Annotated in this window: 33 protein-coding genes and 1 rRNA gene (1 of these 34 cut by a window edge); 10 read left to right on the top strand and 24 right to left on the bottom strand. The window is 32.6% G+C overall.

From position 1 onward, the window contains the following. The 3 genes from ACHRV0_RS05285 to ACHRV0_RS05275 all read right to left on the bottom strand — a co-directional run. Positions 1 to 110, bottom strand: a 16S ribosomal RNA gene (locus ACHRV0_RS05285); the annotation flags it as partial. Positions 111 to 1149: 1039 nt separating this feature from the next. Then, positions 1150 to 2385 carry an ABC transporter permease gene (locus tag ACHRV0_RS05280; RefSeq protein ID WP_395440126.1) on the bottom strand — a complete coding sequence of 412 codons (1236 nt, stop codon included), beginning with the start codon at positions 2383 to 2385 and terminating at the stop codon, positions 1150 to 1152. A 113-nt stretch (positions 2386 to 2498) separates the two neighbouring features. Continuing rightward, complete coding sequence (locus tag ACHRV0_RS05275; RefSeq protein WP_089054237.1) at positions 2499 to 2993, bottom strand: YkgJ family cysteine cluster protein; 495 nt, start codon at positions 2991 to 2993, stop codon at positions 2499 to 2501. Positions 2994 to 3067: 74 nt separating this feature from the next. On the opposite strand from ACHRV0_RS05275, the gene ACHRV0_RS05270 reads away from it, so the two are divergent. Both ACHRV0_RS05270 and ACHRV0_RS05265 read left to right on the top strand, forming a co-directional pair. Continuing rightward, a complete protein-coding gene (locus tag ACHRV0_RS05270; protein ID WP_129025684.1) occupies positions 3068 to 3775 on the top strand; it encodes a bifunctional 2-polyprenyl-6-hydroxyphenol methylase/3-demethylubiquinol 3-O-methyltransferase UbiG in 708 nt (235 codons plus the stop codon). A gap of 18 nt (positions 3776 to 3793) precedes the next feature. Further along, positions 3794 to 4339: a YfiT family bacillithiol transferase gene (locus tag ACHRV0_RS05265; protein WP_129025686.1), complete on the top strand. Its 546-nt coding sequence runs from the start codon at positions 3794 to 3796 to the stop codon at positions 4337 to 4339. Positions 4340 to 4422: 83 nt separating this feature from the next. Here the strand turns inward: ACHRV0_RS05265 and ACHRV0_RS05260 are convergent, their stop codons facing one another. From ACHRV0_RS05260 to ACHRV0_RS05225, 8 genes are all read right to left on the bottom strand, one after another. Continuing rightward, positions 4423 to 5055, bottom strand: a complete 633-nt coding sequence (locus tag ACHRV0_RS05260; RefSeq protein WP_395440125.1) for a 7-carboxy-7-deazaguanine synthase QueE — start codon at positions 5053 to 5055, stop codon at positions 4423 to 4425. Positions 5056 to 5157: 102 nt separating this feature from the next. Next, positions 5158 to 6825: a tetratricopeptide repeat protein gene (locus tag ACHRV0_RS05255; RefSeq protein WP_129025690.1), complete on the bottom strand. Its 1668-nt coding sequence runs from the start codon at positions 6823 to 6825 to the stop codon at positions 5158 to 5160. 16 nt (positions 6826 to 6841) lie between these two features. Next, a complete protein-coding gene (locus ACHRV0_RS05250; protein WP_395440124.1) occupies positions 6842 to 7765 on the bottom strand; it encodes a PstS family phosphate ABC transporter substrate-binding protein in 924 nt (307 codons plus the stop codon). Between the two features lie 2 nt (positions 7766 to 7767). Next, a complete protein-coding gene (locus ACHRV0_RS05245) occupies positions 7768 to 7998 on the bottom strand; it encodes a hypothetical protein (RefSeq protein ID WP_089054243.1) in 231 nt (76 codons plus the stop codon). Next, positions 7998 to 8801, bottom strand: a complete 804-nt coding sequence (locus ACHRV0_RS05240; protein ID WP_370433390.1) for an energy transducer TonB — start codon at positions 8799 to 8801, stop codon at positions 7998 to 8000. Before ACHRV0_RS05240 ends, ACHRV0_RS05245 begins: the two co-directional genes overlap by 1 nt. Before the next feature lie 37 nt (positions 8802 to 8838). Next, entirely contained in the window at positions 8839 to 9396 is a 558-nt protein-coding gene (locus ACHRV0_RS05235; protein ID WP_089058488.1) for a biopolymer transporter ExbD, read from the bottom strand. A 19-nt stretch (positions 9397 to 9415) separates the two neighbouring features. Further along, complete coding sequence (locus ACHRV0_RS05230; protein ID WP_370433391.1) at positions 9416 to 10042, bottom strand: ExbD/TolR family protein; 627 nt, start codon at positions 10040 to 10042, stop codon at positions 9416 to 9418. Between the two features lie 58 nt (positions 10043 to 10100). Next, positions 10101 to 10925 (bottom strand): MotA/TolQ/ExbB proton channel family protein, encoded by an 825-nt coding sequence (locus tag ACHRV0_RS05225; RefSeq protein WP_089054247.1) that lies wholly within the window; start codon positions 10923 to 10925, stop codon positions 10101 to 10103. Between the two features lie 379 nt (positions 10926 to 11304). Between ACHRV0_RS05225 and ACHRV0_RS05220 the strand changes: the two genes are divergently transcribed. Then, positions 11305 to 12822, top strand: coding sequence for a helicase HerA-like domain-containing protein (locus tag ACHRV0_RS05220; RefSeq protein ID WP_395440123.1), 1518 nt, complete (start codon positions 11305 to 11307; stop codon positions 12820 to 12822). Positions 12823 to 12976: 154 nt separating this feature from the next. On the opposite strand, the gene ACHRV0_RS05215 is transcribed toward ACHRV0_RS05220, so the two are convergent. Next, positions 12977 to 14320, bottom strand: coding sequence for an FAD-dependent oxidoreductase (locus ACHRV0_RS05215; RefSeq protein WP_395440122.1), 1344 nt, complete (start codon positions 14318 to 14320; stop codon positions 12977 to 12979). A 278-nt stretch (positions 14321 to 14598) separates the two neighbouring features. Between ACHRV0_RS05215 and ACHRV0_RS05210 the strand changes: the two genes are divergently transcribed. The 4 genes from ACHRV0_RS05210 (at position 14599) to ACHRV0_RS05195 (ending at position 19682) form a co-directional block, all read left to right on the top strand. After that, positions 14599 to 15192 (top strand): GNAT family N-acetyltransferase, encoded by a 594-nt coding sequence (locus tag ACHRV0_RS05210; protein ID WP_395440121.1) that lies wholly within the window; start codon positions 14599 to 14601, stop codon positions 15190 to 15192. A 76-nt stretch (positions 15193 to 15268) separates the two neighbouring features. Then, complete coding sequence (locus ACHRV0_RS05205; protein ID WP_395440120.1) at positions 15269 to 16063, top strand: helix-turn-helix domain-containing protein; 795 nt, start codon at positions 15269 to 15271, stop codon at positions 16061 to 16063. Between the two features lie 78 nt (positions 16064 to 16141). Beyond that, positions 16142 to 17650, top strand: coding sequence for a serine hydrolase (locus tag ACHRV0_RS05200; protein ID WP_395440119.1), 1509 nt, complete (start codon positions 16142 to 16144; stop codon positions 17648 to 17650). A 583-nt stretch (positions 17651 to 18233) separates the two neighbouring features. Beyond that, entirely contained in the window at positions 18234 to 19682 is a 1449-nt protein-coding gene (locus tag ACHRV0_RS05195) for a serine hydrolase (protein ID WP_395440118.1), read from the top strand. A gap of 113 nt (positions 19683 to 19795) precedes the next feature. Here ACHRV0_RS05195 and ACHRV0_RS05190 read toward each other — a convergent pair whose 3' ends face one another. Beyond that, a complete protein-coding gene (locus ACHRV0_RS05190) occupies positions 19796 to 22186 on the bottom strand; it encodes a penicillin acylase family protein (protein WP_395440117.1) in 2391 nt (796 codons plus the stop codon). A gap of 118 nt (positions 22187 to 22304) precedes the next feature. On the opposite strand from ACHRV0_RS05190, the gene ACHRV0_RS05185 reads away from it, so the two are divergent. Together ACHRV0_RS05185 and ACHRV0_RS05180 are read left to right on the top strand one after the other, a co-directional pair. Further along, positions 22305 to 23861: a hypothetical protein gene (locus ACHRV0_RS05185; RefSeq protein ID WP_395440116.1), complete on the top strand. Its 1557-nt coding sequence runs from the start codon at positions 22305 to 22307 to the stop codon at positions 23859 to 23861. A 245-nt stretch (positions 23862 to 24106) separates the two neighbouring features. Further along, entirely contained in the window at positions 24107 to 25918 is a 1812-nt protein-coding gene (locus tag ACHRV0_RS05180; RefSeq protein WP_395440115.1) for a hypothetical protein, read from the top strand. 58 nt (positions 25919 to 25976) lie between these two features. On the opposite strand, the gene ACHRV0_RS05175 is transcribed toward ACHRV0_RS05180, so the two are convergent. The 11 genes from ACHRV0_RS05175 to ACHRV0_RS05125 all read right to left on the bottom strand — a co-directional run bounded on the left by ACHRV0_RS05175 (position 25977) and on the right by ACHRV0_RS05125 (position 42703). Next, positions 25977 to 26420 carry a YMGG-like glycine zipper-containing protein gene (locus tag ACHRV0_RS05175; RefSeq protein WP_395440114.1) on the bottom strand — a complete coding sequence of 148 codons (444 nt, stop codon included), beginning with the start codon at positions 26418 to 26420 and terminating at the stop codon, positions 25977 to 25979. Between the two features lie 416 nt (positions 26421 to 26836). After that, complete coding sequence (kynU, locus tag ACHRV0_RS05170; RefSeq protein WP_395440113.1) at positions 26837 to 28114, bottom strand: kynureninase; 1278 nt, start codon at positions 28112 to 28114, stop codon at positions 26837 to 26839. Between the two features lie 282 nt (positions 28115 to 28396). Beyond that, positions 28397 to 29446 carry a tRNA preQ1(34) S-adenosylmethionine ribosyltransferase-isomerase QueA gene (queA, locus tag ACHRV0_RS05165; RefSeq protein ID WP_089054258.1) on the bottom strand — a complete coding sequence of 350 codons (1050 nt, stop codon included), beginning with the start codon at positions 29444 to 29446 and terminating at the stop codon, positions 28397 to 28399. A 409-nt stretch (positions 29447 to 29855) separates the two neighbouring features. Next, positions 29856 to 31085, bottom strand: coding sequence for a 3-phosphoshikimate 1-carboxyvinyltransferase (locus ACHRV0_RS05160; RefSeq protein WP_395440112.1), 1230 nt, complete (start codon positions 31083 to 31085; stop codon positions 29856 to 29858). Positions 31086 to 31183: 98 nt separating this feature from the next. After that, entirely contained in the window at positions 31184 to 31510 is a 327-nt protein-coding gene (locus ACHRV0_RS05155; protein ID WP_012022600.1) for a nucleotide pyrophosphohydrolase, read from the bottom strand. Between the two features lie 43 nt (positions 31511 to 31553). Then, positions 31554 to 33545 carry a DUF3857 domain-containing protein gene (locus ACHRV0_RS05150; protein WP_395440111.1) on the bottom strand — a complete coding sequence of 664 codons (1992 nt, stop codon included), beginning with the start codon at positions 33543 to 33545 and terminating at the stop codon, positions 31554 to 31556. A gap of 1 nt (position 33546) precedes the next feature. Continuing rightward, on the bottom strand, positions 33547 to 35568 hold the full coding sequence (locus ACHRV0_RS05145; RefSeq protein ID WP_395440110.1) for a DUF3857 domain-containing protein: 2022 nt from the start codon (positions 35566 to 35568) through the stop codon (positions 33547 to 33549). Positions 35569 to 35589: 21 nt separating this feature from the next. Further along, positions 35590 to 37497, bottom strand: a complete 1908-nt coding sequence (locus ACHRV0_RS05140; protein WP_395440109.1) for a DUF3857 domain-containing protein — start codon at positions 37495 to 37497, stop codon at positions 35590 to 35592. Between the two features lie 64 nt (positions 37498 to 37561). Continuing rightward, entirely contained in the window at positions 37562 to 38014 is a 453-nt protein-coding gene (gene dtd / locus ACHRV0_RS05135; RefSeq protein WP_395440108.1) for a D-aminoacyl-tRNA deacylase, read from the bottom strand. A gap of 190 nt (positions 38015 to 38204) precedes the next feature. Further along, complete coding sequence (rsgA, locus tag ACHRV0_RS05130) at positions 38205 to 39182, bottom strand: ribosome small subunit-dependent GTPase A (protein ID WP_129024494.1); 978 nt, start codon at positions 39180 to 39182, stop codon at positions 38205 to 38207. A gap of 137 nt (positions 39183 to 39319) precedes the next feature. Continuing rightward, positions 39320 to 42703 carry a VIT domain-containing protein gene (locus ACHRV0_RS05125; protein WP_395440107.1) on the bottom strand — a complete coding sequence of 1128 codons (3384 nt, stop codon included), beginning with the start codon at positions 42701 to 42703 and terminating at the stop codon, positions 39320 to 39322. Between the two features lie 231 nt (positions 42704 to 42934). On the opposite strand from ACHRV0_RS05125, the gene ACHRV0_RS05120 reads away from it, so the two are divergent. Next, positions 42935 to 43680, top strand: partial view of an exo-alpha-sialidase gene (locus ACHRV0_RS05120; protein WP_395440106.1) — the 5' portion only. Its footprint extends 304 nt past the window's final position; only the first 746 of its 1050 coding nucleotides appear in the window; it begins with the start codon at positions 42935 to 42937; the stop codon falls past the right edge of the window.

Genomic DNA, 43680 nt, shown 5'->3' with positions numbered 1-43680 from the left:
TTACGCACCCGTGCGCCGGTCTCTATATCCGAAGACATATACCCCTCGACTTGCATGTGTTAAGCCTGCCGCTAGCGTTCATCCTGAGCCAGGATCAAACTCTTCATCGTATATTTTAATATTATATTGCGATGATTTATCTATCGGTTCTTTTCGAATCTTACGATTCTATTACTCTTATTTTATTTGTTTTGAAATCTCTTTCAAAACGGCTGTCAATTCAATATGTCTACGAACGTGTATTTCTTTATTTTCTCCGCCTTAATTTGTTTCTCAAAGCGGGTGCAAAACTAAAAATTTATTTTGTTTCTCGCAAGAAAAATTTAAAAAATTTTGAAACTTTTTTTTCGTTCCCTTTTTCTCATTTTCCTTACCAGTCTTTCAAATAACTTTCCGCATTTTGCGGGGTGCAAATGTAATATCCGTTTTCCATTCTCACAAGCTTTTTCTAATCTTTTTTTTGAAAATTTCTTCTCTCAATAATTAAAACCCTTGTCAGTATTTCGGTGAACGTTTATCGCTGTTGCGGGTGCAAAAGTACCACCTTTATTCAGTTAAACAAGCTTTTTAACCACCTTTTTTTACTCTTTTTCCAATCTTTTTCTTAACTAACTGATAACAGATTATTTACAGATCAACTTTTTTTCAATCCTTGTGCGGTTTTTCTTCGTTTCACTGCACTTTCTTTATTTTTCGACCTTTTACCAACTCCTATTTCGAGGAATTTTCAGTCTTAAAGACACTTTACTGAAGAGAAATCAAAGTTCGTATACCCTTCTTAATCCCCAGGAGTCTGGTTTTACTTCTCTGATTTCGTTTTTTCCTGATATTTTCTTCTGAAAACCGCTGCAATAGCCCCGATAGAAGTGAAAATCCTTTTTACGGCAGGGTTTGCCGTAAAAAGATTGTAACGGATAGCGGGATTAAGCTCCTTTTTTAAATTTTAAACTTAAAAGGCTTCAACTTCGCTCAGTCTTACATTACTATATATATTATAAAAAATTATGCCTTCGGTGCGTCTAAGACATACAGCTGTGCGTCTCTACAGAAAATTGGAATTTGATTAATCCTATACATATATATGTATAAAAAACAAACCCGACAAATTCTAAGAATTTGCCGGGTTTGTTTTCTAAAGCCAATTAGGAACTAGTCATACCGAATAGCTTTTACAGGAGAAATCTTTGTAATCAAATACGAAGGCACTATTAATACAAGAAAACAAACTGAAATCGTCAACAAGTTTAACAATACAATATATCCCCAATTTAAATACACTGGTGCCTGATTCACGTAATAGTTCTCTGGATTAAGCTGAACAACCCCGAACTGCTGCTGAATTAACAACAGGGCAATTCCAATTAAATTACCCCAAAACAATCCTCTTACTATTAAGTAAAACGCATTGTACAGAAAAACTCTTCGAACAACCCAGTTATTCGCACCTAAAGCTTTTAAAATTCCAATCATTTGTGTGCGCTCCAAAATAAGAACCAACAATGCTACAACCATATTTATAGTCGCCACCAAAATCATTATACCAAGAATGACAACTATGTTAAAATCGAACAACTGAAGCCAATCAAAAATATAACTATATTTATCTGTTATTGTTTTCGCATCTAAGTTTGGCGGTATTTGTTCATAGATTTGATTACCTGTTTCTTTAATTTTACTAAAATCTTTCACAAAAACTTCAAATGCTCCTATCTGGTCGGGCGCCCATTTATTAATTCGCTGAATATGCCGAATATCTCCTAATATATAAGTAGCGTCAAAATCCTGAAATCCCGAAGTAAATATACCCACAATTTTAAATCGACGACTGTTTGGCAATTTTCCCTCTTCTTCTTTTATAAAAAAGGTATTAAAACTATCTCCTAATTTTAAATTAAGCCTATTAGCCAAAAACTTCGAAATAATAACGTCTTCATTTATTTCTTTTGAAAAATCCGGCAAATGTCCTTCAACTAAATATTCTTTTAAGTTCTCCCATTTATAATCTGCTCCAACACCTTTAAAAATAATTCCTTCAAAAGCATTTTCTGTTCTAATAATTCCAGCTTTACTAGCCACAGCTTGAATATGACTAACCTCTGGAATCGATTTAAAATTTGGATAAAAACTCTGAGTCTTTAAAATTGGGGTTAAGGTTGCTTCAGAGTTATTATTATCTAAATTAGAAATTATTATCTGCCCATTAAACATTGAAACTTTTTCACGTATCTTCTGCTGCAAACCAATTCCTGTCGCGACAGAAATAATCATCATGATCATTCCAATTGCAATAGCAGAAATAGCAATCTTAATAATAGGTGCCGATATACTGCTTTTATAATCTTTGGCAGTTATAAGTCTTTTGGCTATAAAATATTCTAAATTCAATTTATCAGTTCGTATTTAAACGTTTAATTTTTTTCTTATTCTAATTATTCAAAAATACGTTAAAAAAAAACGAAAATGAATAATTCAAAAACACTAAAACAACTTCCTACTCTTTACAGCGGAAGTTTTTTCTTCATTTCCTCTACAATATTGTAGGCCGCGGGACAAATAGCAACATTTTTTAATGTAAGATCTGAGATTTGATGAAACTTTTTACGATCTGTATGCGGAAATTCTCTGCATGCTTTTGGTCGAACATCATATATCATACAATAATTTTCATTATCTAAAAAAGTACAGGGAACACTTTTCAAAACATAGTCTTTATCTTCGTCAATTCGAAGGTATTGATCAATAAACTGCTGTGGCTTTTGTCTAAATGATTTTGAGATTCTTTCAATATCAGCCAAAGTAAATAAAGGCCCCGTTGTTTTACAACAATTGGCACACTGTAAACAATCCGTTTTTTTAAACTCTGCATCATGCAAATCCTGCATTACATAATCTAAATTCTTCGGCTGCTTCTTTTTAAGCTTATCGAAATACTTTTTGTTTTCGATATGCTTATCTTTGGCTAACTTATTTAAGTTATTTAAAATTTGTTTCAAGTTTAAAATTTAAAGTTGATCGGCAAAATTAAACAACTTTAAACTTGAAACCTCAAACTTTGAACTAAAATACAATGAAAGATCTTTTTGGGAAAGCGATCTACGATTTCCAAACCAATAATTCTCCGGAAGATATTATAACTGAAACTTCAATTTCTGAAGAAGACGAAATGAGCATTGAATATTTATTCCGTTCTTATAACGAAATGCCGAAATTAGAACAAAAAGCATTGCAATTAGCTTATGGAAAAACATTAGACGTAGGATGCGGTGCCGGAAGCCATAGTTTGTCATTACAAAATGACCGCAATTTAGATGTTACTTCCATCGATATTTCGGAAAAAGCAATTGAGACTTGCAAATTACGCGGATTAAGAAATGCTCATGTTCAAAATATTCTAGATTTTGAAGGAGAAAAATTTGACACGATTATTTTATTAATGAATGGAACCGGCATTTTTGGAAAATTAGAAAATTGCAACAATTACTTAAACAAGTTAAAATCGCTCTTAAATCCGTCTGGACAAATTTTACTTGACAGTTCAGATATTATATATATGTTTGACGAAGATGAAGACGGAGGAAAATGGATCCCTTCAAATAATGATTATTACGGAGAACTGACTTTTAATATATCTTATAAGGGAGAAAAAGAAGATACTTTTGACTGGCTGTACTTAGATTACAACACACTTCAAAATGCCGCCAATGCAAATGGACTAAAATGCGAATTAGTTTTGGAAGGAGATCATTACGACTATTTAGCTAAACTTACTCTATAACTTAAACTATTTTGACCAATGGAAAATTTAGATCTAGAAAAATTAAAGTATCCTATAGGTAAATTTACAATTCCCGACACTTATACACCTGAATATATTTCTCATAAAATTGAGGAAATTGCAACTTTTCCCGAAAGATTAAAACAAGAAACGATTCATCTAAACGACGAACAACTGGATACGCCATATCGACCTGAAGGATGGACTGTTCGCCAAGTAATTCATCATTGTGCAGAAAGCCATATGAATTGCTATATTAGAATCAAATGGGCTTTAACAGAAAACAATCCTGTTATAAAAGCTTATGATGAAACGCTGTGGTCTGATCTGCCCGACAGCAAGACGATGCCTATCGAACCATCATTAAATTTACTGCAAGCATTACACTATAGATTGACCTATATCATGAAAAACTTATCGGAACTTGATCTTGAAAAATCCTTCATTCATCCTGAAAACAATTCTGAATATAGAATCAAGCAAATTATTGGAATGTATGCCTGGCACGGAAACCATCATTTAAATCATATCATAGCATTGAAAAAACACAAAAACTGGAATTAAGTAATTATTTACTTTTTCAATAGACAAAACAATAATCATTGTAAAGCAAAAAAAAATCTCTTCATGCGAAGAGATTTTTCTATTTATGGTATATTTAGATACTTATGCGTTTGTAATGAAACTCTCCATTTTGGATTATTCATAACATAATCTACAATAAGAGGTGTCATTTCTTCTTTCTTACTCCATTCTGGCTGTAAAAACAAGATTGCATTATCATTTACCAGCTCAGCTTGTTCTTCTGCAAAAATAAAATCATGCTTATTATAAATAATCACCTTTAACTCATGAGCATTTTCATAAACATCTTGAGTTGGCAGTTTATTCTTTTTAGGCGAAAGACAAATCCAATCCCAAGTTCCTGATAACGGATACGCTCCAGAAGTTTCAATATGAACTCTAAGATTTTTCTCCTTCAGCTTACTCGTCAACAATGTCATATCCCAAGTCAAAGGCTCACCACCTGTCACGACAACCGTGTTTGCATATGTAGAAGCATTATCAACAATTACATCAATACCTGTTGGCGGATGTAATTCTGCATTCCAACTTTCTTTTACATCACACCAATGACACCCAACATCACAACCTCCAATTCTAATGAAGTAAGCAGCAGTACCGGTATGAAATCCTTCTCCTTGAATGGTATAAAATTCTTCCATCAAAGGCAGCATTGCTCCTTTATTTACTTCTAATTGTATTTCTTTTGATAACATTATTCTAATTTAAAGTGCAAAGATAGTCAATTAAATACGGAACAAAAAAACCCGATAGTCCACTTTGAACTATCGGGTTTTATAAATTACTTTAAAGCTATATTATTTTAAAGCTTTCACTGATTGCGAAGCGTAAGCGTTTGCAGGATCTAAAACTAAAGTTTTATTGAAATATTCAACTGCTTTTACTTTATCAGTATTAGCATAACTTGCACCAATACTGTTGTAAGCCTCAATCATTTTTTTCACTGTAGCAGGTTTTGCTAATTCATCAGCTCCTTTTGCAGTAGTTCTTGTGATATACTCTTCGTAGTTTTTGATAATTAAATCATCTTTCTCTAACAAGTTGTTGATTCTACCTTTATATAAGTAAGCTTCATCATAAGTTGGAGAAGCAACTAAAATTCTATCAAAAGCTTCTTCTGCTTTAGCTAATTGAGCTGCATCAGCTGCTCCATTAGTTTTATTTGCGTTTGCATAGTAAACTGAAATACCATAATAAACATTATCATCTAAATAATTTTTAGATTCTTTGTTAAGAGCACCAAATTCAAAAATAGCTGCTGCTTGTGCAAATTGTTTTTTACCAAACAATCCTTTTCCTAATTCGTTTAGTTCTTCAACTACTAATGGCTCTAATTCAACTGCTTTTTTAATATCAGCAATACCAGCATCAAATGAAGCCTGATCTACTGCACCTTCAGCATTTGTCCCTTTTTTAATTTTAGACAAACCTAAATACATATAATCACTTCCAATAACTTTATTAGTAGGAACTTTAACGTAGTCTTCTAGAGATTTAATTGCTACTTCAACATTTCCGTTTTCATAAGCTGCATAACCTAAATATCTAAAAATTCTTGGATTAACTTTGTCTTCAGCGATCATTTTATTAGCAACAGTTTCTAAGCTTTTATAATCTTTTACCAAGATTAAGAAATCTGCGTGACGCATTTTAGAATCTAAAGAATAATCTGTTAAGCTTAAGTATTTCTCATAGTTTGTTATTGCATGCTGTAAGTTAACTTTTGCTGTAGAAGGTTTATTTCTTCCCCATTTGTAGTAAGTCTCTGCTAACTCTCTATAAACTGGACCATAATTTGGATTCAAAGCGATAACTTCATTAAAAGATTTAATCGCTTCATCGTATGATTTTGCTCCTTTTAATAAAACTCCTAATTGCATTTTAGCTCTTAAAAGCGTAGGATCTGCTGTAAAAGCATCACGGTAAGCTTTGTAAGCCTCATTTTGATTATTAGCTCCATAATAAGCATCACCAATAGCCAAAAGCGCACTTGCATTTTGAGGATCGATCAACAATGCTTTTTTCAAACTAGCAACAGCGTTTGTATAATCAGGATTAACTGAATTAGTATATGCTTTACCAATGTAGATAAATTCATCTACATCTTTACGTTTCATATCTTTAGTAGCCAAAGTAAAATTAGCTTGAGCTCCAGCAGTATTTTTATTATCTAGTTCTAATTGTCCTAAACCAATATAGTTTAAGTTTTTCTTATCTGATGCTTCAATTCCTTTTGAATAATAAATTTTAGCAGAATCAGCAACTCCTTGATTTAAGTATACGTTTCCTAAAATGAAATCTGCTTCACCATCAGACGGTTTATCTTTGATAATTGATTTAAGCAATGATTTTGCTTTTTGAAATTGCTCAGCATCAACTGCCTTCTTAGCTTCTTTAACATCTTGCGCTTTTACAACAGAAGCTGATGCAACAAATGCAAGACTGAAAATTTTAAATTTATTCATCTTTAGTGTAATTAATTTATTCGTTATCTTTTAAAAGTTCATTTCTTATTTGAAGTTTTCTACCAGGTGTTTTTATCGGTAACAATCCTGATTTTAAAACTATTCGCTGTCCAATATCTCCGGCAATAAACGAACCAAAGCCCATTCCTAAGCCATTATATCCTTGACAGTTTATAATAAACAATTCACGTGCCAAAGGATACTTTACTTCCGCAAGATCATTTTGTGTTGGACTGTAATATTCATTACTGTTTAATCCTTTTACGCTTAAAACATTAATCTTTTTCACAATGTCAACCATACTTGGAGACGGCTGTGACAACCAATTAACTCCCACTACACCAATCATTCCGTCATTTTCAGAAACAAACTTAATTACTTCCTCATTTGTTTTGAATGAAAAAACGTTTTGTGAAGGAACATTTTTAACTTTAGCCAATTCTTTCATAAATCGAACTGTACTAGAATTTGGATTATCAAATACAAGACCTTTAATCCCTGTATTAGAATTACCCTGCATAAAATCAATTACCGTTTTCAACGCAATTAATGTATCATTATTGTTTTTGCTCTTAATAAAAGCGATTGCATCAGTTGCAAAAGGAGTTACACGAGGTTTTATTTTACTTTTTTCAAACCTTGCAAGTTCTTCTTGGGACAAATTTCTTGCCGTTACTGCAACTTTAGTTTTCTGATTTAACAAATCATTTATTACCTCTGCTTCAGATTCTGGCTTAACATTGATTCTAGCGCCATAATAAGTACCTTCAAAAACAGCCACCTGATCATCAACGATCGGCTTCACCGTTTCGTCAACTGCAATATCTAACGACCCTTTCAAAATTGTTTCTTTACCAGACTCATTCTTACTTTTTTGGTTGCACATGACAAACAAAAAAACAAAAACCACCAGACCTAAAAACTTACTATATTTCAGCATAATTATTCTGCGTTTGAATTAATTAATCTTAAAAAACGTATTGCTGAATAAACGATAAGCAATCCGCCAAAAGCATATCTGTATTTTGGTTCCATGTCTAACGGAAGTTTTTCCCAAAACATGATCATTAAACCAAGCACAAGATATATTAAAAAAAACAGTATTCCTAAAACAAGAAGAAATCGCTCTTTGAGCGATTTCTTCTGAATATTATTAAGCATATCTTTTAACATTATTCTGCAGATTGAATAGTAATAGGCAGAGAGTAAAGAACCCTAACTTTTTTACCATTTTGCTCGCCAGGAGTCCATTTTGGACATTTTTTAAGAACACGAATTGCTTCTGCTCCTGTACCGTAACCGATATCCCTTAAAACTTTAATGTCGGTTAATGAACCGTCTTTTTCAACTACAAAAGTAACGTAAACTTTACCTTTTAAACCTTCTTCTTCTGGAGTTTTATAATTGTTTCCTACGAATTTGTAGAATTTCTCCATTCCTCCAGGGAAATCAGGTTTTACTTCGATACCAGCTGTGTTATATACACTGTTATCTTCTTCTACTACCTGAGAAACAGGTCCTTTACCTACTGGCTCATCAACAGTTAAAACTGCATCTGGATCTCCTTTAATAGTTTCAGAACCTACTTTTTTATCTTTAAGTTCTTCAATTTTAGGAGGATCTTCGGTAACTTCATTTGCCTTAGCAACAACCGGCTTCACAAACTTTACCTGATCCACTTTTGGTGGCGGAGGTGGCGGTGGCGGTTGATTTGGCTTAATTTCCTCTTTTGGCTTAGGAGGTAATTTTACTGTAGCGATTTTAATATCGTTATTTACGTCCTCATCAGATGAGTCCGGTAATAGGCTAACAATAAGAGGTGCCGCAACTGCTAAGCTAAAAATAACAGAACCTATGATAAGTGCTTTTACCGTAGTCTTTCCATTCGCTTTTCTTAACTCATATGCGCCATATATCTTATTACGACCTTCGAATACGATATCAAGCCACTGATTTTTAATAATATCTAATTTCATTTTTCTTGATTATTAGGATGTTAAAACAAGACAACTCTTATTTTTTATCTATCAATTTTGTTTCCTCTGGTGAAAATTCAGGAACAATTGCATAAGTATCAACCCCAGTAATTGCCATCTCATCTAACATATCAACTAAATTACGATAAGTTGATTTTTTAGTTGGTTTAATAATAACGATAATTCCATTTTTAGGTTTCCCTTTAGCAGCAGAATATTCTAAAACTGATTTTTTTCTTTTAAGAACTTCTCTACGTATCCCATCTTTACCATATGCGATATCTTTAGGTCCAGCTATAGGAGACTCTAACAATCCCATATAATAAGTCAATTTATTATTCTCTCCTAATATTACCGTCATCGTACGATTTTCATCTACCTTGATATCTTTATTCTTAGTAGGATCATCGTCTTTATCTGGCAATGACAAATCCATCGATTGAGGTTTTGACAACGATGTGGTTAACATAAAGAATGTGATCAATAAGAATGCCAAATCCACCATTGCCGTTAAATCGACTTTTGAATTCTGCTTTTTACTTCTTACTTTACCACCTTTTCCGCCACCACCGTCGCCGGTATTTAATTCAGCCATTTTAGTGTATCTTTTTTAATTAAAAGTCTTTTCCTCTCATACCTGTAACTAAGTTAAAGGAATTGATTTTTTGATCTTGTAAAATATCCATAATCTTTTTGATTTGTGGATACTCTTCTTTTGCATCTCCTTTAATTGCAATCTGTAATTCTTTATCATCAAGATCAATTGCAGCTCTTCTTGAAACAAGAAGCCACTCTTTTAATTGATTATCCAAAGAATCGATTGGAATTCCAGGTTGATTTGCTTTAGTTCTATCAGCAGCTTTCATGTCGATGATTTGCTTTAAACTTGCTAAAGGAACACCAAAGTCATCCATTAAAGCAAATTTCTCTTTATCATCTTCTGAAAAAGTCACGCCTAATTTTGCACCCATACCTTCAAGACTTCTTTTACGAAGCTCTCTTCCTTTGATATCAAAGAACACTTTGCTTTTTCCGTCTGCTCCTTTACCAATGGTAATAATTGCCAAATCAGAATCTGGTAATTTACTTTGTACAGTAGAAGAAGGCATATCAACAGGTAATGCTTCAGGCACCTTAGCAGTAGCGGTCAAAATAAAGAACGTAAGCAAAAGGAACGCAACATCACACATGGCAGTCATATCTGTCGATGATGACTTTTTTTTCATTTTTATTTTAGCCATTCTCTTTTATTTTATTGTGAAATAATTAATTGTAATTATAGTAATAATTAAAAACTAATTATTGCTTCAAGCTTCCTCTGAATTTTCTGTAAGTGTTTACGATTGTAGTACCTGCCTCATCGATAGAGTAAGTTAAATCGTCAATTTTAGCTGTAAAGAAGTTGTAAGAAACAATTGCAAAGATAGAAGTCGAGATACCTGTTGCAGTGTTGATAAGTGCCTCAGAGATACCTGTTGCAAGAGCAGCTTGATCTGGAGTTCCAGCAGAAGCTAACGCACCAAACGCTTTAATCATACCAGATACTGTTCCTAATAATCCTCCTAAAGTTCCTAATGATACTAAAGTAGAGATGATAGTCATGTTTTTCTCTAACATTGGCATTTCTAATGAAGTTGCCTCTTCGATTTCTTTGTGGATTACTTCTGAAGCTTCTTCGCTGTTGAATCCTTCTTTTTTAACATCTTGATATTTAATCAAAGCAGATTTAATTGCATTTGCAACTGAACCTTGTTGTTTGTCACATGAAGCGATAGCAGCCTCGATGTTTCCTTCTTTAATACTTCCTTGAACGCTTTTCATAAATTTATCTAAGTTAGCTTTTCCAGCTGCTTTACCGATAACAATGAATCTTTCAATAGAAAAAACAACAACCATTAAAAGCATACCTAATAATACTGGTACAATGAAACCTCCTTTGTATACCATACCTAGAGTATTGATTGGGTGACCTGTCTCTGGGTTACCTCCCTCGAAGTTAGCTGGGCTACCCATGATTACTTTCCAAATAAACACCCCAACTAAAATACACGCTACAATAATGATTCCAGTAATCATTCCTCCTCCGTTTGAAGTGCTTTCTTTTTTAACTTTAACGTTTGCCATTTTTTTTAATTTTAATAGTTTTAAATAATTTTTATTTTTTAGTTATATTTAACTTGTAGAGGAGCAAATTTATATTTTTAGTTTAAATAAAAAAACTTTTTTTAATTTTATTGAAGCAAATTTAACGTCAAAACAAAAAATATCGCATTAATTTGCAGGCATTGTTTTTATGATAAAACAAAAAAAAGGGCGAATTATAAAAAAATTACAACGTTTTAGTAAATATTCAAACATTCCTTTAAAATCTTCTTAAAAAACTGCGAAATTATTTTTTATGTACTTTTCAATCAAAAACCGCTTTTTCTTACTAAAAAAACAGCGTTTAAACTGTTAAAACACAAACAAAACCTTTATAATCATCTAAATTACAAATAAAAACATGAATAAAAAAGATAATTTCATTCAAGAAATAAATAGCGGTTATTCAGCAAAAGGCGATACAATCACACTTGGAGGCGCCATTTTAGACGGAGAAGCCATAGCAGAAGCTCATGTCAAGATCCCTTTAAAGACTTTAAACCGCCACGGACTTATTGCAGGTGCAACCGGAACAGGAAAAACTAAAACAATCCAGGTTTTCTCTGAACAGTTATCAAATGCTGGAATACCTGTTTTAATGATGGACATTAAAGGTGATTTCAGTGGTATTGCCAAAGAAGGAAAAGAAGAAGGTTTTATTACCGAGCGTCATGCCAAAATAAATGTACCTTATAATGTAGCGGCATTTCCTGTTGAATTAATGTCTTTATCTAAACAAGACGGAGTTCGTTTACGTGCTACAGTATCAGAATTTGGACCTGTGTTATTCTCAAGGATTTTAGATTTAAATGATACTCAGGCAGGGGTTGTCGCAGTAATCTTTAAATATTGCGATGATAACCAAATGCCTTTATTAGATTTAAAGGACATTAAAAAAGTAATCAATTATATCACGGAAGAGGGTAAAGATGAAATCGCAGCAAATTATGGCAAGATTTCAACGGCAACAACTGGAACAATTCTACGCAAGATAATTGAACTGGAACAACAAGGCGGTGATTTGTTTTTTGGGGAATTGTCTTTTGAGACTGACGATTTAATGCGAATAGATGAAAACGGTAAAGGTTACGTAAATATCATTCGTTTAACGGATATTCAGGATAAACCAAAATTGTTCTCGACTTTCATGTTAAGTCTTTTAGCTGAAATTTATCAAAAAATGCCAGAAAAAGGAGATTCAGGACAACCTGAATTAGTCATTTTTATCGATGAAGCACATTTAATTTTCAATGAAGCAAGCAAAGCACTTCTAGAACAAATCGAAACTATTGTAAAGTTAATTCGTTCTAAAGGTGTTGGTGTTTATTTTGTTACACAAAACCCAATGGACGTTCCAAGCGGCGTTTTGGCACAATTAGGATTAAAGATTCAGCATGCACTTAGGGCTTTTACAGCAAATGATCGTCAAGCAATAAAAAAGACTGCCGACAATTATCCAACTTCTGAGTATTATAAAACGGATGAATTATTGACAAGTTTAGGAATTGGAGAGGCTTTAGTTACCGCTTTGAACGAAAAAGGTATTCCGACGCCGCTTGTTGCAACTATGATGCGCGCACCAATGAGCCGAATGGATATATTATCTGCGGAGGAAATCGAAGAAATAAACGCCAAATCTAAACTCGTTAAGAAATATAGTGAAGAAATTGACCGCGAAAGTGCTTATGAAATTCTAACCAAAAAAATTGAAGACGCAACTCAAGCTGCTGCCGAGCAAGAAGAACAAACACCAACAAAATCTTCAAAAGCGGGACCAAGCACTACAGAAGTAGTTACAAAATCTGTTTTGAAAGTTGTAACCAGCGCTAACTTTATAAGAGGTGTTTTTGGCGTTTTGAGTAAAATCTTTAAAAAGTAAAAATATTAAACCATACAAGTGATATAAGTTCATTTAATTTATAGGTCGAACTCATTGAGTATATAAAAATCAAACCCGACAGGTTTTAAAACCTGTCGGGTTTACTATATGTAATACATTACATTAACTTATATCACTTGTATGGTTTAAAAAATTATCCGTTTTGCAACAGCTCCAGAATTTTATTCTCAACCTCAGGAGTGTTCCAGATATTTTCGATATTATCGAGTTTTAAAACTTCTTCCATAATTCCGTTTTGGAAATCTCCTATTGCTAAAGCTTCAGCATAAGGGCGATCACTAAAAGTAACTCGACTGTAAAGCGGAATCCATTTTTCTGGATGTTTATCCGAAAAGACTTTTTCAATCTTCTTTTGCAATAAGAATTTTTCATCTGCCGTTTTGGTACTCATCTCCATGAAATTTCGGTATGAAAGTTCGGCAATGGCATCTGCATTTGGCTTTCTTGAAATTTGATATTCTGAGAAAATCTTTTTCCAGTCGTCTCCAAATTTTTCCATCATCTCATTCAAAACCGTAATATCTTCAAAACCGGCATTCATTCCTTGTCCATAAAATGGAACAATAGCGTGACAGGCATCTCCAATCAAAGCAATTTTATCTTCGTATGTCCACGGAAAGCATTTCATGGTTACCAAAGTACTGGTTGGATTTTTAAAGAAATCATTTGCCAGTTCTGGAATTACTTCGATTGAATCTGGAAAGTTTTTCTCAAAGAAATCTTCTACCATTTTGCGATCTGTTAATGATGCAAATGAGTTTTCACCTTCAAAAGGCATAAATAAAGTACAAGTAAAACTTCCGTCAAGATTAGGAAGCGCAATCAACATATACTCGCCTCGCGGCCAAATATGAAAAGAATTTTTATCTAATTTGTGTGTTCCATCAACATTTGCAGGAATATTCAATTCTTTATAACCCATATTTAAAAATTCTTGCGAATAATTAAACATGCTCTGACGCTGCATTCTGTGGCGGATTCTCGAAAAAGCACCATCGGCACCAAAAACCATATCATATTTTCGCTCTTCCCACTCGCCTCTTTCGCTTTCGCCAATATGCAAAGTTGCATCACTAAGCGTTACATCCCATATTTTTTGCTCAAAATGAAATTCAGCTCCAGCATTTTCGGCCAAATCAATCATTTCGCGATTTAGTTTCCCTCTTGAGATCGAATAAATCGATTCGCCTTCTTGACCGTAATTCTGAAAATTGAGTTTATCAACCAAGTGAATCGCACGTTTGTCCATCGGAATTGCAATTTCTCGAACTGCATCACCAACTCCGACTGCATCGAGCGCTTTCCAACCACGGTTAGACATTGCCAGATTAATAGAACGACCAGAGAAATTTATTTTGCGAATATCAGGGCTTCGATCATAAACATGAACGGTGTGACCTGCTTTTTTAAGATAAATTGCCAACAGCGATCCGACAAGTCCAGAACCTACAACAGCAATTTTTAGTGAAGTTTGCATCAGGGAAAATCTAATATATAAGGCCGTAAAAATAAGTAATAATTGTACATAAGCTTTAAAATAAATGAATTATTTGCTCTCGCACTACTTGATAAGAGTTTTTAAAATCTTTTATTAAAAAAAAGTGAATCTATCCATTTGATTACGTCATTATAAAAACCTCATCTCTGATTGATTTTAAAAATATAACAAAATGTTATTTTACTTGATTTATTAGAAAAAATTAAACAATTACTTTAGCTACTGCTTTTTAACATCAATCTTTTAAAATTAAAACTATGAACAGCGAAATTTTACAATCAGAGATTATTCTAGGAAACGAAAGAGTATTATTAATTCCGTTTGAGAATGAAAGAAACATCGAACTGAAAGAGATTATTTTTAATGATGAAATATGGAAATACATGGGAATGTATGTTAGAAATGATCAAGATTTCGAGAGTTACATTCGAAACACTTTAAAACAAAAGGCTGATGGAATTTGCTACCCATTCCTTATTATAGATAAAGCTTCAAATAGAGTTGCTGGAAGTACACGTTACGGTTATTTAAATCACGTAAGCCAAAAATGTGAAATTGGCTGGACTTGGTACGGACCAGATTTTCAGGGAACTGGTTTAAATAAAGCCTGCAAATACGAACTGCTAAATTTTGGTTTTGAAGAAATTCAATTTAAAAGAATACAATTCAGCGCAGATCTAGAAAACGAAAAGTCGCAAAGAGCTATCGAAAAACTAGGTGCTTTAAAAGAAGGCTTGTTTAGAAATAATTATATCGACTCTGAAGGAAACAGCAAAGACGATGTTTACTACAGTATTATTTTGGAGGAATGGAAAAATACTAAGCGTGATTATTTTGGGGAGTTTATTTAAATATATGGTAATAGAAAAAATCTTATTTTAGTCTTCGATTTTTAAGATGATAAATACCATATAGACAAATCCTAAAATGCAATTATACTCCGAACATTACGTAAGTCAAAAAGCTGAAAGGTTTGTCAATAAAGTTTGGTGTTTGGATAACAGCATCGGCGAAAGCCTCATCGAGAACAAACTTGTTTTACCAAACGGCTGTTTTAATCTTGCATTTGTAACTGGAAATGTAATTGAGGTTCACACTAGTAAAAACAAATACGAAATGAGCGAAGGAATTTACTTTTGCTCGCAAATGACCAATAAAGTTTTAGTTCATATTCAGCCCAAAACAAAAGTTACCATTGTTCAGCTTCATACTTGGACGCTTTCGATGTTTCCAAAATATGATTTAACTAATTCTGCCGATTCTATTGTCAAAATTAATGCAGAAGAATTGCCTTTTGAAGTTAAAACAAACTTTGATATTGCTGCGTTTTTAAAAATTTTAAATCTTTATTTTGAAGAATTAAATGCTTTGCATCCTAACAAAAATGCAATTGAAAAAATCTGCGAATTTGTAAAAAGTAAAGAAGAAGACATTTCGGTTTCGGAAATCAGTGAAGAGTTAAAATCTTCTCAGCGTTTATTGCAAATTAAGTTTAAAACGGCAACCGGGCTTACTATTAAAAAATACATTCAGATTTTGAAGTTCCGAAAATCAGTAGATCAAATGATAAATATTGATGTAGAAAAACTGAGCTTGACCGAAGTTGCACTTTATAATAAGTATTTTGATCAGTCGCATTTTATAAAAAAGTTTAAGGATGTAACGAAAACAACTCCAAAAATGTTTAAGCCTGATTCTTATTTTTTATCACAAAAAAGATAAGTTTTCGCATTTGTACAATTTTGTGAACTCGAGTTTGAATTATTTTTGCCAAATCATTAATCATCAATCAATCACAAAATGAAAATCAAACGCACTTTATTTCAATTAAAAATTCTTTTAGCTGGAATTTTACTTTTTCAAATCCAAATCGGGCTTGCCCAAGAAGATAAAACTTCGGGGTTGTACAAAACTATTATGTCAAAAGACAGTCTTTTGTTTAATGTTGGTTTTAATACTTGCGATGTAAAACAGTTTGAAAATCTTTATACTGAAGATTTTGAGTTTTATCACGACAAAGACAGCATTTCGGATAAGGCTCGTTTTTTAAAAACTTTTAAAAATGGCATCTGTTCCCCAACAAGAAAATACAATTATCGAAGAGAATTAATTGACGGAAGTACTGAGGTTTATCCGTTGTATAAAAATGGCATTTTATATGGCGCTATACAAATGGGAACGCATCGCTTTTATGAATATACTGCAGGAAAACCAGAGCAAGCAGGTAGTTTTGCCAAATTCACACATCTTTGGCTGTTGAAAAACAAAGAATGGAAACTAGCAAGATCATTGAGTTATAACCATCAAATGACAAGCTCTACAGCAGGTAAAACAGATCTTTTTGATAATGAACAGGAAACTGAAAAATGGCTCAAAGAAAATAATATTCCAGCTTTAGGAATTGGAGTTATTACAGAGGGAAAACTGAAACAGATCAAGGTTTTTGGCGAACTTAAAAAAGATATTTCGGCACCTTATAATACCATTTGGAATGTTGCCTCTTTAACTAAACCTATCACTGCAATTGTAACGCTAAAATTAGTAAGTTCAGGTAAATGGGATTTGGATGAACCGCTTTATAAATATTGGACGGATCCTGATATTGCAAAGGATCCGAACACAAAACTTTTAACTACACGAATTATCTTAAGCCATCAAACGGGTTTTCCGAATTGGAGATTTATGAACGAATCCGGTAAGCTGGATTTTAAATTTAAGCCTGGAACTAAATACCAATATTCTGGCGAAGGATTAGAATATTTACGAAAAGCTCTTGAAAAAAAGTTTCACAAAACACTAGATCAGTTAGCGGATGAATTACTATTTCAGCCTCTAAAAATGACAGACACACAATTGGTTTGGAATGATAAAGTAGATCGTTCTAGATATGCGATTGGTTATGATAATAAAGGAAATGCTTACGAACCTACCCAAAACAAAACAGCAAACGCTGCCGATGATTTATTGACGACTATTGAAGATTATGGTAATTTTTTATGCAGCGTAATGAATAGTGAGGGTTTGAGTAAAAAGGTCTTTGACGACATGACTTCACATCAGGTTGAAACGAAGAAAAACAAATACTTCGGACTTGGTTTTGAAATCTACGATTTAGGAAATAATGATTATGCTTTGTCACATGGCGGCGCAGACCAAGGTGTTCAGACTATTTTTATTTTGCTTCCAAAAACAAAACAGGGTTTAATCATTTTTACCAATGTTGATGATGGTTACAAAGTTTATGAGAAAATAGTAAACCATTATTTGGGTGAAAATGGTCAAAAAATAATTGATATCGAAACGAAGTAATGCTTTAATTCTAAAATGTTATGATCAAACTACTTATTCTTATAGTACTGCTGATAAGCAAAATCATATAATTAAAATTCTCTGGATGTAATTATCTCATCTCATCCTAAATGTTTTTTTAAACACGTAGAAACATCGATTTTCTGTCTAGAAAAGAGAATACAAACAGAAATACATTTCTTTAACATAAGCATACTATGTTCATTTCAATTAAGTGAAGCGCTTTTTATGAGAAACCAAAATCTATATTTCTAAGTGTTAAAATTAACTACACTCAACAGATCAATTTAAATAAGTTCAAAATAATTAATGGAAGGTAAAACGAATTGTTAGTTACGAGCATAAACCTCTAATAGCATCTTTATGTTTATGCTCAAAATTCGTCTTGATTTGAAATAAAATGAAAAAAAAATGATTGATGTTGAAACCAAAATCTAAATCAATCGTCTAACCTTTTAACGGCATCTGTTTTATTTAAAAAATGTTGTAACAAAAACACAACCCACTAAGATAAAACAGGTTACAAAGTTTCAATCATCAATCAAAAACAATTATTCATTAATCTTAATCCTTATCATTAATTATGAAACAATCAATCAAATCAATAGCAGTCTTTGCTTTGCTGCTTCTTTTTACAGTAAGCCTTTTTGCTCAGAATAAAGCACAGCAAATAGAACAGCTTTTAGCAAAATATAATGAGTACGGACAATTTAACGGTTCGGCTTTGGTGGCTGAAAACGGAAAAGTAATCTTTAAGAAAGGTTTTGGTTCTGCGAATATGGAATGGAATATTCCAAATCAAACTGACACTAAATTTAGACTGGGTTCTATCAGTAAACAATTTACGGCACTTTTAATTGTAAAACTGGCCGAAGAGGGAAAAATAAAACTAGATGTTCCTATTTCAACCTATTTACCAGATTACCCAAAAGCAAACGGCGACAAAATAACAATTCATCAGTTGCTTACGCATACCTCTGGAATTCCAAATTATACATCGCTTCCAAATTTCTTTAAAGATAAAAGCCGAAATCCTTATACTCCTGAAGAGTTTGTAAAAACGTTTTCTAGTCTTCCGCTTGATTTTACTCCTGGCGAAAAATTCAATTACAGTAATTCCGGTTATTTTTTATTGGGTTATATTATCGAGAAAATTTCAGGAAAAACATACGAGCAATATTTACAAGAAATCATTTTTACACCTTTAAAAATGGTTAATTCTGGTTACGATCACAGTGATATTATTTTAAAAAACAGGGCGGCTGGTTATGAAAAGCAAGGAAAAGCAATTAGAAATGCACCTTATATTGATATGAGTCTTCCGTACGCTGCCGGGTCGCTGTACTCAACTGTAGAAGATTTATTTTTATGGGATCAGGCTCTTTATACAAATAAACTGCTTACCCCAAAAAGCATGGAATCTTTATTTAAACCTTATATTAAAGCTTGGAATGGTTTTTACGGATACGGATGGTCTACTTATGAAGTGCCAAATGGAGAAAACAGTAAATTAAGCATTATTGAGCATGGCGGCGGAATTAACGGATTTAACACTATTATTTCGCGAATTCCTGCAGATAAAAATTTAGTTGTTTTATTGAATAATACGGGAGGAACTGCTTTGGGCGAAATGAATAAAGCTATTCGTGCTATTTTGTACAATCAGTCCTTTAATCAGCCTAAAAAATCACTGGCGCTTGATTTATTAGATATTTATAATGAAAAGGGAGCTGCGAATGGAACTGAAACTTATAAAAAACTAAAAAATGATCCTTCGTATGCTGTTAAAGAAGGCGATATGAACCAAGTTGGATATGAATTGTTACAATCTGGAAAAAAGAAAGAAGCGATAGAAGTTTTTAAAATCAACGCAGAAACTTTTCCAAAATCAGGGAATACTTATGATAGTTTAGGCGAAGCTTATTTAGCCGATGGCGATAAAAAAGCAGCCATTGCTAATTATAAAAAAGCGGTAGAGCTTGACCCAACAAACGAAAACGGAAAAAAGATATTAGCAGATCTTTTAAAATAATAGAATTATAAAAAAAATCTTCCCATAAAAACTGTTTTTTATGGGAAGGTTTTTTTAGGTTCAAAGAGGCATAGAGGCAAAGGAACAAAGTCTTTAGAGCTTATAACCTGAAACTATTTTTCTTTTGGTTTCAAGACTAATTTTGTTGACGTTTTTATGATTTCGTCTTTGTTCAGCTTCATTTTTCTAAACTTTCCTTCATTGTACATTTCTGCCTGATCGCTGTAATGTTTACTAAATGGATTTCCAGATTGTCCTGTTGGCAAAATACTCCAGCTGTTTTCAATATCCGAAAAATCAACAATTCGTCTGGTTGATGGGCCGCCTTTTACATAATATTTCCCTTCATTGTTTAACCCAAAAAATAAATTATTAATTACTTCATTTGATCCTGGAGATCCAAAAGGCCCCACATTAAATAAACCTCGAAGTGCTGCGATTTTGCCAAGCGGATGTTCGTGTTCAACCGTATGCACTTTCTCCCATTTCCAATCGGCAACGGTATTTCCTAATTGTTTTTGAAGTGCTGTAACAGTCTCATGAAATGATTTTGCAACAATATCCTTTCTGGTTTCTTTTACATTTTTAGTTTTGACATTATCCCACCAAACTGAATTTTCATTTTTAATTTGATTGGCAATAACTTGTTTTCCTATCGAAATTCCTAAAAACAAATTAAAGTTGTCCTCTCCCATTTCATCCTCAAAAGTATTCTTCAAATACAAATACACCCATTTATTATAAATCGTTGGTGCAACATCTTCAAGATTTGTTGTTCCCTTCCACGACTTTAAAACATTTACAGCTTCTTTTTCTTCTGCTGAAACAGTATTGAGATCAATATTTGAAATCAAATTTTTAACCGTTTCAACCGCAACATCAGAAGTGTTGTCGTAAATCATTTTGCTGATTGCTTCTTTATCCCAATCTGATTTCGCATCCATTAACCCAGAAATTCTTTTAGCACGATCTTCGGGAAGATAATATCCTGGATACAAATAACCATCAATTGCTTCGGGCTGGTTATTGGCCGAATAAACATATCCCCATTTTGGATTTTCGGCAGATGGATTCTTTGAAAAATCTAAATATTCTACAATATCCTCTTTTCCTGTTGAGCCGTCTAAAATTAAATGTGTATTCACACCTTTATTATGCTTATACAATTTTCCCGTTGCCCACCAAGCGACATTTCCTTTGGCATCGCCATACATCACATTTAATCCCGGCGCAGCAACCAATTGAGTCGCTTTTCTAAACTCTTCTTTATTTTTTGCGTGCGAAAGTCCATAAACAGCATCAAGAATCTGAATAGGTTGCTGCGTATACGTCCACAACATTGCAATTGGATTTTTCTTATCCAAATGATCCAGTAAATCATTCATAATTGGTCCGTGTCGGCTTGATTTTACTGTTAAAACAACATCCGAAGTATCTTTTACTTTTATAGTCTTTTTTCTAACTTCATAAGTTGCAAAACCAGTTGGCGTTTGATATTGATTTAAATCTCCCGTTTTGTTTTTTTCTTGATAAAAATCGATGTCATCATTTTCAAACATGGTTAAACCATATGCATATTCACGATTGTGTGCCAATAACGGAAACGGAGTTCCTGCCAAATAACAACCATACAATTCATGCTCAGGCGTAACTATATGCGCTTCGTACCAAGTAGCGGGCTGCGAAAATCCAATATGCGGATCATTAGCAAAAATTACTTTTCCGCTCTTCGTTTTATTTGGACCAGCAACCCAGCTGTTACTTCCTATAAATGGCGGAATTGGCGATTTGTCTAATAAAGCTGTTATCGATTTTGAAATCGCTGTATATTCTTCAATATTCTCTTTTGAACTTTTAATCTGCGTAGAATTAAATTCGCCTTCAATTCCTAAATCCTTCAAATAAGCGGCACCGTATCTATTGCGAATATCTGTTAATAATGGATCTGTTTTTTGAGCCATTGCAAAACTAAAAGACATATATCCAAAAATATTATAGACATCATTTATAGTGAATTTTTGCTTTTTAACACCAACAAGAGTAAATTCAATTGGTGTCGTTCCCTCATCCAAATATTGATTAATTCCATCTAAATAAGCCTGCGTTAATTTATAACTCACACTATTCTTGTCTAATTTTGAAATGGCTTTCGCCGAAGCTTCTTCAATACCAATTCCGGAGAAAAAGGTATCATTTTTAAGCGCAACAGATCCAAAAATTTCTGATAATCTGCCCGGAGCAATTCTGCGAAGTAATTCCATCTGCCACAATCTTTCCTGAGCATGAACATATCCAAGAGCGGTCATAGCATCTTTTTCAGAATCGGCATAAATATGAGGAACGCCGTATTCGTCAAAATAAACAGTCGTTTCTTTTTGAAGGTTTTTCAATTGCAATTCCCCTTCATATTTGGGTTTTAAATGAAAAATATAGGCACATAAACCTATTCCAATTACAACAACAAGTACTAATAAAAACAGCAGAAATTTTTTAAATCTTCTCATATTTTGCAAAAAGTATAAATAAATAGGGTTTGTAAAATGATGTAACCAAAAAACAGAATAATATAAAATACATTCTCTTTTAAAGTCTAAATTTATGTATTTAAAATCAATACTATAAATGTCTGTCTATAAAAAAATAGCTATTGGAGTAATTTCTCTTTTTATTCTTGTAATTCTGATCAACATTGGTCTGAATTACTGGATCAAAAAACAGCTTCCAATAATTATTCACGAAAAGAACAAAACGGCTTACAACATCAATTACGAAAAAATTGAAGTTTCTCTTTTTTCTCGAAATATCTATGCTCAAACATTATTAGTAAGTCCAAAAAACGAACCAAAAGACAGTAAAAATGGGCTTTTTTCTAAAATCGAATCAGTTACAATTAAACGTTTTAATATTTGGGATCTGGCTTTTAGAGATATTATTCAGGCCGAAAGTATCATTATCAATAAACCTCGAGTTATTTTATACAAAAAAGGCGAAAAACTATTGAACAACAACAAAAGCATCAAAACCGAAATCATTGAACCTTTTCGAAAAATAATTGCTGTTTCAAATATCTATCTTAATGACGGAACAGTAGATGTTGTTTCTTTAGATACTGAAAAACCTATTTTCAGCATCAAAAAAATTATTCTAAAATTAGAAGGAATACTACTGACAGATGCTACTTTAAAACAAAAAATTCCACTGCAGTATAAAACCTATGCACTGGTTATTGACAGCTTATTTTATAGACCAAGCGCCTTTTATCATATCAATATTGGTAAAATAAGTACCAAGAAAAACTTTTTAAAAATCAACAACTTCTCTCACCTTCCGCAATTTAATCGACGAGAATTTATTAAACGATTAGATAAAGAAAAAGATATTTATACCTTAAAATTCGATTCGGCACAAGTGCAAAAAATGAATTGGGGTTTTAAAAACGATCGCTTTTTCTTTAAGGCAAATTCAATTGTAATCAATCATTTTGATGCCAATATCTATCGCGGAAAAATGCCAAAAGATGATCTGAGCAAGAAATATCTCTACAATCATTTATTGCGAAATATTAAATTCCCCCTTCAAATTGATACTTTACAGATTCTGAAATCAAAATTGGTTTACGAAGAAGAAATTGATTTTGCCAAAGGTCCTGGAGTTTTAAATTTCGACAAATTCAATTTGCAGGCAGTCAATTTAAAAAGTGGTTTTGGATTGAAAAAAACCGATGATGTCAAAATTAAAGTGAAATGCATTTTCATGAAAAACTCTCCGCTGGATGTGGATTGGAGTTTTAATGTTTTAGATAAAAAAGATAGTTTTCATATTCAAGGCGTTATTTCAAACTTTAATATTGCCACCATGGGGCAATTCAGCAAACCTTATATGAACGCTTCCTTTACAGGAAATTTTAATAAATATCGCTTTGATTTCTATGGAAATGATAATATCTCAAAAGGAAATGCATCTCTAGATTATGATGACTTAAAAGTGAAATTATACAAAAAGGAAAAACCTGAAAAAGAGGCCAAACTCAAATCTGCCATTGCCAATTTATTGGTTAAAAACGACTCAAAAGATAAAGCAAAAACCGCTGATGTTGAAATTGAACGGATTCAGGAAAAATCATTTTATAATTTTCTATGGCGAAGTATTGCAGAGTCTTTGAAGAAGATTTTGATTTAATGCATTTATTTTTAACATAACCAACGGTTTCAACCGTTGGAACACAATGCATGTACGCAATCCTTTCCTCAAAATTTATCCGCCGTGAATTACACAAATTTTCACGAATTAATTATGAAACTTGGTTGAAAACGAATTGGTGCAAATTCGTGTAATTCGTGGCAAACAATCTACAAACCTGATAATTATCAGGTTTTTAAAAATTATTTTTTTTTTCATTTGCTTTTATTTTAACCTGAAAACAAATGACAAAAACACCATTGCATACTTTCCATATTCCGGTAATGGGACTTGCCTATACCATAGACAGCCCAATAAGAGTGGCTCAATACGGGATTTCATCTGTGGTTTCAATCGCTGATGACGATCTAATTGAAAAGATGCGTAATTTCTACAGCACTAAATTCAACATTCCATACGAAGAAATAAGTCAGAAATTTCACGATTATCGCGCTGAAAGAATTACTTCTTACTTAAATTTAGTTGACAAAATTGTAAAAGAAAAATTTGAAACTTTTAAAACTGAATTAGCAGAAAGCAAAACGGCTCTTGAAAATTTCATGTCGATGCTGCCTAATACTTCTGATATCAAAAAAGGTTTCCAGAACTTATTGGATGACGGTATTTCTTTTAAAGAAAACATTCAAAGTTATATTGAATCACATCTTTTTCCAGGAGAAATTGATGTTAACATTATGACAAAACTGGACAAAGATAATTTTATTAAAAACGAACAGCTTCCAATTGAATTTAATGACGCTCACGCTGCTTTAAGAGGTTTCGCAAATAGTAATTTAGAATCGTCTGTTGTACTTTCTGCGGGAATGAATCCGAGATTGTACAGCTACTTTGAAAACTTCAAAGATTTTTTCCCAAATGAAAAGAACGAACTGAAAAAGAAAATTATTCTAAAAGTGAGTGATTTTAGATCGGCTATGATTCAGGGTAATTTCCTCGCTAAAAAAGGACTGTGGGTTTCTGAATATCGAATTGAATCTGGATTAAACTGCGGCGGTCACGCTTTTGCAACTGATGGACTGTTATTAGGGACGATTTTAGAAGAATTCAAGCAGAAAAAAGAACAATTGGTACAATCTGCTCACGACTTAATGATTAAAGCTCTACAGCTAAAAAATCAAGCTTTTCCAGAAAATCCTTTAGAGTTAAAAATTACGGTTCAAGGCGGTGTTGGAACTGCTGAAGAACATGAATTTTTATTAGACCATTACAAAGTTGATTCTGTGGGCTGGGGAACTCCATTTTTATTAGTTCCAGAAGCGACTTCTGTCGATCAGGAAACGCGAAATTTATTAATGAAAGCCAAAGAAGATGATTTGTATTTAAGTCATATTTCGCCTTTGGGAGTTCCGTTTAATACTTTGCGAGGCACTTCAAACGAAATCTTAAAACAAAAACGTATTCACGAAAATAAGGCAGGAAGTTCATGCCCGAAGAAATTTTTAGCCTTAAGCAAAGAATATGATCCTCATGGAATTTGTACGGCTTCAAAAAAATATCAGGATATAAAACTAGCAGAACTAGAAGGCGTAAAAGACACTTTATCTGCTGATGCATTTGAAAAAAGCAAAATCAAAATCACAGAAAAATCATGTTTATGTGTTGGTTTGGCAAATGCTTCGTATCTTGAAAATGACATTAAAATAAAAGGTCAAGCGCAAGGCGTTGTAATTTGTCCGGGACCAAATATGGCTTATTTTGATCATGAAGTTTCATTAAAAGAAATGTTACAGCATATTTATCAAGGCAAAACAATTTTAAGAACAAATGACCGTCCTAATTTATTTGTGAAAGAATTGAAAATGTATGTTGATTATTTTAGAAATGAAATTGAAACAATTTCTGGTGAAGTAAGCACAAATCAGCTTAAAAAATGGAATTCTTTTAAAACAAATATTTTAGATGGAATTGAATATTATCAAAATCTATTTTCATCTACTTTTTACTTTAAAGCTGAAGAAGAAAAAATCAAAAAACAATTCAATTTTTATAAATCTGAATTAAACGCAATTTCAATACCGACTTTGCAATTAGCTTAAAACAAAACCCCGATCAAGATTTCTTAATCGGGGTTATTTATTTAAACAGAAAAGGCAGTTACTCCTTTTTCTTTTTACTGTCAATAATAGCACCTGTTCCGGCTCCAACTCCTGCGCCCGCTAATCCGCCTATAATTGCACCTTGTCCTTTTTTCTTACTGACAATTGCTCCAGTGGCTGCTCCAACTCCTGCACCAATTACTGCGCCTTTAGCTGCAGAGCTCCAACCTTTCTTTTTAGCCGGTGCTGCTGCTGTTGTCGCGGCAGCAGTTCCATTTGCTTGCTGATGTACAACAACAACTTTTTCTTTTTCAGATTCAATTTTTTGTTCTTCTTTAATCTTAGCCATTTCAGTCTTCATTGAATCGATAACTCGCTGCTTGTTAATCTCAACTTTCATTGAATCAATACTGGCTTGTTTGGCTTTATTTATATCTTCTTTAGTTTGATTCTGACAAGAAGTTAAAAGTATTACCGCTAATAATATATATAAGCCTTTCATGATTGTAGTTTTTAATAATTATACATTACAAAATAAAGAATATCTGCTACAATGCTTATTACAGAATTTTTTGGAAAGTTTATATGATTTGAAGATTATGGGTTTTTCTCGCAGCTTATTTTGGATCTGACTTGATGTTTTAATCTTGCGAAGACATGAAGTTATTTTACCACAGATTAAAAAGATTTCTAAAAATGGGGCTAAATTTCTCCCGCAGATTTTGCAGATTGAGCGGATTATTCTTTTATAAACTTTTGAAAAAAAGTATTTAATCTGCGGAAAACTAAAAATGTATCTATTTTTGCCATTTCTAGGAACGAGAAATCGCACTAGAAATTCGACAAAGATTAGTGACATGCTTTGCGGAGCAACTAGTGCGATTTCTCGTTCCTCGAAATGATAAACAATAACGAATATTACTTTCCTAAAATTCCTTTTTTCAAAATTTGCCCAAAGTCATACATATCCTCATAAGAACAATACAAAGGAACTGGCGCCAGACGAATTACGTTTGGTTCACGCCAATCTGTAATAACTCCATTTTTCATTAAATAATCGAATAGGCTTCTTCCTTCTCCATGTAGAAAAACAGATAATTGCGAAGCTCTTTCTTCTGGATTTACAGGTGTAATAATTTCAAAAGTACTTTCAACTTCCTTATCAATTTCGTGCAGAATAAATTCTAAATAAGATGTTATATGATCACGTTTTGCAATTAAAGCATCCATTCCAACCTCAGCAAACATTTCTACAGAAGCCAAATAGGGCGCTAAAGACAGAACTGGAAGATTACTAATCTGCCATCCTCCTGCTCCTTGAACAGGATCAAAGTTTGGCTCCATTTTAAAACGACGCTCTTTATTGTGACCCCACCATCCTGCAAAACGTGGTAAATCTGGATCACTGTGATGTCTTTCGTGAACAAAAACTCCAGAAGCATTTCCTGGTCCTGAATTCATATATTTATAACTGCACCAAGCAGCAAAATCTACATTCCAATCGTGAAGTTCTAATTTGATATTTCCAGCAGCGTGCGCTAAATCCCAACCAACTTTTGCCCCAGCTTTTTGTCCAGCTGCAGTAATAGTTTTTATATCAAAAACTTGTCCTGTATAATAATTTACTCCGCCAATTAAAACTAAAGCTAATTCATCGCCAACTTCTTCAATTTTTGCTAAAACATCTTCAAGACGAATATTATGCTCTCCTTCACGGCGTTTGATTTCTACAATGGCATCTTCTGGTTTATATCCATGAAAATGAACTTGACTCTGAAACATATATTGATCTGATGGAAATGCTTTTTCTTCGCAGATAATTTTATAACGCTTTCCTTTTGGCTGATAAAAAGAAACCATCAATAAATGAAGATTTACGGTTAAAGTATTCATAACGGTAACTTCTGACGGAAGTGCTCCCACAATCTTACTCAATGGTTCAGCGAATCTTTCCTGATAATCCCACCAAGGTTTCTCTGCATAAAAATGACCTTCAACAGCTAATTCTGCCCAGTCATTCATTACCTCATCTATATAAGCTTTTGTGCGTTTTGGCTGTAATCCTAAAGAATTTCCTGTGAAATAAATTACTCGTTTATCATTTACTTTTGGAAAAATAAATTGGTCTTGATAGTGATTCAATGAATCTTGAGCATCTAATTGTTTCGCGAATTCGCGTGTATTTTGAAAAGTCATTGTGTTTTTGTTTTAAATGCTAAAATAACAAAAATTGTTTGTTTTGTTTCAAGTTTAAGGTTTCAAGTTGATATGCTTCGTGGTATTTAACCGCAAAGTTCGCGAGGTTTTTTATTCTGTTTGTGTTTGCCAAATGCATAAGAACGCAAAGCTTTGCGAACTTTGCGGTTAAATTGCATAACGAACATCAAACTTGAAACCTGAAACTTGAAACCATTAAAAACAGAAAACCCGACAGATTCTAAAAAACTGTCGGGCTCTTATTTTGAAAATAAATTCTAATTAAAGAATTAACATCGCATCTCCGTAAGAATAGAATTTGTATCCTTCTTTGATTGCTTCGTCGTAAGCTTTTTTCATTAAGTCATGACCACAGAAAGCAGAAATCATCATTAACAATGTTGATTTTGGTGTGTGGAAATTAGTAATCATACAGTTTGCAATACTAAAATCATGAGGAGGAAAAATAAATTTATTTGTCCATCCTTCATAAGGATTTAAAGTATTTGCAGAAGAAACAGAACTTTCGATTGCACGCATAGAAGTTGTTCCTACAGCACAAATACGTTTTTTCTTTGCTTTTGCTTCATTTACGATGTCGCAAGCTTCTTGTCTGATGATTAATTCTTCTGAATCCATTTTGTGTTTAGATAAATCTTCAACCTCAACCGGATTAAAAGTTCCTAAACCTACGTGAAGTGTAACCTCAGCGAAGTTTACTCCTTTGATTTCTAATTTTTTCAAAAGGTGTTTTGAGAAGTGTAAACCCGCAGTTGGTGCCGCTACAGCTCCTTCTTCTTTTGCATAAATTGTTTGGTATCTTTCAGCATCTTCGGCAGTAACCTCTCTGCTGATATATTTAGGAATTGGAGTTTCTCCAAGTTCTGTCAATTTGTTTCTAAACTCTTCGTAAGAACCGTCATATAAAAAACGTAATGTTCTACCACGAGAAGTTGTATTATCAATTACTTCGGCAACTAATGAATCGTCATCGCCAAAATAAAGTTTATTTCCAATACGGATTTTTCTAGCTGGATCAACTAAAACATCCCATAAACGCTGCTCAGAATTTAATTCTCTTAATAAGAAAACCTCAATTCTTGCACCTGTTTTTTCTTTGTTTCCGTACAAACGCGCAGGAAAAACTTTTGTATTGTTAAGAATTAAAACGTCTCCGTCATCAAAGTAATTGATAACATCTTTAAACATTTTGTGCTCTATTGTTTGTTTTTGACGGTCAATTACCATTAAACGAGATTCATCTCTATTTTCTGCCGGAAATTCAGCCAAAAGTTCTTTCGGTAAATTGAAATTGAAGTGTGATAATTTCATATTTGAAGTTAGATTTTAAAATATCAATCTTAGACTTTTTTATCTAAAATTTTAAATCGCTTGCAAATATACGATTGTGAGATAGGCGTTGTCAAGTGTTTTGACGTTTATTTTCAAAAGCCCTTGATTTAGTGGAGTTTTCAGAACCATTAAAAATGTTTTTACCTACAAAAAACATCTCCAACATATTATTGTCATTTCGACGAAGGAGAAATCTCCGTTGCAGAATCGACAAAGATTGACTTTTCTTCACGGAGCTTCTTGCGAAGATTTCTCCTTCGTCGAAATGACAAACTATGCGATTATAGCCAAACTCAAGCATAAAAAAACCTCTGGCTGCAACCAGAGGTTATATAATTTAAGCTATTTTATTTAAATGAACTTATATCACTTATATGGTTCAACTTAATTACAATTCTGAAACTTGAAAGTTTAAAGCTTTTAAATCATTCCAAAAATCTGGATATGATTTTGAAACCACTTCGGCGTCGTCTATAATAATTGGCACTTTTATAGCAAGCGGCGCAAATGCCATTGCCATACGGTGATCGTTATAAGTTGCAATATGAACATCGTGATTAATTTCTCCAGATCGCAATAAAGTCAAACTGTCATTAGTTACAGAAATATTGGCTCCTAACTTTGTAAGCTCGATTCTTAAAGCTTCAAGTCTATCTGTTTCTTTAATTTTTAAAGTATGAAGACCTGTTAAATGACATCCGATTCCTAAACCTAAACAAGTTACTACGATTGTTTGGGCAATATCTGGTGTATTATTCAATTCAAAATTCACATCTTCATATGTAAAACCTACCTGTTTTTCCAACGTCATTTGATTATTTTGGAAGGTAGTTTTTACACCCATTTTTTCATAAAGAGATACTAATTCTGAATCTCCTTGCAAGCTGTTTTCTTTATAACTGCTTAAAGTTATTTTTGCAGCATCGGCCAAAGCCACAAGGCTGAAGAAATACGACGCAGAACTCCAATCAGATTCTACAACCATTTCTTTTGATTCAACAGATTCTTTAGGATAAACTTTTATTACATTTCCTTCAAAACTAGTTTGTATATCTAAATCTTTTAACAAAGCCAAAGTCATTTTGATATACGGAATCGAAGTAATTTCACCTTCTAAAGTCAATTCTAAACCATTCTCTAATTTTGCTGCTACTAACAATAACGCCGAAATATATTGGCTGCTAACATTTGCTGCTAAAGTAACTTTTGAAGCGGTTACTTTTTTTCCTTTGATTCGAATTGGCGGATAACCAACTTCTTTTTCATATGAAATTTCAACTCCTAATTGTGCCAAAGCTTCAACTAAAATTTTAATCGGACGCTCTTGCATTCTGCTTGAACCTGTCATTACCACTTCTCTGCCTTCGTTAACTGCAAAATATGCTGTTAAGAAACGCATTGCCGTTCCAGCGTGATGAATGTCAACAATTTCGTCATTTCCAGCTAGAGCTTTCTGCATTACTTCGCTGTCATCAGAGTTTGAAGTATTGGCTAATGTGATATTTGGGAATAAAGCTTTTAGTAATAATAAGCGATTTGTTTCGCTTTTAGAACCCGTGATATTTAGTTGCGAATCATCAATCGTAAATTGTGAATTCGTGCTTAATTTTAAATTCATGATTTTAGTTATGTGTTGCGAATTGTGAGTGACATAATTCGAGTGCGCAATTTACCACTCCTCGCCCGTAAATCAAAATCTGAGTTAAAATTTCACAATTATTTCAATTTATCGTTGTTTTTGTGACGATCTTTATCTCTAACCGATTTTAAGTCCATTTTTTTATCAAAAGCGGCTTGTAAATCGATTCCTGTTTGATTCGCCAAACATAAAACAACAAAAACAACATCGGCTAATTCTTCGCCTAAATCTTTATTTTTATCACTTTCTTTTTCTGATTGTTCTCCATAACGACGAGCAATAATTCTAGCCACTTCGCCTACTTCTTCGGTAAGCTGAGCCATATTGGTTAATTCGTTAAAATAACGAACGCCGTGTTCTTTTATCCAAGTATCAACATCTAGTTGTGCATTTTTCAAATCCATGATTGTATTTTTAAGCAAAAATAATCCTAATCTTTCAATACAACTAAATTCTTTTTAAAACTATTTTCTCTGTTTCTTTTGCAATCATTGCGTTATAATAATCTTTCAGCATTTCATACTTTTCTGCAGACACGATTGCTTCACTAATTTGATATGCAATTGTTAACTGGAGAAAATTTCCATCAGCCGCGATATTGTATTTAAAACTTCCCAAATTATCTTCCATATTTACAGCACTTGGAGCAGGTATTGTTTCAATTGCAAATCCTTCAGGAATTGTAATCGTAATATTATATTTATCTAAAAAAGGATATCCAAAATAAACTCCCATTTGTCTATCTTCCTGTACAAAAGGATTTTTAGACTGCGTATAGAACAACATAGGACTTACATACAATTTCCCTCCTATCCTTTCCACAAAATTATCAGTTTCAAAAGTAAAAGTTTCTACAAGCGGATCGGAAATATTGGAAATTTTATTAGTTACTAAATAATCTGAAATCTTTAGATCGCCAAGCTGCTGCTCCAATTTGTCAAGATAATTCTCTTGATTTTGTTTTCCGTTTTCGACTCTAAATCTATAAGCTTTATAATCTGTTCTTTGAATTCTAATTTTTCCATCGACTTTTCCCTTTTCATTAATTCTAAAGCTTATATTAACATTTTCTCTTGAAGGTTGTACTGGAACTAAATCAATTTCTTTAGAAGTTCCGTCACTCTTAATTAATCTTCCCTTCCAGTTTAAAATATTTAAAGGAAGTATATCTGGTGATGTAAATTTTCTAGATGCATCTAATAAAATCTGCTTTCCATCAATTTCAACTGCTGCAATTACATAATTAAATCCGGTCCTTGTAGGATATATTGGAATTCCATTTTCAATTGTACTCACCAAAACTGGATTTGCTTCTATTCCTGCCCATTTCAACATATTTAACAGTATGAAATTGATTTCTACAATATTTCCAGTTTGATCTTTATATGCCTTTTCAATTCCTTTATCTGTGTATAAGCTATTAATTTCATTCCAGTTCATTTTATTCTGAACGAACTGAAAAATAACATTCATTCTGTCTTTTTGAGACGGAACATTTGCCACTATCTTTTTTACGTCTTCCAACAAAAAACTATTATTATTGAGTTCTTTCCCAAAACGATCATCTTTAAAAATAGTAGAAGCTACACCTTCCCATGTTATTGTATAATCCTTTACAGGCTGATCCGGCATTCGGACACGTTCTAATTCATGTTTGATAGAGCCTCGGTAATTCTCTATATTATTTACATAAGGTTCTTCTTTTAGTGCAGAAATATTTTTCCCAGAATACGATGCATTAATCTGCTTGTAAGTCATTGAACAATCTTGACCATATTTATTTATAAAACCCTGACTTCCCGTCACAATTTTAGAATTGTTTTCTAAGGCATGATTACCTACTAAAAGAGTTTTATAGATATAATATTCTGGAAACTCTGTTTTATATTCAAAATAATTTAAAGGAATACTATATTGAAAATCAAAATCGGGAAATTGAACAATATTTTCAGTCTTTAAAATGTATTTATACTCTATTATAGACCCAACTTTTACATTTGGAAATGTAATTGATTTTTCATTCCAGTATTCATTAATTTTCTTCTTGAATTGTGCCTGATTTTCAAGCTTTGTTTTTTCAATTTTACCATTTTCAAGATTGTAGGTTACCGCATTTGAAAATGTCAACAAGTCGTCATTTAAATTCTGATATCCAACATAATATTGTACCTTCTGATTGGCCCATTTGAGACCATCTTTTTTGTATATTTTGATTTTAAATTCATAAGTATGAATTGCCGAAAAACCGATTTTATCATTGTAAGTAAAGACCGTTTTCCCTTTTTTAAATAAAACTGCGGCTGCAGCTGAAGAATCTGCAGGATGTATTTTTTCCTGCAATTCATCAACAGTAACTTTTCCAAGCTCATAATTTTGAGCGTTGGTTTTCACAATTCCAAAGATTAAAAAAGCAATTAATACTAAGGTTTTAAAGTTCATATTAAATTCTTTTTAAAACTATTTTCTCTGTTTCTTTAGCAATCATTCCTTTATAATATTCTTTCAGCATATCGTATTGATCCGTTGAAACAATTGCTTCATTTATCTGGTGCTGAATATTTAATTGCAATGTACTGCCATCTGAAGCAATATTAAATTTAAAGCTTCCTAAATTATCCTCCATATTAATAATGGCAGGTTTTGGAAGAGTCTCAACTGCAAAACCTTCTGGAATCCTAATAATAATATTATATTTATCTAAAAACGGATACCCAAAATCTACTGGATATTCTCTTACTTCTTGTTTAAATGGATTTTTTTCGTTTGTAAAAAACAACATTGGGCTAACGTATATTTTACCCCCTATAACTTCGCATAAATTATTCCCTGCAAACGAATATGATTCTGTAATTGGCATCAAGAGATCTTTTTCGTTTGTTTTTGAGTAATCAGAAACTTCTATTTTATTGTTCTCGTTCTCTAGTTTTTCTAAATATTCTTCTTCTTTTAAACTAAAAATATTCTTTCTGGTAATCATCGCATTATAATCTGTGCACTGTCTTCTGGTTTTTCCTGTAACTTTACCTTCTGGATCAATACTATAATTTATAAAAACAATATCATTTGAAGCCTTTTTAGGCATTAAATCTACCTCTTCAGAACTACCGTCTTTTCTAATTAATCTTCCTAACCAGTTTAGAGTTCTAAGAGGTAAAACATTTGGGGTTGAAAATTTATCAGATGCATCTAACAGAACATTTCCGTTTGGAGTTTCGACCGCCGCAATTACATAATCAAAAGCATTTCTATTAGGAAAAAATGAAATCCCATTAGAACGTGTGCTCACCAATACTGGATTTGCAGTTAAACCAGCATAACGCAGCATTGCGGTTAACATCAAGTTGATATCGGCAATATTTCCTGTTTTTTCTTTGTATGCTTTTCTTACTCCATTATCACAGGTATAACCCGTATAATTATTCCATTTTACATTCGATTTCACATGATTTAAAATGGCTATTATTTTTTCATCTGCATTTTTTTTATCCCCCAAAAGTGTTTTTAAATCCTCCTCAAAATAACCAGTTTTATTTAATTCAGGACCAAAATCATCATAGTTATAAATCGTTGTTACAACTGAATTCCAATCTGTAGAATATGTTTTCATTGGTGAATTTGGAAAGTTAGTCATAGATAATTCATGTTGAATACTAGAAACATAGTTATCAATATTATTCACATAAGCTTCCTCTTTTATAGCTGGAAAATCAACCGCTAAATAGGTCGTTTGAATTTCTGAATAATCTAATTTGGATGTTGAAAATGATGTACTTGCAACACCAGTACCTCCACTCAAGCTTCTCTCCTTATTTCTAAAAACAATTGATTTTGAATTTTTAATAGACGTAATTTTAGGAAAAACATATCCCTTTTGCCTAGAATTAAAAACATAATATTGTGGAATATAAGTTATAAACTCAGAATAATTAATTGGAATAGCAGCTTGAAAATCCCATTCTCGAATCGTATTATCTCTAGGACTTCTAATAGTATATCTAAACTCAACAACTGACCCTTCTTTAACATTAGGCATTGTTATCTTTTTTCTCCCTCTGAATTTATCTACAACTTCATCAAAAATCCCTTCACTTTTCAGTTTTACTTTTTCGACCTTGCCATCTATCAAATTATAGGTATAGGCATCTGTAAAAGAAACCTTCTCTGGCAAATTACTAGTATTATAGTACCAAACCCCTTTATTCGCCCAATTATATCCTTCCTTTTTATAAATTTTAATTCTGGTCTCAACATCAGTTAAATTTATAAAACCATCATTTTCATCATATTCAATTCTCGTTTTTCCTCTTGTATACAATACAGCTGCCGCTGCCGATGAGTCTTTAGGATGAACTTTTTGTTCCAGTTCTGCAATTGACACTTTTCCTAGTTTAAATTCCTGCGCGTTTATTTTTGAAACAAACAACAACAAAATCGATAAACATAATGGTTTACTAAATTTCATTTTGGTTATGGTTTATTTGGGTTAGTTTTTGGTTAATATAATTTTAGCGTTATCGTTTCGCGAAACTTGCTCCATAAAAAGTCTATACTCATCATATTCTTTACTAGAATACTTGCCGTGATTTAAATACATAGACCTTTTATAGGTTAGTTTATTATTTTCTTTTTTAATTATCTCTGTTTTATATTCTCCGAATTTTCCTTTAAGCTCATAGTTTTGAGGAAGAAATTCGATACTAAAACCTGTAGGAAGATTTATTTCAATTTCATCTGTATCTAAATAGCCGCGTTGAATTTGAAATGGATTTTTACGGTTTCTTATTCGTTTAACATTGTTTGAGTTTTGATTGAAAGCATCAACGGTAAAAATCAGTTTGTTTCCAGAAATCTGACCATAATTTGCTGCGCTTATTTGTATATCTTCTACAAAACGAATATTCTCTTTATCATTAGTAAACGTTATTTTACCCAATTTCAAATTATTGATGTTATCCCAATACTCTTTATAATGCTCCTCTTTTTCTTTTGGCTGTAAAGTCTCAACTCTAGCTTTCGCAGCATATTGACTTCCTTGTGAATCTATTTTTAGAACACCCCAGAAATCTCCACTTTCATTAATACTATAAGTTCCTTTTCCTATTTGAGTATTTCCTTTATCCTCATAAATTTTAGTTCTAACAATTTCTCCGCCTTCAGGTTTAACTACCAAAACATCTCTATCATCTGTAAAAACTCCCTGATAACCAAAAGGATCGTCTTGACTTGTACATTCCAACCAAGTATAAGTTTCTCCAGATGGAATTGCTAAAATGATATGGTTACCTTGTTGAGATACAAAATCTGACTTAATATCCATTTTGTAATTATCCCCATATAATTTAGTATAATATGATTCTACATTTACAGATTTCAATAGTGCTTTAGTATAATTGGTTAAAGCTTTACAATCTCCATAACCTAATCGATCTACATCACTCGCTTTCATAGGTCTCCATCCTCCAATCCCTTCTTGAATAGAGACATATCTCACTTTTTTCTGCAAATAATCATAAATTAATTTAGCTTTTTTTATTGGATCTTGTTCAGCTCCGACCAAAGCTCTCATTTTAGCTTTTGTCTCATCAGATATTTCATCTGTACCCACTAAAATTTTATCTGACCACCATTTACCAAATTCTTGCCAAGTTTTTGCATTTCCATCTACTCCTTCTAGATTGAAAAATTCTAATCCCATCATCACTTTTGGATATAAATCAGAAAAAGAAGGACTATAATCTTCATACCTCTGAGCCAAAATGTTTGACGCTAAATAAGTAAGCTGAGAATCACTATCTTTAATTTTATTTATCTTATAATTTTCAAATTGGTATTCTTTTTTTCTCAAACCCAAACTTGGCAAACACTTTACATTTAATATGTTTTTTTCTACACTAGAATTATATTCTGTAATTGGCATCCACGAAGGAATAAATGCTGTTGTTGAAGTCTCTGTCTCACTATTATAGACTACAGTAAATGGGTAAGAAATTGGAGTATAATTAAGATAAAGATTTCTATTGTCCGATATTAACGTTCCATCACTAATAGCACTTTGATCTTTAAAATCTTTCCTCTTGATTTTTTTTATCTCATTTCCAAAACCATCCAAAATAGATGCTTCAATATTTTTAACGGAAGAATTTTTACCATAAATTTCATAAGCGTTTACAGCATTAATTCCTTTCTCATTTAATACCGTTACAACACGTTGAGTTTTGATACTCATATTTCTTTGTGATGAAATTGTAATATCAATTTGATTTAATCGTACAATAGAATTTGCATTCTCTTTTAAGCTGTCTGCAATAGTTAAAACAGAATATTCACTCTTTTGGGCAAAAGAAATGGAGAAAAATGAGAGAAAAAATAACGTAATAAAAGCAGTTTTCATTAGTAAGTAATTTCGCCAAATATATATTTTTTTTAGAAATTCTTAACACTTGTCTAATGATTTTTTAATCTCTGTTTTTACTGTCTATTAAAATAGTTACGGGACCATCATTTATCAGGCTTACTTTCATATCAGCACCAAAAATTCCAGTTTGAACTTTTTTATTGAACTCTTTTTCTAAAGACTTTACAAAGTTCTCATACATAGGAATCGCAAACTCAGGTTTTGCAGCTTTTATGTAAGATGGTCGGTTTCCTTTTTTTGTAGAGGCGTGAAGTGTAAATTGACTAACGACAATTATATCGCCGTCGATGTCTTGAACCGAGCAGTTCATAACATCATTTTCGTCTCCAAAAATTCTCATTTTAATTATTTTTCCAGCAAGCCAGTCAATATCTTCCTGAGTATCGGCATCTTCAATTCCAACTAAAATCAATAATCCTTTTTTAATATCTGCTGTTTTTTGACCATCAACTGTGACAGATGCCTCAGAAACTCTTTGAAGTACAATTTTCATTTTTATTTTGATCTTATTGCAGCGTAGTTTATTAGCCACAGATTACACGGATTAAACAGATTTTAAATTTTGGCGTTAGATGCACTGCAGTGCATCTCTACAAATTGGATTGGAATTTTACAAAATTTGATCTCGGAATTTGAAAATTTTATTTCTCTTCGAACTATAATTAACCATTCACAATTAATAATTATTTTCTTGTTTCATCACTCGCTGCACGATCATCACCATAAATATCAGTTCGGTAATGTTCTTCATCACCTTCTAATATCTTAAGATAACTGTTGTAGCGCGACCAGGCGATTTCATCTTTTTCTAAAGCAGCTTTTATAGCGCAATGCGGTTCTTCTTTATGCAAACAGTTATTGAATTTACATTGATCTTTAAGCTTAAAAAATTCAGGGAAATAACCGCTGATTTCTGTTGGCTCCATATCAACAATTCCGAAACCTTTAATTCCTGGAGTATCAATAATTCGGGCATCAAAAGACAAATCATACATTTCAGCAAAAGTTGTTGTATGCTGTCCCTGTTTACTTTGTTCTGAAATTACGGTAGTTTTTAAATGAAGGCTTGGTTCCATCGCATTCACCAAAGTTGATTTTCCAACTCCAGAATGTCCTGAGAACATACTTACTTTACCTATCATCATTTCTTTCAATTTATCAACTCCTTTATTTTCTGTTGAAGAAATTCTTAGGCATTTATATCCTATTTCGGTGTAAATATGTTGTAAATAAAGCTGATCGTCTAATGTCTGTTCATTCAGCGTATCAATTTTATTAAAAATCAGTACAGCTTCAATTCCGTATGCTTCGGCAGTAACCAAAAAACGATCGATAAAACTTGTAGTTGTTGGCGGATTATCAATTGTAACCAACAAAAACACCTGATCGATATTCGAAGCTATAATATGAATCTGCTTTGACAAGTTAACCGATTTACGAACGATGTAGTTTTTTCTTTCGTGAATATTATGAATTGTTCCCGTTAAAGCATCCGAAGTTTCTTCTAATTCATAATCGACAATATCGCCTACAGCAATAGGATTGGTACTTTTAATTCCTTTCATCCTAAACTTCCCTTTCATACGGCATTCGATAAAATCGCCTTTTTCAGATTTTACGGTATACCAACTTCCTGTAGACTTATAAACGGTTCCTGTCATTCAAATTTTAGATTTCTGATTTTAGATTTCTGATTACTCTTTAATCTAAAAAATTAAAAGGCAAAATTACGTTTTTAGAATGGAACAACGTAATTTCGCCTTTTATTTTTGAAAGACATCCTCTTAATTGGTAGACTTTACCAAATAATTTCGGCTAAAACTTGATTCTCTTTTATTTTTCCTAACTGAATTGTTTTCAAAGTTCTGGACGTTTTTCCTGCTTTTGTTGTATAAATTTCAACCATAATTGTTGCAGGACCATTTTCCGTCAATGTCGTTTCTCCAAAGAAATTAGTTTTAATTTGATATTTTCCTTTTACCGCATTTCTAATTAAGTATTGTTCTGGGCCATAACCTTCTGTAAAATCTTTAGAAAACCTTCCTCCAATTTGTGTAGAAGTGTGGCTATAATAACATTCTTCATTTGTTGGTTCAATTACATGCAAATCCAAATCAACATCCATTTGGTTCCAGTTCATAATGATTCTGATATCAACAGGCATTTTTGCAAGGTACTTTTTATCAAGTTTAGCCGTTTTTATACCAGAATGTGCTGTTATCATACGATTAATATCCATTAAAATAATATCTTCTACACCTTCATACTGACCGCTCATTTCTCCATAATAATTTACTTCAAGGGCTTTAATTAATTCATCAAAAGCTTCTTGATATTTTCCCGCATCTTCTAGTGTTAAAGCATAATCTCTAAAACTCTGTGGTTCATGCTCTCTCCATTTTACGACTTGTTTTGCGGTAAAAACGGCATCATTATAATCTTTCCATTGACGCAAAGTATAAGTCAACGTTTTATAAAGCTGATGATTCTCTAAACCTAAATCAGCAATATTACTGATGATCAGCAGCGCTTTTTTAAGATCGCCCTGATTGTAGAAAAAATGAGCTACATCAAAATAAAAACTCGGATTTCTTTCTTGTGCTTTTCTTAAATCCAAATACAAATCATATTGTTTTTCTTTTGGAGCCGAGGTCAACGCTTTTAAATACAATCTGTCTGGATTCCAACTTTTTGTTTGCACAACTCCGCTATTTGAAGATTGCTTTTTCGTTGTTATAATAATAACTCCATTTGCCCCTTTGCTGCCATAAGCAGAAATTCTCGACGCATCTTTCAATACATCAACTGTATCAATATCATCTGACTTTAAATCAGTCAATTCACCCTCATAAAACTGACCATCAACTATAATTAAAGGCTTATTTGAATCTCCAGCTAAATAACCTCTGCTAAAATTTAAATCTTGTGAAAGGTCTTTGTTTTTTGAAACATTTTCCGGAAGATAACCCACTAAATCTGATTTTTTTTGAGTACCGTATCCCACTACAACTGTTTCTTGTAATTTAGTAGAATTTGAATCTTCCTTAATTACTTCACTTCCAACTTTCTTATCTTTTAATTCCACAATTACTGGTATATCTTCAGTAACCTCTTGTGCTTTTGCAACCACAGGTGCAACAAATTTTACCTGATCAACTTTTGGTGGAGTAGATGTATTATACACAGCATTATCTTCCACAATAACAGTTGAAACTGATCCTGCCCCAACAGGTTCGTCTATTGTTACAGCAGCATCAGGATCTCCTTTTATAGTCTCAGTTCCAATTCTTAAATCCCCATTTCTGCTTTCAGCACTTGACGGCGGCGGTGGCCCTGGAACTTGTCTTTTGTGTTTATACTTAGATGCTATTTTTTGTCCATTATACTTAAGATTCTTTTTCCACCAAACATCTAATCCCTTAAAATAACTTTCTATATTGTCCCAATTACTTTTTTGCTGAGCCAGAGTAGTATCATGTTCCTGTTTTTTAATCCTGTCAAATTCAGCACGTAATTCTGCTGGCGGAATAATATCGTACATAATATAATCTCTCACATTTTCCAGAACAATCAATGAAGTATTTTTGGTTACAATGCCGAATTTCTTTCCAAGAAACTCTATTTCATCTGCGTTTTTAGCGTATTGCAATTCAAGGTTGGCAATTTTTTTCTGCGCCCAAAGTTTTTCAATATTTACATCAGTAGAACTTTGAACAGATCCATCAAGCGTAATTTTCTTTTCTAAAACAGCTTCATTATTATAGCCGAATAATAAAGTGATTTCGTTTTTTGGATTTAAAGAAATTCCTGAAAAACTAAAATTTCCCGAAACTGAAGTTCCTTCCATCGGAAATAAATCAGTCACAGTCAAATTCTCTTTTATGCCAAGAAACTTCAAACTTGAATTTGTCATTTTATCCAAAGCCGTTTCTGAATTTATCTGATTTAAATTGATGAAATTCCCGCCGGTTTTTGTTGAAGAAAAATTCAAAAAAGCAAAATCTGCAGAAACTGAAGAGGTAATCGCGTAAATAGGTTTTTTAGTTTTTGGCATAAGATTTTCGCTCAAAGAAGATAATCCATCAGAGAAAAATAAAAATTCATCCTGATTTTCAAAACTAATTTGAGAATAACGCGTTCCTCCATCGTATTTTGTGTTTTCTAAAATGGTCTTTAATTCGCTCCAATTTCCATTAGAAATCACAAATTCTTTTTGTTTTTCAAAAGTGTAATTTAAAAAGTACAAAGTCACTTTTGTGTTTTTTATCTTTTGGAAATAAGCATCCAGCAAATCCAATTCTTTCTTTAAATCTCGGTTTTTACAGCTCAATGAATTATCCCAAATCAAACCAATTGAAGCAGGAGTTTTTTTAGCGATTTTGTTTCCCTCTATAAAAGTATTTCCATAAAAATAATATTGACCGCCAGCATCCTGCATCACAACACTTGGGATATTTTGCTGAATTGGAATTTTAAGAACTATTTTTTCTTGTGGCTGATAATTTTCTTTTTTTAGCGAAGCCTGAAAAGCCTGATTCCATTTTGAAAAAGTAATTTCGTTTCCTGAATTCTCAGTAACAATTGGTGCCATTTCAGCTCCCAAAACCGAAACATTAATTTCGAACTGATCTAATTTCTTTGGAAATCGGCTTACCAATTGATACGCTAAATTATCTTTATCAAAAGCCGAAAGTTCTTCTTCATAACCAATAACAACAGTTCGTTCGCCATTTGGCAGCAGCGGATAAATTCTTGTTTTAAAATTATTTCCATCGACTTTTTCTAATAATCCTGGATCAACACGACGATGTTCGATTGCCTCAAAAACTTGTTTTCCTTTATTTTTATTCACCGGAACAGCTTCGCGCAATTTCCCGTTTATGTCAATCGCATATCTGGAAACTGAAACATTTTCTGGCAGCGGAAAAATAAGTTCTGCTTCCATTTGACGAGTTCCTGAATTAAAAAAATGCATTTCGGCAGTCGTATAAGCAATATTGCCCACCACTTTTACATTGACGAAAAGCTTATTCATTCTCACTTTTTCGGCTTCTTCACCTTTAACAGTAAGTTCAGGACTTTGCGCGAAAGTTTTTGTTCCAACAAAAACAAGAAAGAAAAGAAATACATTCAAATTCATTTGAAAAATGCCCGGAGCAGACAAAAACAATTTTAATTTCATGATATAAAAATTAAGGTTCATATTGTTATAGAGAACAAAAAATACCAAAAGGTTGGGAAGATAATTATTTTATTTTTTATCTGTTTAATATGAATTCAATATAGCAATAAGTTTATCTTTAGTGACCTTGTAAATCATATCAAAAATCAAATTATTTAATTATATTCAACGAGTAAATGATGAATTTAAAAATCTGCATCATTTTTCTATTACATCTCAAAAAAGAATAAAATGATATCGAAAACAAAATGTGCTGTAACAGCTTTATTAGCCATCTTTCTTGTTTCTAACGGAATGAAAGCACAGGCAAAAGCAATTAATATAGAAAGCAATTATATTGCAGATCCTCCCGTGACGACAAACAGCCACGCATCAACTTTAGTGGAAAACAAGCCAAATGAGATTTTAGCAGCTTGGTTTGGAGGAAAATATGAAGGATCAAAAGATGTCGGAATTTATATTTCAGCTTATAAAGATAAAAAATGGTCGGCACCAAAAGAATTGATTCAGCCCTTAATAAAAGGTGCAGATACACTGCCTTGCTGGAATCCGGTTCTTTTTAAAGCTAAAAGCCAGAATTTGTATTTGTTTTACAAAGTAGGAAAAAATCCAAGAGAATGGTTTGGCGCTATGATTGTTTCCAAAGATAACGGAACAACTTGGGGAGAACCAAAATACCTTCCAAACGGAATTTACGGACCAATTCGTAATAAACCTATTGAAACTATTCCAGGAATAATTTTATGTGGGAGCAGTACCGAAAGTGTTACTACTGACGAATGGAGAATCCATGTTGAAGAATATACAGAAGCAACTGATTCTTGGAAAAAAATAGCGGTAGAAAACAGTCAAAATTTTAATGTCATTCAGCCGACATTTTTAATTCATAGCGCTACAGATATTCAGATGTTATCCCGAAGCAAACACAATAAAATAGTTTCAAGCTGGTCTGGAGATAACGGGAAAAGCTGGATAAG

The organism is Flavobacterium sp. FlaQc-30 (assembly GCF_044005885.1).
GTDB lineage: Bacteria > Bacteroidota > Bacteroidia > Flavobacteriales > Flavobacteriaceae > Flavobacterium.
This window is presented reverse-complemented; position numbering and strand designations above follow the sequence as displayed.

Coding starts and splice junctions, on each gene's coding strand:
- ACHRV0_RS05270 (WP_129025684.1), top strand. CDS start 3,068: ATGAAAGATCTTTTTGGGAAAGCGATCTACGATTTCCAAACCAATAAT.
- ACHRV0_RS05265 (WP_129025686.1), top strand. CDS start 3,794: ATGGAAAATTTAGATCTAGAAAAATTAAAGTATCCTATAGGTAAATTT.
- ACHRV0_RS05260 (WP_395440125.1), bottom strand. CDS start 5,055: ATGTTATCAAAAGAAATACAATTAGAAGTAAATAAAGGAGCAATGCTG.
- ACHRV0_RS05255 (WP_129025690.1), bottom strand. CDS start 6,825: ATGAATAAATTTAAAATTTTCAGTCTTGCATTTGTTGCATCAGCTTCT.
- ACHRV0_RS05250 (WP_395440124.1), bottom strand. CDS start 7,765: ATGCTGAAATATAGTAAGTTTTTAGGTCTGGTGGTTTTTGTTTTTTTG.
- ACHRV0_RS05245 (WP_089054243.1), bottom strand. CDS start 7,998: ATGTTAAAAGATATGCTTAATAATATTCAGAAGAAATCGCTCAAAGAG.
- ACHRV0_RS05240 (WP_370433390.1), bottom strand. CDS start 8,801: ATGAAATTAGATATTATTAAAAATCAGTGGCTTGATATCGTATTCGAA.
- ACHRV0_RS05235 (WP_089058488.1), bottom strand. CDS start 9,396: ATGGCTGAATTAAATACCGGCGACGGTGGTGGCGGAAAAGGTGGTAAA.
- ACHRV0_RS05230 (WP_370433391.1), bottom strand. CDS start 10,042: ATGGCTAAAATAAAAATGAAAAAAAAGTCATCATCGACAGATATGACT.
- ACHRV0_RS05225 (WP_089054247.1), bottom strand. CDS start 10,925: ATGGCAAACGTTAAAGTTAAAAAAGAAAGCACTTCAAACGGAGGAGGA.
- ACHRV0_RS05220 (WP_395440123.1), top strand. CDS start 11,305: ATGAATAAAAAAGATAATTTCATTCAAGAAATAAATAGCGGTTATTCA.
- ACHRV0_RS05215 (WP_395440122.1), bottom strand. CDS start 14,320: ATGCAAACTTCACTAAAAATTGCTGTTGTAGGTTCTGGACTTGTCGGA.
- ACHRV0_RS05210 (WP_395440121.1), top strand. CDS start 14,599: ATGAACAGCGAAATTTTACAATCAGAGATTATTCTAGGAAACGAAAGA.
- ACHRV0_RS05205 (WP_395440120.1), top strand. CDS start 15,269: ATGCAATTATACTCCGAACATTACGTAAGTCAAAAAGCTGAAAGGTTT.
- ACHRV0_RS05200 (WP_395440119.1), top strand. CDS start 16,142: ATGAAAATCAAACGCACTTTATTTCAATTAAAAATTCTTTTAGCTGGA.
- ACHRV0_RS05195 (WP_395440118.1), top strand. CDS start 18,234: ATGAAACAATCAATCAAATCAATAGCAGTCTTTGCTTTGCTGCTTCTT.
- ACHRV0_RS05190 (WP_395440117.1), bottom strand. CDS start 22,186: ATGAGAAGATTTAAAAAATTTCTGCTGTTTTTATTAGTACTTGTTGTT.
- ACHRV0_RS05185 (WP_395440116.1), top strand. CDS start 22,305: ATGTCTGTCTATAAAAAAATAGCTATTGGAGTAATTTCTCTTTTTATT.
- ACHRV0_RS05180 (WP_395440115.1), top strand. CDS start 24,107: ATGACAAAAACACCATTGCATACTTTCCATATTCCGGTAATGGGACTT.
- ACHRV0_RS05175 (WP_395440114.1), bottom strand. CDS start 26,420: ATGAAAGGCTTATATATATTATTAGCGGTAATACTTTTAACTTCTTGT.
- kynU (WP_395440113.1), bottom strand. CDS start 28,114: ATGACTTTTCAAAATACACGCGAATTCGCGAAACAATTAGATGCTCAA.
- queA (WP_089054258.1), bottom strand. CDS start 29,446: ATGAAATTATCACACTTCAATTTCAATTTACCGAAAGAACTTTTGGCT.
- ACHRV0_RS05160 (WP_395440112.1), bottom strand. CDS start 31,085: ATGAATTTAAAATTAAGCACGAATTCACAATTTACGATTGATGATTCG.
- ACHRV0_RS05155 (WP_012022600.1), bottom strand. CDS start 31,510: ATGGATTTGAAAAATGCACAACTAGATGTTGATACTTGGATAAAAGAA.
- ACHRV0_RS05150 (WP_395440111.1), bottom strand. CDS start 33,545: ATGAACTTTAAAACCTTAGTATTAATTGCTTTTTTAATCTTTGGAATT.
- ACHRV0_RS05145 (WP_395440110.1), bottom strand. CDS start 35,568: ATGAAATTTAGTAAACCATTATGTTTATCGATTTTGTTGTTGTTTGTT.
- ACHRV0_RS05140 (WP_395440109.1), bottom strand. CDS start 37,497: ATGAAAACTGCTTTTATTACGTTATTTTTTCTCTCATTTTTCTCCATT.
- dtd (WP_395440108.1), bottom strand. CDS start 38,014: ATGAAAATTGTACTTCAAAGAGTTTCTGAGGCATCTGTCACAGTTGAT.
- rsgA (WP_129024494.1), bottom strand. CDS start 39,182: ATGACAGGAACCGTTTATAAGTCTACAGGAAGTTGGTATACCGTAAAA.
- ACHRV0_RS05125 (WP_395440107.1), bottom strand. CDS start 42,703: ATGAAATTAAAATTGTTTTTGTCTGCTCCGGGCATTTTTCAAATGAAT.